Source organism: Pseudomonas flavocrustae (assembly GCF_029872515.1).
Taxonomy (GTDB): Bacteria; Pseudomonadota; Gammaproteobacteria; order Pseudomonadales; family Pseudomonadaceae; genus Chryseomonas; species Chryseomonas aestiva.
The window spans coordinates 1-56,633 of sequence record NZ_JAPDIQ010000009.1; the positions used below are offsets into that span (position 1 = coordinate 1).

48 protein-coding genes and 1 pseudogene (1 of these 49 running past the window's edge) are annotated in these 56,633 nt (G+C 67.6%); 20 read left to right on the plus strand and 29 right to left on the minus strand.

Features of this window, described 5'->3' with window-relative positions; translation table 11 throughout:
• On the plus strand, nt 1-952 hold a 952-nt coding region (gene lipA / locus OMP44_RS18785; protein ID WP_431312663.1), incomplete at its 5' end, for a lipoyl synthase.
• A gap of 127 nt (nt 953-1,079) precedes the next feature.
• Here lipA and pgm read toward each other — a convergent pair.
• Both pgm and OMP44_RS18795 read right to left on the minus strand, forming a co-directional pair.
• Nucleotides 1,080-2,744 carry a phosphoglucomutase (alpha-D-glucose-1,6-bisphosphate-dependent) gene (gene pgm / locus OMP44_RS18790; protein WP_280310352.1) on the minus strand — a complete coding sequence of 555 codons (1,665 nt, stop codon included), beginning with the start codon at nt 2,742-2,744 and terminating at the stop codon, nt 1,080-1,082.
• A 158-nt stretch (nt 2,745-2,902) separates the two neighbouring features.
• Nucleotides 2,903-3,652 (minus strand): sulfite exporter TauE/SafE family protein, encoded by a 750-nt coding sequence (locus OMP44_RS18795; protein WP_280310354.1) that lies wholly within the window; start codon nt 3,650-3,652, stop codon nt 2,903-2,905.
• A gap of 103 nt (nt 3,653-3,755) precedes the next feature.
• Here OMP44_RS18795 and OMP44_RS18800 point away from each other — a divergent pair, with 103 nt between their 5' ends.
• A complete protein-coding gene (locus OMP44_RS18800; protein WP_280310356.1) occupies nt 3,756-4,667 on the plus strand; it encodes a LysR family transcriptional regulator in 912 nt (303 codons plus the stop codon).
• Between the two features lie 43 nt (nt 4,668-4,710).
• On the opposite strand, the gene OMP44_RS18805 is transcribed toward OMP44_RS18800, so the two are convergent.
• The 5 genes from OMP44_RS18805 to leuS form a co-directional block, all read right to left on the minus strand.
• A complete protein-coding gene (locus OMP44_RS18805) occupies nt 4,711-6,033 on the minus strand; it encodes a lytic murein transglycosylase (RefSeq protein WP_280310358.1) in 1,323 nt (440 codons plus the stop codon).
• Nucleotides 6,034-6,117: 84 nt separating this feature from the next.
• On the minus strand, nt 6,118-6,279 hold the full coding sequence (arfA, locus tag OMP44_RS18810) for an alternative ribosome rescue factor ArfA (RefSeq protein ID WP_007159657.1): 162 nt from the start codon (nt 6,277-6,279) through the stop codon (nt 6,118-6,120).
• An 87-nt stretch (nt 6,280-6,366) separates the two neighbouring features.
• A complete protein-coding gene (holA, locus tag OMP44_RS18815) occupies nt 6,367-7,404 on the minus strand; it encodes a DNA polymerase III subunit delta (protein ID WP_187978598.1) in 1,038 nt (345 codons plus the stop codon).
• A gap of 48 nt (nt 7,405-7,452) precedes the next feature.
• Complete coding sequence (locus OMP44_RS18820; protein WP_133859965.1) at nt 7,453-8,067, minus strand: LPS-assembly lipoprotein LptE; 615 nt, start codon at nt 8,065-8,067, stop codon at nt 7,453-7,455.
• 25 nt (nt 8,068-8,092) lie between these two features.
• Nucleotides 8,093-10,756, minus strand: coding sequence for a leucine--tRNA ligase (leuS, locus tag OMP44_RS18825; protein ID WP_187978600.1), 2,664 nt, complete (start codon nt 10,754-10,756; stop codon nt 8,093-8,095).
• 177 nt (nt 10,757-10,933) lie between these two features.
• Between leuS and OMP44_RS18830 the strand changes: the two genes are divergently transcribed.
• Entirely contained in the window at nt 10,934-11,257 is a 324-nt protein-coding gene (locus OMP44_RS18830; protein WP_273862714.1) for a hypothetical protein, read from the plus strand.
• A 41-nt stretch (nt 11,258-11,298) separates the two neighbouring features.
• Nucleotides 11,299-12,060 (plus strand): YdcF family protein, encoded by a 762-nt coding sequence (locus tag OMP44_RS18835; protein ID WP_158896199.1) that lies wholly within the window; start codon nt 11,299-11,301, stop codon nt 12,058-12,060.
• A gap of 7 nt (nt 12,061-12,067) precedes the next feature.
• Here the strand turns inward: OMP44_RS18835 and lnt are convergent, their stop codons facing one another.
• From lnt to OMP44_RS18865, 6 genes are all read right to left on the minus strand, one after another.
• Nucleotides 12,068-13,615, minus strand: a complete 1,548-nt coding sequence (gene lnt, locus OMP44_RS18840) for an apolipoprotein N-acyltransferase (RefSeq protein WP_280310382.1) — start codon at nt 13,613-13,615, stop codon at nt 12,068-12,070.
• A 254-nt stretch (nt 13,616-13,869) separates the two neighbouring features.
• Nucleotides 13,870-14,706, minus strand: a complete 837-nt coding sequence (locus OMP44_RS18845; protein WP_133859960.1) for a CorC family transporter — start codon at nt 14,704-14,706, stop codon at nt 13,870-13,872.
• A 7-nt stretch (nt 14,707-14,713) separates the two neighbouring features.
• A complete protein-coding gene (gene ybeY, locus OMP44_RS18850) occupies nt 14,714-15,169 on the minus strand; it encodes an rRNA maturation RNase YbeY (protein ID WP_158896205.1) in 456 nt (151 codons plus the stop codon).
• Nucleotides 15,159-16,175: a PhoH family protein gene (locus OMP44_RS18855; RefSeq protein ID WP_273862712.1), complete on the minus strand. Its 1,017-nt coding sequence runs from the start codon at nt 16,173-16,175 to the stop codon at nt 15,159-15,161. The genes ybeY and OMP44_RS18855 overlap by 11 nt, the downstream gene beginning before the upstream one ends.
• 100 nt (nt 16,176-16,275) lie before the next feature.
• Nucleotides 16,276-17,649 (minus strand): tRNA (N6-isopentenyl adenosine(37)-C2)-methylthiotransferase MiaB, encoded by a 1,374-nt coding sequence (gene miaB, locus OMP44_RS18860; protein WP_093251001.1) that lies wholly within the window; start codon nt 17,647-17,649, stop codon nt 16,276-16,278.
• Nucleotides 17,650-17,739: 90 nt separating this feature from the next.
• Nucleotides 17,740-18,144, minus strand: coding sequence for a Rid family hydrolase (locus OMP44_RS18865; protein WP_280310386.1), 405 nt, complete (start codon nt 18,142-18,144; stop codon nt 17,740-17,742).
• 119 nt (nt 18,145-18,263) lie between these two features.
• Between OMP44_RS18865 and OMP44_RS18870 the strand changes: the two genes are divergently transcribed.
• Both OMP44_RS18870 and OMP44_RS18875 read left to right on the plus strand, forming a co-directional pair.
• Nucleotides 18,264-19,187, plus strand: coding sequence for a LysR family transcriptional regulator (locus OMP44_RS18870; RefSeq protein WP_280310389.1), 924 nt, complete (start codon nt 18,264-18,266; stop codon nt 19,185-19,187).
• Nucleotides 19,188-19,251: 64 nt separating this feature from the next.
• A complete protein-coding gene (locus OMP44_RS18875; protein WP_007159644.1) occupies nt 19,252-19,587 on the plus strand; it encodes a DUF1820 family protein in 336 nt (111 codons plus the stop codon).
• A 154-nt stretch (nt 19,588-19,741) separates the two neighbouring features.
• Here the strand turns inward: OMP44_RS18875 and OMP44_RS18880 are convergent, their stop codons facing one another.
• The 4 genes from OMP44_RS18880 to OMP44_RS18895 all read right to left on the minus strand — a co-directional run bounded on the left by OMP44_RS18880 (nt 19,742) and on the right by OMP44_RS18895 (nt 23,229).
• The gene (locus tag OMP44_RS18880) at nt 19,742-20,287 is read right to left on the minus strand and encodes a tetratricopeptide repeat protein (protein ID WP_187978604.1); all 546 of its coding nucleotides are present in this window, start codon (nt 20,285-20,287) and stop codon (nt 19,742-19,744) included.
• Nucleotides 20,288-20,498: 211 nt separating this feature from the next.
• Nucleotides 20,499-21,785: a glutamate-1-semialdehyde 2,1-aminomutase gene (gene hemL / locus OMP44_RS18885; protein ID WP_263259734.1), complete on the minus strand. Its 1,287-nt coding sequence runs from the start codon at nt 21,783-21,785 to the stop codon at nt 20,499-20,501.
• A 20-nt stretch (nt 21,786-21,805) separates the two neighbouring features.
• The gene (thiE, locus tag OMP44_RS18890; RefSeq protein WP_273862709.1) at nt 21,806-22,435 is read right to left on the minus strand and encodes a thiamine phosphate synthase; all 630 of its coding nucleotides are present in this window, start codon (nt 22,433-22,435) and stop codon (nt 21,806-21,808) included.
• A complete protein-coding gene (locus OMP44_RS18895) occupies nt 22,432-23,229 on the minus strand; it encodes a hydroxymethylpyrimidine/phosphomethylpyrimidine kinase (RefSeq protein WP_273862708.1) in 798 nt (265 codons plus the stop codon). The genes thiE and OMP44_RS18895 overlap by 4 nt, the downstream gene beginning before the upstream one ends.
• 180 nt (nt 23,230-23,409) lie before the next feature.
• Between OMP44_RS18895 and OMP44_RS18900 the strand changes: the two genes are divergently transcribed.
• From OMP44_RS18900 to OMP44_RS18930, 7 genes are all read left to right on the plus strand, one after another.
• Nucleotides 23,410-25,143 carry an ABC transporter ATP-binding protein gene (locus OMP44_RS18900; protein WP_280310395.1) on the plus strand — a complete coding sequence of 578 codons (1,734 nt, stop codon included), beginning with the start codon at nt 23,410-23,412 and terminating at the stop codon, nt 25,141-25,143.
• Nucleotides 25,140-26,885, plus strand: a complete 1,746-nt coding sequence (locus tag OMP44_RS18905) for an ABC transporter ATP-binding protein (protein ID WP_273862707.1) — start codon at nt 25,140-25,142, stop codon at nt 26,883-26,885. The genes OMP44_RS18900 and OMP44_RS18905 overlap by 4 nt, the downstream gene beginning before the upstream one ends.
• A 72-nt stretch (nt 26,886-26,957) precedes the next feature.
• On the plus strand, nt 26,958-28,430 hold the full coding sequence (amn, locus tag OMP44_RS18910) for an AMP nucleosidase (RefSeq protein WP_280310397.1): 1,473 nt from the start codon (nt 26,958-26,960) through the stop codon (nt 28,428-28,430).
• A 596-nt stretch (nt 28,431-29,026) separates the two neighbouring features.
• Nucleotides 29,027-30,190 carry a type III PLP-dependent enzyme gene (locus OMP44_RS18915; protein ID WP_158896225.1) on the plus strand — a complete coding sequence of 388 codons (1,164 nt, stop codon included), beginning with the start codon at nt 29,027-29,029 and terminating at the stop codon, nt 30,188-30,190.
• 181 nt (nt 30,191-30,371) lie between these two features.
• Nucleotides 30,372-32,588, plus strand: a complete 2,217-nt coding sequence (locus tag OMP44_RS18920; RefSeq protein WP_280310400.1) for a TonB-dependent receptor — start codon at nt 30,372-30,374, stop codon at nt 32,586-32,588.
• A 61-nt stretch (nt 32,589-32,649) separates the two neighbouring features.
• Nucleotides 32,650-33,333, plus strand: coding sequence for a Fe2+-dependent dioxygenase (locus tag OMP44_RS18925; RefSeq protein WP_187978611.1), 684 nt, complete (start codon nt 32,650-32,652; stop codon nt 33,331-33,333).
• The gene (locus OMP44_RS18930) at nt 33,318-35,822 is read left to right on the plus strand and encodes a PepSY domain-containing protein (RefSeq protein ID WP_280310403.1); all 2,505 of its coding nucleotides are present in this window, start codon (nt 33,318-33,320) and stop codon (nt 35,820-35,822) included. Before OMP44_RS18925 ends, OMP44_RS18930 begins: the two co-directional genes overlap by 16 nt.
• Before the next feature lie 8 nt (nt 35,823-35,830).
• Here OMP44_RS18930 and OMP44_RS18935 read toward each other — a convergent pair whose 3' ends face one another.
• Complete coding sequence (locus OMP44_RS18935; RefSeq protein ID WP_241495391.1) at nt 35,831-36,280, minus strand: DMT family transporter; 450 nt, start codon at nt 36,278-36,280, stop codon at nt 35,831-35,833.
• Between the two features lie 196 nt (nt 36,281-36,476).
• Complete coding sequence (locus tag OMP44_RS18940; protein ID WP_133859944.1) at nt 36,477-37,340, minus strand: MBL fold metallo-hydrolase; 864 nt, start codon at nt 37,338-37,340, stop codon at nt 36,477-36,479.
• A 141-nt stretch (nt 37,341-37,481) separates the two neighbouring features.
• On the opposite strand from OMP44_RS18940, the gene OMP44_RS18945 reads away from it, so the two are divergent.
• Together OMP44_RS18945 and OMP44_RS18950 are read left to right on the plus strand one after the other, a co-directional pair.
• Nucleotides 37,482-37,922, plus strand: a complete 441-nt coding sequence (locus OMP44_RS18945) for a GtrA family protein (protein ID WP_280310650.1) — start codon at nt 37,482-37,484, stop codon at nt 37,920-37,922.
• Between the two features lie 8 nt (nt 37,923-37,930).
• On the plus strand, nt 37,931-38,860 hold the full coding sequence (locus tag OMP44_RS18950) for a glycosyltransferase family 2 protein (protein ID WP_280310652.1): 930 nt from the start codon (nt 37,931-37,933) through the stop codon (nt 38,858-38,860).
• On the opposite strand, the gene zapE is transcribed toward OMP44_RS18950, so the two are convergent.
• Nucleotides 38,857-39,957, minus strand: coding sequence for a cell division protein ZapE (gene zapE, locus OMP44_RS18955; protein ID WP_280310407.1), 1,101 nt, complete (start codon nt 39,955-39,957; stop codon nt 38,857-38,859). The two genes, OMP44_RS18950 and zapE, sit on opposite strands and share 4 nt — an antisense overlap.
• A 160-nt stretch (nt 39,958-40,117) precedes the next feature.
• Between zapE and OMP44_RS18960 the strand changes: the two genes are divergently transcribed.
• Complete coding sequence (locus tag OMP44_RS18960; RefSeq protein ID WP_133859942.1) at nt 40,118-41,338, plus strand: pyridoxal phosphate-dependent aminotransferase; 1,221 nt, start codon at nt 40,118-40,120, stop codon at nt 41,336-41,338.
• Here the strand turns inward: OMP44_RS18960 and OMP44_RS18965 are convergent, their stop codons facing one another.
• From OMP44_RS18965 to OMP44_RS18990, 6 genes are all read right to left on the minus strand, one after another.
• Nucleotides 41,339-42,025 (minus strand): hypothetical protein, encoded by a 687-nt coding sequence (locus tag OMP44_RS18965; protein WP_280310413.1) that lies wholly within the window; start codon nt 42,023-42,025, stop codon nt 41,339-41,341.
• 153 nt (nt 42,026-42,178) lie between these two features.
• The gene (locus OMP44_RS18970; protein WP_280310415.1) at nt 42,179-43,516 is read right to left on the minus strand and encodes a sigma-54-dependent transcriptional regulator; all 1,338 of its coding nucleotides are present in this window, start codon (nt 43,514-43,516) and stop codon (nt 42,179-42,181) included.
• A complete protein-coding gene (locus OMP44_RS18975; protein WP_280310417.1) occupies nt 43,501-44,946 on the minus strand; it encodes a sensor histidine kinase in 1,446 nt (481 codons plus the stop codon). The genes OMP44_RS18970 and OMP44_RS18975 overlap by 16 nt, the downstream gene beginning before the upstream one ends.
• 72 nt (nt 44,947-45,018) lie before the next feature.
• Complete coding sequence (locus OMP44_RS18980) at nt 45,019-46,170, minus strand: L-talarate/galactarate dehydratase (protein ID WP_280310419.1); 1,152 nt, start codon at nt 46,168-46,170, stop codon at nt 45,019-45,021.
• Between the two features lie 22 nt (nt 46,171-46,192).
• Nucleotides 46,193-47,551, minus strand: a complete 1,359-nt coding sequence (locus tag OMP44_RS18985) for an MFS transporter (RefSeq protein WP_280310421.1) — start codon at nt 47,549-47,551, stop codon at nt 46,193-46,195.
• A gap of 87 nt (nt 47,552-47,638) precedes the next feature.
• Nucleotides 47,639-48,673: a LacI family DNA-binding transcriptional regulator gene (locus OMP44_RS18990; protein ID WP_187978620.1), complete on the minus strand. Its 1,035-nt coding sequence runs from the start codon at nt 48,671-48,673 to the stop codon at nt 47,639-47,641.
• 144 nt (nt 48,674-48,817) lie between these two features.
• On the opposite strand from OMP44_RS18990, the gene OMP44_RS18995 reads away from it, so the two are divergent.
• From OMP44_RS18995 to OMP44_RS19005, 3 genes are all read left to right on the plus strand, one after another.
• A complete protein-coding gene (locus OMP44_RS18995) occupies nt 48,818-49,423 on the plus strand; it encodes a LysE family translocator (RefSeq protein WP_280310424.1) in 606 nt (201 codons plus the stop codon).
• 17 nt (nt 49,424-49,440) lie between these two features.
• On the plus strand, nt 49,441-50,298 hold the full coding sequence (locus tag OMP44_RS19000) for an AraC family transcriptional regulator (RefSeq protein WP_187978622.1): 858 nt from the start codon (nt 49,441-49,443) through the stop codon (nt 50,296-50,298).
• Nucleotides 50,299-50,419: 121 nt separating this feature from the next.
• On the plus strand, nt 50,420-52,393 hold the full coding sequence (locus OMP44_RS19005) for a BCCT family transporter (RefSeq protein ID WP_280310427.1): 1,974 nt from the start codon (nt 50,420-50,422) through the stop codon (nt 52,391-52,393).
• A 194-nt stretch (nt 52,394-52,587) separates the two neighbouring features.
• On the opposite strand, the gene OMP44_RS25140 is transcribed toward OMP44_RS19005, so the two are convergent.
• From OMP44_RS25140 to OMP44_RS19015, 3 genes and pseudogenes are all read right to left on the minus strand, one after another.
• Complete coding sequence (locus OMP44_RS25140; protein ID WP_405046464.1) at nt 52,588-53,295, minus strand: methyl-accepting chemotaxis protein; 708 nt, start codon at nt 53,293-53,295, stop codon at nt 52,588-52,590.
• 153 nt (nt 53,296-53,448) lie between these two features.
• A pseudogene (locus tag OMP44_RS25145) lies at nt 53,449-54,588 on the minus strand (cache domain-containing protein); the annotation flags it as partial.
• A 198-nt stretch (nt 54,589-54,786) separates the two neighbouring features.
• The gene (locus OMP44_RS19015; protein WP_280310430.1) at nt 54,787-55,536 is read right to left on the minus strand and encodes a carbon-nitrogen hydrolase family protein; all 750 of its coding nucleotides are present in this window, start codon (nt 55,534-55,536) and stop codon (nt 54,787-54,789) included.
• Nucleotides 55,537-55,750: 214 nt separating this feature from the next.
• Here OMP44_RS19015 and OMP44_RS19020 point away from each other — a divergent pair, with 214 nt between their 5' ends.
• Nucleotides 55,751-56,633: the 5' portion of an iron-containing alcohol dehydrogenase gene (locus OMP44_RS19020; protein ID WP_133859930.1), read on the plus strand. 254 nt of this gene lie beyond the right edge of the window; the window shows 883 of its 1,137 coding nt (coding positions 1-883); its start codon is at nt 55,751-55,753; the stop codon falls past the right edge of the window.

The window sequence follows — 56,633 nt, forward strand, 5'->3', positions numbered from 1 at the left end:
CCCCAGCAAGGTGGAAGCCGGCGTCAAGCTGCGCGGCGCCGAAAAGGTCGCACGCATCCCGGTAAAGATCATTCCCACCGAGGAGCTGCCGCGCAAGCCGGACTGGATCCGCGTGCGCATCCCGGTCACCCCCGAGGTCGAGCGCATCAAGCAGCTGCTGCGCAAGCACAAGCTGCACAGTGTCTGCGAAGAGGCCTCCTGCCCCAACCTGGGCGAGTGCTTCTCCGGTGGCACCGCCACCTTCATGATCATGGGTGACATCTGCACCCGTCGCTGCCCCTTCTGCGACGTCGGCCATGGCCGACCGAAGCCGCTGGACGTGGACGAGCCGAAGAACCTGGCGGTGGCCATCGCCGACCTGGGTCTGAAGTACGTGGTCATCACCTCGGTGGACCGCGACGACCTGCGCGACGGCGGTGCCCAGCACTTCGTCGACTGCCTGCGCGAGATCCGCAAGCTGACCCCCGGCATCCAGCTGGAGACCCTGGTGCCGGACTATCGCGGTCGCATGGACGTCGCCCTGGCCATCACCGAGCAGGAGCCGCCGGATGTCTTCAACCACAACCTGGAGACCGTGCCGCGCCTGTACAAGGCGGCGCGCCCGGGTTCGGACTTCGAGTGGTCGCTGGACCTGCTGCAGAACTTCAAGAAGCGCGTGCCCCACGTGCCGACCAAGTCCGGCCTGATGCTGGGCCTGGGCGAGACTGACGAGGAAGTCATCGAGGTCATGCAGCGCATGCGCGAGCACGAGATCGACATGCTGACCCTCGGCCAGTACCTGCAGCCTTCGCGCAACCACCTGCCGGTGCAGCGTTTCGTCCATCCGGATACCTTCGCCTGGTTTGCCGAGGAAGGCGCCAGGATGGGCTTCAAGAACGTGGCCTCGGGTCCGCTGGTGCGTTCCTCGTACCATGCCGACCAGCAGGCGCACGGCGCCAAGAAGATCAGCTGATCCTTGCGTCGCAATGGAAAAGGGCAGCCACGGGCTGCCATTTTTTGTGGATAGACACCTTCACCCCCGCCAATCCGTTCTCAGCGCCCTCTCCTTGGGGAGAGGGTTGGGGTGAGGGCGCGCGCCGTCAGCCGCGCAGCACGCCATCCACCAGCGCCTTGGCTTCTTCCTGGATGCGACCCAGGTGGGCTTCGCCCTCGAAGCTCTCGGCGTAGATCTTGTAGACGTCCTCGGTACCCGAAGGACGGGCGGCGAACCAGCCGTTCTCGGTGACCACCTTGAGGCCACCGATGGCGGCGCCGTTGCCGGGCGCCTCGGTAAGGATGGCGGTGATCGGCTGGCCGGCCAGCTCCTTGGCGGTGACCTGGGCAGCGGACAGCTTGCCGAGGCGGGCCTTCTGCTCGCGGTCGGCGGCGGCGTCGATGCGCTGGTAGACCGGGGCGCCGAAGCGTTCGGTCAGGGCCTGGTAGCGCTCGCCCGGGTCCTTGCCGGTCACGGCGGTGATCTCCGCGGCCAGCAGGCCGAGGATGAGGCCGTCCTTGTCGGTGGACCAGGCGCCGCCGGCCTTGCGCAGGAAGGACGCGCCGGCGGATTCCTCGCCGCCGAAGCCCAGGCTGCCGTCCAGCAGGCCGTCGACGAACCACTTGAAGCCTACCGGCACTTCCACCACCTGGCGGCCGATGCCCTTGGCGACGCGGTCGATCATCGAAGAGGACACCAGGGTCTTGCCGATGCCGGCCTGCGGGCTCCACTGCGGACGGTGGGTGAAGAGGTATTCGATGGCCACCGCCAGGTAGTGGTTGGGATTGAGCAGGCCCACCGAGCGGGCGATGATGCCGTGACGGTCATGGTCGGTGTCGCAGGCGAAGGAGACGTCGAATCTGTCCTTGTTCTCGATCAGGCCGGCCATGGCGTGGGGCGAGCTGCAGTCCATGCGGATCTTGCCGTCCCAGTCCAGGCGCATGAAGCGGAAGGTCTGGTCGACGCGGGTGGACAGCACCTCCAGCGGCAGGCCATAGCGCTCGGCGATGCGCGGCCAGTAGTGCACCCCGGCGCCGCCGAGGGGATCGACGCCAAAGGTCAGCCCGGAGCCGCGGATGGCATCCAGGTCGATGACCTGGCCCAGGCCGCCGACATAGCTGTCGAGGAAGTCGAACTTATGGGTGGTGGCCGCCTTGAGTGCCTGGCGGTAATCCATCCGCCTGACGCCGTCGAGACCGGCCACCAGCAGGGCATTGGCGCGGTCCTGAATACTCTTGGTGACGTTGGTGTCGGCCGGGCCGCCATTGGTGGGGTTGTACTTGAAGCCGCCGTCGGCCGGCGGATTGTGCGACGGGGTGATGACGATGCCATCGGCCAGGCCCGAGCTGCGGCCGGCGTTGTATTCGAGGATGGCGTTGGACAGCGCCGGGGTGGGCGTATAGCCCGGCTCGCCGTTGGTCTCGGCGCAGCCGGCGTCGATGCGCACTTCCACGCCGTTGGCGGCGAGCACTTCCAGGGCGGAGATGAAGGCCGGCTCGGACAGCGCATGGGTGTCCATGCCCATAAACAGCGGGCCGTCGACGCCCTGGGCCTTACGGTATTCGCAGATGGCCTGGGTGATGGCGAGGATGTGCCATTCGTTGAAGCTGCCCTTCAGCGAGGAACCGCGGTGCCCGGAGGTGCCAAAGGCGACCTGCTGACCCGGATCGCTGGGATCGGGGCGATCGCTGTAGTAGCGTGCCACCAGGCGCGGCAGGTGGGTCAGGGTATTCTCGTCGGGGAGGCGTCCTGCGTTGGGAGCGAGCGTCATGAAAGCGTCCTGTATACGTCGGAAAGAGGCAGCGGTCAGGCACAAGGCCGGGTCGAAGGGGCGCCGTGGCACGGCGACCCTTCAATTACGCCCATAGACCCTGCTGCCCGTCGAAGGTGCAGCCTACACCGGCTGTACCTGACAGCACTGTGACGGATTCAGCCAAGATAGCCCAGGCGCAGCAGATAATGCAGGACGGCGTAGGCTCCCAATAGCAGCAATCCAGCAAAGAACAGCCGGCGGAACAGGCGCTCATCGAGACGCTGACGCACGCGCTGGCCCAGTCCCATGCCCAGGAGGGCCGGGAGCAGCAACAGGCTGGAAGTACCCAGGCGCTCGACCGCCAGTCCGTTCTGCCACCAGAGGCCCACCAGCAGGGCCAGGGTGGCGACGGTAAAGCTCAGCCCCAGGGCCTCGATCAGCTGTTCCTTGTCCAGCGCCAGACTCTGCAGATAGGGCACCGCCGGCAGCACGAAGACGCCGGTCATGCCGGTGATCAGACCCGTGACTAAACCCACCAGCGGAGCGACCTTCCCTTCATGACGACCGGGCGCGGGCAGGCGCCAGCCCGTCCAGCCGATCAGGCCGTAGGCGACCAGCACCGCACCGAGCGCGGCGGCGAGTCCGGTACCATCGCTCCCGGTCAGCAGCGGGATGCTGAGCAGGGTGCTCGGCACCAGGGCCAGTTGCAGCGGCAACAGGCGTTTGAACGTCTGCCGGGGCGAAGGACCGGCGCAGAATTGCCAGACATTGGTGAGCAGGGAGGGGATCAGCAGCAGGGCGGCGGCTTCGGCTGGCGTCATCAGCAGGGCCAGCAGACTCATGGCGACGGTGGGCAGGCCCAGGCCCAGCACGCCCTTGGTCAGACCGGCGAGCACGAAAATCAGGGTACAGAGCAGCAGGGTCATGGTCGCCTCCTCGGGTAGAGGCGTTACCATGGATTTCAGGACCGCAGGTGAGAAGCCGGGATTGACGAAGGCTGCCTACGGTCGGCACAGAGGCTCTCCGGCGATGCGCTACGACCTGCTCGACCTGCGTCTGTTTCTCCACGTCGTGGCAGCGCGCAGCATCACCCTGGGCGCCGAACGGAGCCACCTGGCGCTGCCTTCCGCCAGTGGCCGCATCAAGGCCCTGGAAGACAGCCTGGGAACGCTGCTGCTGATCCGCCACGCGCGTGGCGTACGCCCCACGCCGGCTGGCGTGACCCTGGAGCGCCATGCCCGGGCGATCCTGTCGCGGCTGGAGGAAATGGACCAGGACCTGGCTGGCGCGGTGGCGGACAGCCGGACACGGGTGCGGCTGTTGGGCAACGGCGCCGCGGTGATGGAGCATCTGGATGACCCCCTGGCCGCTTTTCTCCAGGCGCAGCCCAGGGTGGACGTGGAGGTCGAGGAGCTGCCCAGCTCACGCATAGTGCTGGCGCTCCGCGAAGGTCGCGCCGACCTGGGAATCTTCGTGGCGGCGCCGGGTTTGGAGGATCTGCAGATTCGGCCCTTTCGCGACGATCCCCTGGTGCTGGTCGCTGCGCCGGGTAGCCTGCCTTTGCCGGATGGGGAGGCGGTCGATTTCGCGCGACTGCTCGAGCAGCCCTTCGTCGGCCTGTCTCGCGGCAATGCCCTGCAGCTCCATGTGGAAGCCCAGGCGGCGCAGTGGGGCCGGGAGCTGGCGATCCGCATTCGGGTACCGAGTCCGATCCAGGCCTGCGCTCTGGTCGCCCGCGGCTTGGGCCTGGCGATCCTGCCGGCCGCCAGTCTGGTCCGGGCAGGACCGAGCGTGGCGCTGGTCAGCCACCCGCTGCGCGATGCCTGGGCGCGTCGCGAACTGGTGGTGGGCTGCCGGGACGGCAACGAGCTGTCGCCGGCGGCGGCAGCCTTGCTGGAGGTGCTGGTGGAGACCGGAAGGGAGGGTGTCGAAGCGCGCTGATCGGCGACCCGATCTCGGTTGAGATACGGGTCGCCAGCGGGCGTCAGCCGCGCAGTTTGTCCAGCAGCTGATGGTTGGGATAGCCGTCGGCGGGCCAGCCCTGGGATTGCTGATAGGCGCGAATGGCCTTGCGGGTGTTGGCGCCGATGATGCCGTCGGCGCTGCCCGGATCCAGACCCAGCGCGGCCAGGCGCTGCTGCAGTTCGACGCGCTCGCTGCGGCTCAGCGGCAGATCGTCGGTGGGCCAGCTGCCGGCGATCTGGCCGGCGTCGCGATAGCGCTCCGAGAGCAGCGCCACGCCCAGGGCATAGGAGCTGGAGTTGTTGTACTTGAGGATGGTGCGGAAATTGTTGAACACCAGGAAGGCCGGGCCGCGATGGCCGGCGGGCAGCAGCAGCGAAGCGCTGTCGCTCGGCTGGGCGGCCGGTTGCGGCAGGCCGAGGCCCTGGATGCCCAGGGCGTTCCACTCGGCCAGGCTCTTGCGTACGCCCATGTCGGCCAGACTGTAGTCGAAGTTGGCCGGCACCCGGACCTCGTAGCCCCAGGGCTTGCCGTCCTGCCAGCCGGAGGCCTTGAGGTAATTGGCGGTGGAGGCCAGGGCATCGGCGGTGGAGCCCCAGATGTCGCGGCGACCGTCGCCGTCGAAGTCCACCGCGTACTGGTCGTAGGTGGTGGGGATGAACTGGGTCTGGCCCATGGCGCCGGCCCAGGAGCCGATCATGCGGTCGGCGGTGACGTCACCGTGCTGCAGGATGCCGAGGGCGGCGATGAGCTGGTCCTGGGCGAAGTCCGGGCGGCGACCTTCGTAGGCGAGGGTGGCCAGGGAGCGGATGACGCCCTTGTTACCCATGTTGTTGCCGTAGTTGCTCTCCATGCCCCAGAAGGCGACCAGGCGCGCCGGCTCGATGCCGTAGCGGGCTTCCAGGGAGGCCAGCAGCCCGGCCTGCTGGATCAGCAGACTCTTGCCATTGCGCACCCGCAGAGGCGAGACGGCGGATTCCAGGTATTCCCAGACCGGCTTGGTGAATTCCGGCTGGCTGCGATCGGCGGCGATCACCGCCGGGTCGGGTTGCACGCCAATGAAGGCCTGGTCGAAGGTGGCGGCGGATATGCCCCGGCCCAGGGCCAGGGCGCGGAAACGGCTACGCCACTGCTCGAAGCTTTCCTCCGGTTGCGGCATGGCCTCGGCCGCCGAAGCGGGGGCGTTCGCCGCGGGTGCGGGTTTGGACGAGGAGGGCGAAGAGGGCGCCGCGGTGGGCGTCGTCGGAGTCTGGGCGCAGGCGGCCAGGGCGGCGGTCAGCAGGGTGACCAGGGTTCCGGCGAGGAGGCCGCCGGTCTTGAATCCGCGGGTTTTCCCGAATTGCATCTGTCTCCACCGGACGTCTAGGCAGGAAGGCTCACCTTAGCACGGCCCGGGTCCCGACGTCTGTCAGGCGTCTGCACGCGGCTTTCAGGCGGCCAGAAAGACCGAAGCCTTCTCGTCTTGCAACGAGAAGGCTTCGCGGCGGTAGCTGCCTTTGCCCTTGGCGGGCTTTTCCTGGCGGGCGCGATAACGGGGATCGCTGACGAGGACCTTGGCCTTGTTGGGGCCGCGGCTGTATTTCTTGGCCATGGTGCGGGCTCCGAGTGATGGGGGTTCCCCCTTGATGGGGACGCGCCAGTCTATTGCAAGGGCCGTGAATTACCAGGCCCGCCAGCGCTAGGACCTGGGCAGGGTCAGTCGCTTGCCGGCGAGCGTCAGCGCCAGGCTGGCCAGGGTCAGCCAGACCTCGCCGGGCGCCTGGCCCTTGATCTGTTCGTCGGCGACCTGGGCCTCGCGCAGCAGGGCTTCCAGTCGGCGGGCACCCTGGCGCTGCAGGGCGCGGCTGACCAGTGGACGACGCTTGTCCCATACCGGTGGCTTGACCTGAGTGAAGGCGCGTTCCAGCGGCGTGCCGCTTTCCTGCAGATGGGCCAGGTTGGCCAGCAGGCGCAGTTCCCGGGCCAGGGCCCAGAGCACCACGGCTGCTTCCACGCCTTCGCCGCGCAGGCCTTCGAGAATGCGCAGGGCGTGCTCCGCATCGCCGGCCAGGGCGGCGTCCAGCAGGCCGAAGACGTCGTAGCGGGCACTGTCGGCCACCGAGGCGCGTACGGTCTCGGCATCCACCTGGGAGCCTTCGATGAGCAGGCGGAGCTTTTCGATCTCCTGCGCCGCGGCCAGCAGGTTGCCTTCCACCCGCTCGGCGATCAGCTCGACGGCTTCGGGGGTGGCGGCCAGCCCCAGGCGCGACAGGCGCTGGTTGATCCACTGCGGTAACTGCGCCAGTTCCACCGGCCAGATCTGCACGAATTGCGCCTGCGGGTGCTCCAGCAGGGCCTTGGCCCACTTGGTCTTCTGCGCGGCGGCGTCCAGGCGCGGCAGGCTGATCAGCAGCAGAGTGTCCTCGGCCGGGCGGGCGAGGTAGTCGAGCAGGGCGGCGGAGCCCTTGTCGCCGGGCTTGCCGGTGGGCAGGCGCAATTCGAGGATGCGTTTCTGGGCAAACAGGGAAAGGCTGGCGCCGGCCTCGTAGAGGCGGCCCCAGTCGAAGCCGGCATCGACGTCGAAGACCTCGCGCTCGTCGAAGGCCTGGGCGCGAGCCGCGCCGCGAATGGCGTCGCTGGCTTCCTGGCAGAGCAGGGGCTCATCGCCACTGACCGCATAGACGGCGGCCAGCGAGCCCTGGAGCTGCTTACCGAGCTGGTTGGCGTTGAGTTTCATGCTGAACCGGAATGGCAAACCGGAGCCTTGCGGCTCCGGGTGCGGCGCTTAGCGCGCGGGGGTGGGGATGTCGATCGGCGACTGCTGCGGCGGGGCGGACTCGCGGGCACGGCGGTCGGCGTCGGCCTTGGCGGCGGCACGGGCATCGGCGTCGCGCTGCAGCTTCTCCAGGCGCTCCGGTGTCAGGGCCTGCAGGCGGGCGGCCAGCTGCTGCACCAGTTCGCGGCGCATCTCGCGACGCAGCTGGTCCTTCTGCTGCTCGGAACCGACGATGTTGTTCTGGTCGGTCACGTAGTAGCGCTGGGTTTCCAGGTAGTCGCTGACCAGCACCGCCTGGTTCTTGCCGACGATGGTATAGGGCTGACGGGTGGTCAGCTCGACCTCGGCACTGCGGGCGCCGCTGGTGTAGCTGGCGGTGCGCTCGCTCTGGGCTTCGCCGCCCAGATCCAGGGTGTAGGGCGCGCCCGAGCTGATCCGCACATGGGCGTCCTCGAGCATGTCGCGCACGTCCTTGACGGTCTGGCCATAGGCGTCGCGCGCCGTCAGGTTCAGCTCGTTCACGGTCAGGCGGGTTTCGCCGGTGCCACGCAGCTGGAAGCCGCAGGCGGTCAGCAGGGTCGCCAGGCCGACTACCGCAAGGCCGGGGAGAATCCGTTTCTTCATCTGTTGTCTGCTCCGTTCGCGTGTCTTAGTTGGCGACGATGTTGACCAGTTTACCCGGGACCACGACCACCTTGCGGATGGTCAGGCCCTCGGTGAAGCGTGCCACGTTCTCGTTGGCGCGGGCGGCGGCCTCGATGGCCTCGCGGCTGGCATCGGCCGGTACTTCGATCTGGCCGCGCAGCTTGCCGTTCACCTGGATGACGATCTGCAGACTGTCCTGCACCAGGGCGCTTTCGTCCACCTGCGGCCAGCGGGCGTCGATGACCGCATCGCTGTGGCCCAGCTGCTGCCAGAGACCGTGGGCGATGTGCGGGGTGATGGGGGCCAGCAGCAGGGTGACGGCCTCCAGGCCCTCCTGCAGCAGACGGCGATCGGTGTCGCTGTCCTGGGCGGCCTTTTCCAGCACGTTCATCAGGGTCATGACCGCGGCGATGGCGGTGTTGAACTTGTGGTGCTGACCGATATCCTGGCTGGCCTGGCGGATGGCCAGGTGGATGGCGCGACGCACCTCCTTCTGGGCCGGTGACAGCTCGCCGAGGGCGCCGGCGCTCGGCAGGCCCTGGGTGACGTGGGCCTGGGCCAGACGCCAGACGCGGCGCAGGAAGCGGCTCGCGCCCTCGACGCCGGAATCGGACCATTCCAGACTCATGTCCGGCGGCGAGGCGAACATCATGAACAGCCGGCAGGTGTCGGCGCCGTACTGGTCGATCATCGCCTGGGGATCGACGCCGTTGTTCTTCGACTTGGACATCTTCTCGACGCCGCCGATTTCCACCGGCTGGCCGTCGCTCTTCAGGCGCGCGCCGATCACCTTGGCCTTGGCATCGCGCTCCACCTCGACATCGGCCGGGTTGAACCAGTCCTTGCTGCCGTTGGGCAGGGTGCGGTAGTAGGTCTCGGCCACCACCATGCCCTGGGTCAGCAGATTCTCGAAGGGCTCGTCGGAGTCGATCAGGCCCTGGTCGCGCATCAGCTTGTGGAAGAAGCGCGAATAGAGCAGGTGCAGGATGGCGTGCTCGATGCCGCCGATGTACTGGTCGACGGGCAGCCAGTAGTTGGCTTCTTCCTTGTCCAGCATGCCGCCGGTGAAGTTCGGCGAGGCATAGCGGGCGAAGTACCAGGAGCTTTCGACGAAGGTGTCCATGGTGTCGGTCTCGCGACGGGCCGGCTGGCCGTTGCGCGGATCGACGGTCTCGTAGAATTCCGGCATGCGCGCCAGGGGCGAGCCGGCGCCGTCCGGCACCACGTCCTCGGGCAGCACCACCGGCAGCAGGTCGGCCGGGACCGGGATGTCGATGCCGTCGTCACCATGGATGATCGGGATCGGGCAGCCCCAGTAGCGCTGGCGGCTGATGCCCCAGTCGCGCAGGCGGAACTGGGTGCGCGGCTGACCCAGGCCCTTGGCCTGCAGATCGGCGCCGATGGCGTCGAAGGCGGCGTCGTAGGCGAGGTTGTCATAGGCGCCGGAATTGATCAGGAAGCCTTCCTTGCTGCCGTACCAGTCCTTCCACTGCACCGGGTCGAACTGGTAGCGCTCGTATTCCGCGGGGCTGAAGTCGTCCGGATTGGCCAGCACGCGAGTGGCCTCTGCGGTATCCACCACCTGGACGATGGGCAACTGGTACTTGTTGGCGAATTCGAAGTCACGCTCGTCGTGACCGGGCACGGCCATGACTGCGCCATCGCCGTAGTGCATCAGCACATAGTTGGCGACCCACACCGGCAGGCGCGCGTCGGTCAGCGGATGGCGGACGAACAGGCCGGTGTCCAGGCCCTTCTTCTCCTGGGTGGCGATGTCGGCTTCGGCGACGCCGCCGCGCTTGCACTCGTCGATGAAGGCCTGCAGCTCGGCGTTGCCCTGGGCGGCCTGGGTGGCCAGCGGGTGTTCGGCGGCCACGGCGACATAGGTGGCGCCGAGCAGGGTGTCGGGGCGGGTGGTGAAGACCTTCAGGGTGCCTTCGGCGCCGATGCTGTCCTGGTCATAGGGGAATTGCACCTCCATGCCGCGGGACTTGCCGATCCAGTTGCGCTGCATGGTCTTAACCTGCTCGGGCCAGCCGGGCAGGCCGTCGAGGGAGGTCAGCAACTCTTCCGCATAGTCGGTGATGCGGAAGTAGTACATGGGGATCTCGCGCTTCTCGATCAGCGCACCACTGCGCCAGCCGCGGCCGTCGATGACCTGCTCGTTGGCCAGTACGGTCTGGTCCACCGGGTCCCAGTTCACCGTACCGTTCTTGCGATAGATGATGCCCTTCTCGAACAGCTGGGTGAACAGCCACTGCTCCCAGCGATAGTAGTCGGGCTTGCAGGTGGTGACCTCGCGGGACCAGTCGATCGCCAGGCCCAGGCTCTGCAGCTGGGACTTCATGTAGGCGATGTTCTCGTAGGTCCACTTGGCCGGGGCCACGCCGTTCTTCATGGCGGCGTTTTCCGCGGGCATGCCGAAGGCGTCCCAGCCCATGGGCTGCAGGACGTTCTTGCCCAGCATCCGCTGGTAGCGGGCAATGACGTCACCGATGGTGTAGTTGCGCACGTGCCCCATGTGCAGCTTGCCGCTGGGGTAGGGGAACATCGACAGGCAGTAGAACTTCTCCTGGCCCGGGCGCATGGTGGCCTTGAAGGACAGATTCTGGTCCCAGAAGGACTGGGCGGCGGCTTCTATTTCGCGGGGCTGATAGTGTTCGTGCATGGGCGTGTCGGGGGCTGCAGAGGCGTTTGATCGAGCCGCCAAGCATACATGACCCCCCGAGCGCGGGGAAATGTCCCGGTCCGCCGCTTGTTTCGCACTCTGGGGGAGGCAGGGTTGGAAGGGCCGTACTAGGCTGTTCAAACGTCCGTTCAATTACCCGGGAGGATGATCGCCATCATGGGAAAGTTTCGACGCGAGTCCGAAAAGCTGCCCGTCGACGTACGCCTGCAACGGCGCCTGGCGCTGGCGCTGGATGAGGCGGTGACCCAGGAACGCCTCTATGACAGTGCCAACGGGGAAGTCGAGGTGCAGGGCCTGAGTCCGGCCGAATATGCGCTGGTCAAGCGCTGGCTGGCGCGCCATCAGGCAGCCGATGCCGCCCTGGCCTGTTGCCTGGGCTGTGGCCGGGTCCAGCCGGCGGGGGCCTTCTGTACCCAGTGTCAGGGTCGACAACTGCAGGTCGAGGGTTCTTCTGCCCCGGTTGGCGCTCCCCTACACTAGGCGCCGCCGCGACCCGGAGGTCGCCCCCGACCGGAGGGACCATGGGTCTGCGCTATTTCTTCAAGCAACTGCTGCTGCCACCGGGCGGCCTGCTGCTGCTCCTGCTACTGGGCTGGTGGTTGCGCCGGCGTTATCCGCGCCTGGGCCTGGCCTGTTTTCTGGGTGGTCTGCTGGGCCTCTGGGCCAGCACCCTGCCGGTCGTGGTGGAGACGGGTGGGCGCCTGCTGGAGCGCGATGCCGCGCTGCCTGAGGCGCGCTGGGCGACGCTTGCCCAGCAGGCCGACGCCATCGTGGTGCTGGGTGCCGGTCGCGAAGTGGACGATCCGGGCTGGGCGGGCGATGCCGCCAGCCATCTGGCCGTGGAGCGGCTGCGCTATGCGGCGCGGCTGGCCAAAGCCAGCGGCCTGCCGGTGCTGATCACCGGGGGCTCGCCCCATGACCGCCCACTGAGCGAGGCGGCGCTGATGACCGAGGTGATGGAGCGCGACCTGGGCGTGCCGGTGCGCTGGCAGGAAGGCGCCAGTCGCACCACCTGGGAAAACGCCACCCTGAGTGCGCCGCTGCTGCGCGAGGCCGGGGTGAAACGGGTGGTGCTGGTGACCCAGGCCTATCACATGGCTCGTTCGCGCTGGTGTTTCGAACGGCAGGGCCTGCAGGTGGTGGCCGCGCCCATGGGCTTCATCGGTGTCGCCAATGCCCGGCCCTTCGGTGGCTGGCTGCCGGAAGCCAAGGCGGTCGAGCAGACCGCCCAGTTGCTCAACGAGGCCGCCGGGCTGCTGCTCTATCCGCTCGCCTATCGCTAGTGCTCGCCTAGCTCTGGGTGACCACCAGCGGTGCCTCTTCCGCACGATCCTGCCGACGCAGCAGCAGGCCCCACAGCAGCACCAGGGCGGAAAAGATCGCCAGCGGCCAGAGACGGTAGTGCAGATAGGGCGTCAGGCCATCCATGGGTACCACGCTGCCCTGTAGCACGCCGACCTGGAAGGCCGGGATCTGCCGGCTGATGCGACCGAAAGGGTCGACCAGGGCGGTGATGCCATCGTTGGTGACCCGTACCAGCCAGCGACCGCTTTCCAAGGCACGCATCTGCGCCATCTGCAGGTGCTGCTGCGGACCGATGGACTTGCCGAACCAGGTGTCGTTGCTGATGGTGAGCAGCAGCTGACTCTGGGCCGCCATGCTGGCGACGAATTCCGGATAGACCACCTCGTAGCAGATGTATGGCGCCACGCGATAGCCCTTCACCAGCAGTGGCTCCTGCTGCTCGGGACCGCGGACGAAGTCGGACATGGGCAGATCGAAGAAGCCGATCAGGCCACGCAGGTATTCCTGCAGCGGCACGTATTCGCCGAAGGGCACCAGCTTCTGCTTGTAGTAGGTGCCAGCGCCATTGCCGACCGCGGTGATGCTGTTGAAGTAACGCGAATCGCCGTCGGCGTCGCGTTCGCGGGCGGGCAGGCCGGTTACCAGGGCGCCGCCATGGGCGGCCACCTGGGCACCTTCGGCGGCGAGGAAGTCACTGACGTATTCGCGCAGCACGGGAATGGCGTTTTCCGGCCAGACCACCAGGTCGGCATCGCCTTGCTCGGCGGTGCGGTCGCGATAGAGCGCCAGGGTGGCGCGGGCGTGGTCGGGATTCCACTTGAGTTCCTGGGCGATGTTGCCCTGGACCCCGGCGACCTTGAGCGGCGCACCCGCGGGTTGGGTCCAGACCTGGCCCTTGAAGACATCGCCGGCGACCCAGGGCAGGGCCACCAGCACCAGGCTCGCGACCAGGGCGAGCGGCCGCATGATCAGGCGTGGGGCGTTGACCAGCAGCGCCGCGGTAAAGGCCAGCGCGGCCGAGATCAGCCAGACGCCGCCCAGGGGTGCCAGGCCCTGCAGGGGGCCGCTGAGCTGGCTGTAACCCAGCAGCAGCCAGGGAAAGCCGGTGAGCGCCCAGCTGCGGAACAGCTCCAGGGCGAACCACAGGCCGGCAAAGGTCAGGGCGTCGCCCAGGGGCGCCTGGTTGCGTCTCAGGCACAGTGCCCAGAGCCCGGCGGGCAGGGCGAAGAACAGGGCGATGCCGGCGCAGAAGCCCACGGTGAGAAAGAGCGCCAGGGGCACCGGCGCGGCACCGTAGGTGTGGATGCTGACGTAGATCCAGCTGGTGCCGGCGAGAAAGGCGCCGAAGCCGTAGCACCAGCCGCGCAGCAGGGCGCGCCAGGCACCGAGCCCCTTGAGGCCCAGGTAGAAGAGGCCGGCGGACAGCAGTGCCAGCGGCCAGATGTTGAAGGGGGCCAGCGCCAGGGGCGTAAGGGCACCGGCGAAGAGCGCCAGAAGGTTGCCCTTCCAGCCGGGTTGAGAGATCCAGCGCATCGAAAATCCTTGGTCCGATCGAGGCTGCGCAAGCTTACTCGTCGCCGCGAGGGAGTGCCAAAGGCGCGTGCGGGGGAGCGAGCTGGATCGCAGTTGGAGAGGGGGATGGAGCTTGTCGCGGCGCGAGCGTCCCGTAGGTTGGGTTGAGACGGCTCCCTCGTCGAAGCCCAACAGTATCGACCTCGAAGCAAGGCCTGTTGGGCTTCGCTGCGCTCAACCCAGCTCTCTCCCGGAGGGAGAGGGGGCAAGAGCGGCTAGCGGTTGACCGGGGTGACGCGCAGGAGGTGGATGCGGCGGCCGTCGGCGTTGAGCACGCGGAAGCGGAAGTCGTCGATCACCGTTTCCTCGTTGCGCTTGGGCAGGTGACCCAGGCGATTCATCACCAGGCCACCGGCGGTGTCGGCCTCGGCATCGGCGAAACGGGTCTCCAGGGTCTCGTTGAGCGTCTCTATGGGGGTGAGCGCCTTGACCACGAAGTCGCCGTTGGGCAACGACTTGATGAAGCTCTCTTCCTCCACGTCGTGCTCGTCCTCGATCTCGCCGACGATCTGTTCCAGCACGTCCTCGATGGTCACCAGGCCGGCGACGCCGCCGTATTCGTCCACCACGATGGCCATGTGGCTGTGGGTCGAGCGAAATTCCCGCAGCAGCACGTTGAGGCGCTTGGACTCGGGCACGAAGGTGGCCGGGCGCAAGGCCGTCTTGAAGTCGAAGACCCGCGCCTGGTCCAGCAGCAGCGGCAGCAGGTCCTTGGCCAGCAGCAGGCCGAGCACGTCGTCGGGGCCGTCGCCGATCACCGGATAGCGGGAATGCGCCGCCTCGATCACCGCCGGCAGGAATTCCGCCGGGGTCTGCTGGGCGCGGATGCTGATGATCTGCGAGCGCGGCACCATGATGTCGCGCACCTGCAGGTCGGCCACCGAGATGGCGCCCTCGACGATGGACAGCACTTCGCTGTCGAGCACCTTGTTCTCATGCGCCTCGCGCAGCAGTTCCAGCAGTTCCTGGCGACTCTTGGGTTCATGGGCAAAGGCCTGGACGATGCGTTCCAGCCAGGAACGATGCCCAGTGCCTGATCGATCTTCGTTCATGTGTCTGTCATTCACCGTAGGGATCGGGGTAGCCCAGTTCAGCGAGCAATTGGCGTTCCAGTTCTTCCATCTCCTCGGCTTCGTCATCGTCCAGATGATCGTAGCCGAGCAGGTGCAGGCAGCCGTGGATGACCAGGTGCGCCCAGTGCGCCGCGGCGGGCTTGCCTTGCTCGGCGGCCTCGCGCGCAACCACGGGGGCGCAGATCACCAGATCGCCGAGCAGGGGGATGTCGAGGAATTCGTCCGGCACGTCGGCCGGAAAGGACAGCACGTTGGTGGCGTAGTCCTTGTGCCGCCAGGTGCGATTCAGCTCGCGGCCTTCGTCTTCGTCCACCAGGCGGATGGTGAGTTCCGAGTCGCCCTGGCGGGCGCGCAGGGCCAGTTCACACCAGCGGCGTAAGTCCGGCTCCTCGGGGAGGTCGGCCGCCTCGCTGGCGACCTGGACGTCCAGCTCAATCGCCATGGCGATCCTCTCCCTGAGCACGCGGCCTGTCCTGCAGCGCCTCGAAGCGGTCGTAGGCCTCGACGATGCGCTGTACCAGCGGGTGGCGCACCACGTCCTTGGATTCGAAGTGGGTGAAGCCGATGCCGGGCACGTCGCGGAGGACCTCGATGACGTGCTTGAGGCCCGACTTGGTACCACGCGGCAGGTCGACCTGGGTGACGTCACCGGTGATCACCGCGGTGGAGCCGAAGCCGATCCGGGTCAGGAACATCTTCATCTGCTCGAGGGTGGTGTTCTGACTTTCGTCGAGAATGATGAAGCTATTGTTGAGGGTGCGGCCGCGCATGTAGGCCAGCGGCGCGACCTCGATGACCTGGCGCTCGATGAGCTTGGCCACCTGCTCGAAGCCGAGCATCTCGTAGAGGGCGTCGTACAGCGGGCGCAGGTAGGGGTCGATCTTCTGCGCCAGGTCGCCGGGCAGGAAGCCGAGCTTCTCGCCGGCTTCCACCGCCGGGCGCACCAGCAGGATGCGACGGATCTGCTCGCGCTCCAGGGCGTCCACGGCGCAGGCCACGGCCAGATAGGTCTTGCCGGTACCGGCCGGGCCTATGCCGAAATTGATGTCGTGATCGAGGATCGACTTGACGTAGCGCTGCTGGTTGGCGCCACGCGGGCGGATCATGCCCTTCTTGGTGCGCAGGGCCACGCTGGTGTCGCCACCGCTGCGGTGCTCTTCCTGGAGGGCTTCCAGGCCGGATTCCTGCAGATAGAGGTGGACCAGTTCCGGGGCCACCGCGGTGCCGCTGGCGGTCTCGCGATAGAGGCGCTGCAGGAGGTTCTGGGCCGCGCGGGTGCGCTCGGGATCGCCGACCAGTTCGAACTGGTTGCCGCGATTGCGGATCTCGATGCCGAGGCGGCGTTCGAGCTGGCGCAGATTTTCATCGAGCTGGCCGCACAGGTTGGCGAAACGGTCGGCATCGAAGGGTTCGAGGGTGAAATGCTGGAGCGTCTGGGGGGTATTCAAGGTGTGCTGGGAAACCCTTTGGATTGGCTTTACGAAATCTTGACGTAGCTTGAGAGTAACCTGCGTCGCGCCCTTGGCAAAGGGCGCGTGCGACCATCCATCAGGCCAGCGCGACGGCGACGGGCGGGCGCGCACCGCTGGCGACGGGGGCCAGCAGGGTGCCGCGCAGGGAGTGCGGCAGGGCCTCGTCGATGTGCACCTGGACGAACTGGCCGATCAGGCTGGCATCGCTGCAGCGGAAGTTGACGATGCGGTTGTTCTCGGTGCGACCCTGCAGCATGCCGGGATCGCGTTTGGAGAAATCGCTGACCAGGATGGTCTGGACGCTGCCGGCCATGCGCCGGCTGATCTCGAAGCCCTGCTGGTGGATGCGCGTCTGCAGGATCTGCAGGCGCTGCTTCTTGAGCTCGTCGGGGGTGTCGTCGACCAGGTCCGCCGCCGGGGTGCCGGGGCGGGCGCTGTAGATGAAGGAGAAGGAGAAGTCGAAACCGACGTCCTCGATCAGTTTCATGGTCTGTTCGAAGTCTTTCTCGGTCTCGCCGGGGAAGCCGACGATGAAGTCCGAGCTGATGCAGATGTCGGGTACCGCCGCCTTGAGCCGGCGGATGCGCGACTTGTATTCCAGCGCCGTGTGGTTGCGCTTCATGGCCGCCAGGATGCGATCCGAACCGGCCTGCACCGGCAGGTGGACGAATTTCACCAGCTCCGGGATCTCGGCGTGGGCCTGGATCAGGGCGTCGGAGAATTCCAGCGGGTGCGAGGTGGTGTAGCGGATGCGGTCGATGCCGTCCACCGCCGCCACCACATAGAGCAGCTCGGCGAAGTCGGCGATGCGCCCGTCGCCGGTGGCGCCACGATAGCCGTTGACGTTCTGGCCCAGCAGGGTCACCTCGCGCACGCCGTGCTCGGCGAGGTGGATGATCTCGGCGAGGACGTCGTCCAGCGGCCGGCTGACCTCTTCGCCGCGGGTATAGGGCACCACGCAGAAGGTGCAGTACTTGCTGCAGCCTTCCATGATGGAGACGAAGGCGCTGGGTCCGTCGATGCGCGGCTCGGGCAGGCGGTCGAACTTCTCGATCTCGGGGAAGGAGATGTCCACCTGGGGCGCCCGGGTGGTGCGCGCGGCGTCGATCATCTCCGGCAGGCGATGCAGGGTCTGGGGCCCGAAGACCACGTCGACATAGGGGGCGCGGTCACGGATGGCAGCGCCTTCCTGGCTGGCCACGCAGCCGCCGACGCCGATCACCAGGTCGGGATTCTCCAGCTTGAGTTCGCGCCAGCGACCGAGCTGGGAAAACACCTTTTCCTGCGCCTTCTCGCGGATCGAGCAGGTGTTGAGCAGGATGACGTCGGCCTCGGCCGGATTCTGGGTGACTTCCAGCGGCTCCCGTTCGCCGAGCAGGTCGACCATGCGCGACGAATCGTATTCGTTCATCTGGCAGCCATGGGTTTCGATATAGAGCTTCTTGGACATGCGCGGCAGGGAGTCGGTGGCGAGTGGACCGCGCATTATAATGATGGCCTTCCGCACGGGGAAGAGCCGCCCGGAGGGCGCTGCCCAGGCCTAGGCCTGGGCAGCGCCCTCCGGCAGCTGGGCGATGACCTTGATCTCGAAGCGAAAGCCGGCCAGCCAGGTGGCGCCGACCGCGGTCACCGTCGGGTAGGGTGCCGTGCCCCAGTGCTCCAGCAGCACCGGCCAGATCCGTTCGAAGCTGGCTTCGGCATCGACCATGAACAGGGTGACGTCCACCACGTCGGCAAAGGCGGCGCCGGCCGCGGCAAGGACGGCGTCGAGGTTGGCGAAGGCCAGGCGGACCTGGTCTTCCAGCTCCGGCTCGGGCGAACCGTCGGCGCGGCTGCCGACCTGCCCCGAGACGAAGAGAAAGCCGTTGGAACGGATGGCCGGCGAATAGCGGTGCTGTTCGTAGAGGGCGTGGCGCTGGGCGGGAAAGACGACGTCGCGGGTCATGATGGGGCTCCGTTAAGGATCGCTGGAGCCACCTTAGGCGCCGTCCGCCAGGGGATAAACCCGGCCAGGCGGTCAGCATTGTTTGTACAATCCAAACAATCCCCTGTTCAGGAATCGGCATGGATCTGTTCGCCGCGATGCAGACCTTCGTGCGGGTGGTGGAAGCCGGCAGCTTCACCCGCGCGGCCGAGACCCTCGGCCATAGCCGCACCCGCGTCACCCAGCAGGTGCAGCAGCTGGAAGCGCACCTGCAGGTGCGCCTGCTCAATCGCACCACCCGGCAGGTGCAGGTCACCGCCGACGGCGCGGCCTATTACGACCGCTGCCTGGGCGTGCTGGCGGCGGTGGACGATGCCGAGACGGGGCTTTCGGTGGCCACCCGCACGCCCCGTGGCCGCCTGCGGGTGGACGTGCCCAGTCCGCTGGCGCGGCTGATCCTGATCCCGGCCCTGCCGGACTTCTTCCAGCGCTATCCGGACATCCAGCTGGAGCTGGGTGTCAGCGATCGCCAGGTGGATCTGATCGGCGACAACGTCGATTGCGTGATCCGCGGCGGGCGCATCCGCGAGCAGTATCTGGTGGCCCGGCAGCTCGGCGCGCTGCGGCTGGGTTGCTATGCCGCGCCGGCCTACCTTGCCACCCAGGGCACGCCGGTTCATCCCGCCGAGCTGGCCGAGACGCCACACCGGGTGGTGCGGTTTCTCTGGGGGGCGGGCAAGGGCTTTCCCTACGCCCTGCAACGAGGTGCCGAGCGTCTGGAGCTGCAGAGCCGGCACAGCCTGGAGGTGGACGACGGCAACGCCTGCCTGGCGGCGGGGCAGGCCGGCCTCGGGGTGGTCTGCCTGCCGCATTACCTGGCGGCGGCGGCCATCGCCCGTGGCGAACTGGTCAGGCTGTTCGCGGACTGGCAGGTGGCGCCCATGCCGCTGTATCTGGCCTTCGCGCCCAACCGTCACGTCAGCGCCAAGTTGCGGGTCTTCATCGACTGGGTGAGCGCGCTGGTCGCCGAGCGGGCCTGGCTGGAAACCCCAGGCGACGGCTGACGGGAGTCGAGGCCGGCGTGCTATGCTCGCCGCCCTCTTTTCACCGTCGAAACCCGCCTCCGCCATGAGCTCATCCCCCAGCAAGCCGGCCATCTACAAGGTCATCTTCGTCAACCAGGGCCAGGTCTTCGAGATCTACGCCAAGCAGATCTTCCAGAGCGATCTCTGGGGCTTCCTGGAGATCGAGGAGCTGGTGTTCGGCGAGCGCACCCAGGTGGTGGTGGATCCGAGCGAGGAAAAGCTCAAGGCGCAATTCGAAGGCGTGGTGCGCAGCTTCGTGCCCATGCACTCGATCATCCGCATCGACGAGGTGGAGCGCCTGGGCCAGCCCAAGATCAGCGAGGCCAAGGGCGGCACCAACGTCATGCCGTTTCCCATGCCCATGCCCGACAAGCCCTGAGAACCTGCCCAAAGTCCGCTGCGCGTCGGCCAAATGGCGTTGAAAATGGCTTCGGAATGCTCATTTACTACTTGTAAACTCCGCTTCCTCAGCCATTTCCGCCTTGTTTGTCTCTAGCTCGCAAGACTTTGAACAGGCTCTGCCGGGCTCGCCGTCAGTTCTGCGGCGGCTGGAAGGGATTAAGGTTGCCCGCGGTCTGCATGTCCTGCAGATAGTCGCGGAAGATCTGGCCCAGCACCTGGGTGGCCATCTCCAGCTCGTCACGGCGCATCTGGGCGCTGACCAGGTCGGCGGTATCCATGGCTTCGTCGTTGCCGTTGATGGCGGCCATCTTCAGCACGATGTAGGCCTGGATGTTGTTGGGCGGTACGCCCTCGCCGCGAAAGAACATGGTGCCAAGGCGATTCTGCGCATCGGCATTGCCCTTGAGCGAGGCCTGCTCGAACCACTGACGCGCCTGGTTGAGATCCTTCGGTGTCTGCTTGCCTTCGTAGTAGAAGTCGCCGAGTTCGTACTGCGCCTGGGAATCGCCGTCGTGGGCGATCTGCTGGCAGCGGGCGATCGCCTGCGCCAGGGCTTCGTTGGCCAGATTCAGGTTGCAACGGCTGGTGCTGGGGACGAGCAGCGAATTGCCGCCGGCCAGGGCGGCCAGGGGCATCAGAATCAGGGCTGCGCACAGGGTACGACCAGCGCGGTGCATGAAGCGCCTCCACAAGCGAGGCAGGTTCGGAGAACCCGGTCGGCGAAACGCGCCGACATCTCATTATGGGTCAAGCCGACGCACGCTTTCAAAACCTTTACGCGCAACGGCGGAACTTTTTTACCCGTGACGCCGGCCACTCAACTAGGTGTGAGGCCGGCAGGGCAGAGAGGTTCCACCAGCGAGACGAACGACACCTGTCAGACGAGTCCTAGTCCTTGAAGGTGGCGAAGGCACGCTCGGCGGCGTCCAGGGTGATGCGCAATTCCTCGTCGCCGTGGGCGATGGAGGTGAAGCCGGCTTCGAAGGCGCTGGGCGCCAGGTAGACGCCACCGTCCAGCATCAGGTGGAAGAAGCGCTTGAACCTCTCGCTGTCGCTGGCCATGACATCGCTGAAGGTGACGATGTCTTCGGCGCCGCTGAAGTAGAGACCGAACATCCCGCCCGCCTGGGTGGTGACGAAGGGCACACCGGCGGCATCGGCGCGGTCCTGCAGGCCCTGCAGCATCCGCGTGGTGTAGTCGGTCAGCTCGGCGTGGAAGCCGGGACGGCGGATCAGTTGCAGGGTGGTGAGGCCGGCGGCCATGGCCAGTGGATTGCCCGACAGGGTGCCGGCCTGGTAGACCGGGCCGAGCGGGGCGATCTTTTCCATGATCTCGCGCTTGCCGCCAAAGCAGCCCACCGGCATGCCGCCGCCAACGATCTTGCCGAAGGTGGTCAGGTCGGGACGGATGCCATAGTGCGCCTGGGCACCGCCCAGCGCGACGCGGAAGCCGGTCATGACCTCGTCGAAGATCAGCACCACGCCGTAGCGGTCGCAGAGGTGGCGCAGCCCTTCCAGGAAGCCTGGCGCGGGCGGTACGCAGTTCATGTTGCCGGCCACCGGCTCGACGATGATGCAGGCGATCTGGTCGCCGACGTTCGCCAGGGTTTCTTCCACTTCGCCCAGGTCGTTGTAGGCCAGGGTCAGGGTGTGCTGCGCGAAGGCCGCCGGGACGCCGGGTGAGCTGGGCACGCCCAGGGTCAGGGCGCCGGAGCCGGCCTTGACCAGCAGGCTGTCGGAGTGGCCGTGGTAGCAGCCCTCGAACTTGATGATGGTGTCGCGCCCGGTGTAGCCGCGCGCCAGGCGGATGGCGCTCATGGTGGCCTCGGTGCCGGAGCTGACCATGCGCACCATTTCCATGGACGGCACGATCTCGCAGATGAGGTCGGCCATGGTGGTTTCCAGGGCGGTCGGCGCGCCATAGGAGAGGCCGTGTTCCAGCTGGCGGCGCACGGCATCGAGCACGTCCGGATGGCTGTGGCCGAGGATCATCGGACCCCAGGAACCGACGTAGTCGACATAGCGCTTGTCATCCTCGTCGACGATGTAGGCGCCCTGGGCGTGCTTGAAGAACAGCGGCGTGCCGCCGACGCTCTTGAAGGCGCGGACCGGCGAGTTGACGCCACCGGGGATGTGGCGCTGGGCTTGGTCGAAGAGTTGCGCGGAGCGGGACATAGAGGTCTCCTTGAACGGGATCAGGCCGCGAACAGCCGGGCGAAGGCGCGCGCGCGGCGCTCCACCTCGCCCGCGTTGGCGGCGGCAAACAGACTGTGGACGACGGCGAGCAGATCGACGCCGTGGGCGAGCAGGTGCGGGGCGTTGTCCAGGGTGACACCGCCGATGGCGCAGACGGGCAGGGCGAAGCGGCGGCGGGCCTGGTCGAGCAATTCCAGGGGCGCTGGCGGGGCATCCGGCTTGGTGCTGGAGGCGAAGAACCGGCCGAAGGCCAGGTAGCTGACACCAGCCTGGACTGCAGCCTCGGCCAGTTGCAGGCTGGCGTGACAGGTGCCGCCGAGAATCGCCTCCGCGCCCAGTGCGGCGCGGGCCGCGACCAGGGAGCCGTCTTGCTGGCCCAGGTGCAGGCCGACGCCCAGCTGGCGGGCCAGGGCGAGGTCGTCATTGATGATCAGGTTGGCGCCATGCTGCTGGCAGAGCTCGGCCAGGGCGGCGGCTTCGTCCTGGCGGCGGCTGGCGTCGCCTGACTTGTCGCGGTACTGCACCAGCCGGGCTCCGCCCTGCAGCGCGGCTTCGACATAGGGCAGCAGGCGACCCTCGGCGAGCAGGGCGCTGTCGGTGATGGCATAGAGGCCGCGCAGCGGGCTCATGAGCAGAAATCCAGCGGCAGGCGGCGCGGCACGTACTGGCCGCGCCCGGGGCGTTCGGCGTCTCTCAGGGTGCGCCAGGTGTAGTCCAGGGCGCTGCGCACCGCACTGGGCAGGGCTTCGCCCAGCGCCAGGCGCCCGGCCAGGGTGCTGGCCAGGGTGCAGCCGGAGCCGTGGTAGCTGCCGGGCAGGCGCTGGCAGACGTGGGTCTCGCAGCCACCGGCACGGTCATAGAGGCGGTTGTGCACCTCGTGCTCCTCGCCATGACCGCCGGTGATCAGCAGGTGGGCGCAGAAGGGCAGCAGGCGCTCGGCGCACTCCTCTGGAGTGCCTTCGGGCAACTCGGCGAGGATGCGTGCCTCGGGCAGGTTGGGGGTGGCGATGGTGGCGCGCGGCAGCAGCCGCTCGCGGATGGCGTAGCCGACCTCGTCCTTGCCCAAGGCGCCGCCGCCACCGGCGCGCAGCACCGGATCGCAGACCAGGGGGACGCCGGGCAGGGACTCCATGATCTCCAGCACCGTCTCGACCATCTCCACCGAACCGAGCATGCCCAGCTTGACCGCCGCCACCGGCAGGTCGGCGATGATCGCCCGCGCCTGGGCCAGCACCCACTCGCGATCCAGCACCCGGAAGTCATGCACGTCGACGGTGTCCTGCACGGTCAGGGCAGTGACCGCCGGGGCGGCATGGCAACCCTGGGCGAGCAGGGCTTCGATGTCGGCCTGCAGCCCGGCGCCGCCACTCGGATCGTGGCCGGACAGGCAGAGGACGACAGGACGTTGGGGTTCGAGGGTCATGGGCGTCAGCCTAGCAAAGGGAAAAAGGGGCGCAGCGGCCGGGTGCCGCAGGGAGTGGCACCCTACAACGACCTTGCGCCCTGCGCCACCCGTTGACATGGGACCCGGATCGGGACGAAGGAACTCCGCGGCCGGTTGGGTAGCCGATATACTGCACCTTTGCTCGGGTAAGGCGGTTCTATGGCGTTGTGGCGGTTGTTGCGTGATTTCTTCCTGCGCCAACGGCGTGCCTACGGGACTGCCATCCTCTGCCTGCTGGGCGTCGGCCTGCTCAACCTGACGCTGCCCTGGTGGATCGGCAAGGCCATCGACGCCCTGCGCGCCGGCGAGCTGGATCAGACCGGCCTGCTCTGGCGCGTCGCCCTGATCGTGGCGGTCGGCTGTGGCCTCTATGTGCTCCGCTATCAGTGGCGGGTGCGCCTGTTCGGCACCTCCTACCAGGTCGGCGTGGAGCTGCGCGACGCCTTCTTCGCCAAGCTGGCGCGGCTGGACCCCGGCTTCTTCCAGTCCAGTCGCACCGGTGACCTGCTGGCCCGCGCCACCCAGGACATCGACGCCGTGGAGACCGCGGCCGGCGAAGGGGTGCTGGCCAGTTTCGATGGCATGCTGACCCTGCTGCTGGTGCTGCTGGCCATGTTCATCGGCATCGACGCGCCCCTGGCCGCCCTGGCGCTGTTGCCCTTTCCCTTCATGGCCTGGGGTTTCTATCGCGTGGCGCGGCGGGTGCAGCAGCGCTTCGGCCTGGCGCTGGCCGGCTTTTCCGCCCTCAACGACCGCACCCAGGAAGCCTTGAGCGGCCTGCGCATGCTGCGCCAGCATGCCTTGATCGAAGCCGAGCTGGACGACTTCGACGCCCGCGCCCGCAGCGTGGCCAAGGCCGACTACCAGGTGCAGCGCACCGAGGCGCGCTACGAGCCGATCATCTTCGTCGCCCTGAGTCTTGCCACCCTGCTGACCCTGGTCATGGGCAGCTGGCGCTATCTCGACGGCCACATCACCCTTGGCCAGCTGACCAGCTTCAGCCTCTATCTGGTGCAGCTGATCTGGCCGATGTTCGCCATCGGCTGGTGCTTCAACCTGCTGCAGCGCGGCGAGGCCGGGGCCCGCCGGCTGGAAGAGGTGTTCGCCGTCACCGAGCGCATTCGCGACGAGGGCACCCGGACGCCGCCGGACCAGGCCGATCTGTCGGTCTATATTCCGGCCTTCACCTATCCCCAGGCGCGTCAGCCGGCCTTGCAGGACGTGGTCATCGACCTGCCCGCCGGCGATACCCTGGGCATCGTCGGCGCCACCGGCAGCGGCAAGAGCACCCTGCTGCGCCTGCTGCTGCGCCAGTTTCCGCTGGAGCAGGGCAGCATCCGCTTGGGCGGGGTGCCGCTGGAGGAGTATCGGCTGGGCGATCTGCGCGCCCAGTTCGCCTATGTGCCCCAGGATCCCTTCCTGTTCGCTCGCACCCTGGGTGAGAACGTCGCCCTCAGTCGTCCCGATGCCACCGCCGGGGAGATCCGCGAAGCCCTGGACGCCGCCGCCTTCGCCACCGATCTGGCGGCGCTGCCGCACGGGCTGGATACGCCGGTGGGCGAGCGCGGCCTGACCCTCTCTGGCGGCCAACGCCAGCGGGTGGCCCTGGCCCGGGCGTTGCTCTCGCCCGCGCCCATCCTGCTGCTGGACGACACCCTCTCGGCGGTGGATACCGCCACCGAAGCCCGCTTGCTCAAGACGCTGGCCGGGCTGGAGGGACGTACCACACTGATCGTCAGCCACCGTCTCTCGGCCGTGCAGCACGCCGACGAGATCATCGTGCTCGACCAGGGCAGCCTGGTGGAGCGGGGTCGCCATGGCGAGCTGCTCGCCGCCGGGGGGCTCTATGCCCGACTGTGGAATCTTCAACAGGCGGAGGAGGCCAGCCAATGACCAGGACGCGCGTGCTTTCCCTGCTGCTCAAGCCGGTACTGGCCAATCCGCGCAAGCTGGCCGGCACCCTGGCGATCCTGGTCGTGGCCACGCTGTTCGACGTGCTGGGGCCCTGGCTGACCAAGCACTACCTGGACAACTACCTGGTGCCCCACGACCTGCGCCTCTGGCCGCTGGTGGGCCTGGTCGCCGCCTATGTGGTTTCCCAGGGCCTGGCCGCCTATGGCCGCTATCTGCAATCCCTGAGATTCGCCGAGATCGCCATGGACGTGGTGCTCCTGCAGCGGCGCCGGCTGTTCCGCCATGTGCTGAGCCTGCCGCAGAGCTTCCACGATCGTACCGCCACCGGCGAACTGGTGGCGCGGGTCACCAACGACACCGATGCCCTGCGCGAACTCTATGTGGCCTTCCTCGGCAACATGGTCGGCAACATCGTGCTGCTGATCGGCATCCTGGTGGCCATGGCGCTGCTCGACGTACGCCTGATGGCCATCGCCGTGCTGCTAATCCCGGCCGCGGTGCTGATCGTCTGGGCCTACCAGCGATACAGCGGCGCGGCGGCCATGGAGGTGCGGATGCTGCGCGCCGAGCAGAGCGCCCGCCTGGGCGAGGCCATCGGCGGCATGGGTCTTCTGCAGGCCTTCAACCAGACCGAGCGCTTCCGCCAGGATTTCCAGCGCCTCAACCAGGCCCAGTACGGTGCCCGCATGCGCACCATCCGCGTCTCCGGGTTGCTGCTGCGCTCGGCGCTGGATCTGGTCAGCGTGGCGGTGCTGGCGGTGCTGCTGCTGGTCTACGGGATGGGCCATCTGCAGGGCGGCGCCGAGATCGGTGTGCTCTATGCCTTCGTCACCTACCTGGGGCGGGTGACCGAGCCGCTGATGGACATCACCCAGAGATTCAACCTGTTCCAGCAGGCCACGGTGGCCGGCACCCGGCTGCTGCACCTGCTGGAAGAGAAGCCGGCATTGAGTGGCGAAGATGACCGGCCCATCGCGACCGCGCACTTCCACCTCGACGCGGTGCGTTTTCGCCATGCCGGCGCGGGTCACGACACCCTGCACGGCATCGACCTGGACATCGCTCCGGGCACCTTTCTCGGTATCGTCGGCCCCACCGGCAGCGGCAAGTCGACGCTGCTCGACCTGCTCGCCGGACTGCAACCGGTCACCGGCGGCCACCTCTGCCTGGACGGTCGCGAACTGGGCACGCTGACCCCGGAAGTGCTGGGCGCCGCCCTGGCCAGCGTGCCCCAGGAGCCCTTCATCCGTTCCACCAGTCTCAGGGACAACCTGCTGCTGGGCAGCCAGGTGTCGGATGCGCGGCTGCGCGAGGCCCTGGCTGCCGCCCATATGGACGACCTGGTGGCGCGGTTGCCGGAAGGCCTGGATACCCTGCTGGGCGAGCGTGGCTTCACCCTGTCCACCGGCGAGCGGCAACTGCTGGCGCTGGCCCGGGCGCTGCTGCGCGAACCCAAGGTCCTCTTGCTCGACGAGGCCACCGCCAGCATCGACAGCGCCACCGAGGCGCGGCTGCAGGGGGCGCTGGACGAGTTGCGTGGCCAGGTCACCCTGATCGTGGTGGCGCACCGGTTGTCCACCATCCGCCATGCCGATCGCATCCTGGTGCTGCGTGATGGCCGCAAGGTGGAGGAGGGCAGTCACGAGGCCTTGCTGCAGCGGCCCGACGGCCATTATCGCCGGCTGTGGGAACAGCATGCCCAGGGTGACAAACCCCTATGAGCCGTCACAGCCGTTGTCACCCAGGGGTGTTAGGGTGTCAGCTATAGCCAGCGCCCCAACAAGGAAACCTGCATGACCTCCGTATCCGAGGATTTCACCGCCGTTGCCACCGCCAGCGAGGCGGTCGACCGTCTTGCGGCTCTGCACGACGAGGCCACCCAGGCCCTGGGTGCCGCCCTCAAGCGCTATCTCAAGGATCGCGTCGAACCCAGCGCCGCCGAGCGCGAGCTGTTCCGCTATCCCGAGATCCGCATCCGCTACCGCGCGCCCGGCGTGCCGCCGGCCACCACCCGCGCCTACGCCAAGATCCAGCTGCCCGGCACCTATGTGGCCACCGTGACCCATCCGGCGGCCTTCCGCGGCTATCTGCTGGAGCAGCTCGAACCCCTGATGCGCGACTACGACCTCCAGGTCGAGATCGGTCGCAGTCGCCAGGACATCCCCTATCCCTATGTGGTGGAGCAGGGCGACGAACTGGCCGGCAGTGGCGTGACCGCCGCCGAGCTGGCGCGGGTCTTCCCCAGCACCGATCTCTCCGCGGCCCACGATGACATCGCCGACGGCCACTATGACTGGGAGCGCATCGATCCGCTGCCGCTGGCGCTGTTCGACGCCGCCCGCACCGATTTCTCGCTGAGACGCATCGTCCACTACACCGGCAGCGACTGGCGTCACGTGCAGCCCTGGATCCTGCTCACCAACTACCATCGCTACGTCGACCAGTTCATCCAGCATGGCCTGGAGCAACTGCGCAACGATCCGCGCTTCGAGCGTCTGGTCCTGCCGGGCAATGTCGTCATCGAGCGCGACATGGATCCCAGCGAGGCCCAGGCGGTCATCGCCGCCATCGCCTGGCACCGCTTCCAGATGCCGGCCTACCACCTGATCGCGAGCGACGGCCATGGCGTTACCCTGGTCAATATCGGCGTCGGCCCATCCAATGCCAAGAACATCACCGACCACCTGGCGGTGCTGCGCCCACACTGCTGGCTGATGATCGGCCACTGTGGCGGCCTGCGGCAGTCGCAGACCATCGGCGACTACGTGCTGGCCCACGCCTACATGAGACGCGACGGCATCCTCGACCGTGTGGTGCCACCGCACATCCCCATCCCGGCGCTGGCCGAGGTGCAGGTGGCGCTGCAGGAAGCCGCCGCCAGCGTCACCGGCGAACGCGGGGAGGCGCTCAAGCGTCGCCTGCGCACCGGTACGGTACTGACCTACGACGACCGCAACTGGGAGCTGCGCTGGGCCCAGGAACGCCCGCTGATCAACCTGGCGCGCGCGGTGGCGGTGGACATGGAAAGCGGCACCATCGCCGCCCAGGGCTATCGCCTGCGGGTACCCTACGGCACCCTGCTGTGCGTGTCCGACAAGCCCCTGCACAGCGAGATCAAGCTGCCGGGCTCGGCCAACGCCTTCTATGCCCGCGCGGTGAGCCAGCACCTGGCCATCGGCATCGCCGCCCTGGACCAGCTGCGCACCCAGCTCGACTCCCTGCACTCGCGCAAGCTGCGCAGCTTCGACGAGCCGCCGTTCCGCTAAGGCGCTGGGGTTGGGGTTGGGCGTGTTGGGCTTCGTTGCGCTCAACCCAACCTACGGCGAGGCGCCTGAATCGAAGGTGGCCTGGCATCGCTCGGATGACCCCCTCTCCCCCTGGGAGAGGGTTGGGGTGAGGGCGTACTCAGGCACCGAACGCCCCAGTGGAAAAGGCTGCGCCGTTTTCCACGCTAGGGTGCCATGCCCGAGATGACGCAACTCCATCGCCAACGCCCGACGATGACGTCGTCCGGCCTCCTGATTTCCCCCTGTCATCGCCCTCCAGGAACATCTCGGCGCCCGCTCCGGTCGGTTGCAGGAGAGGGGTGAGTCCGCACGCGTCACCGTTCGGTAAAGATCATGGATTTAACATTGATCTTCAGGGCGTCTGGCCCTAAAGTTCGCGCCCGAACGTCCATGCTGGAAACGATCCATCCGGCTCAAGTACCGACGACGAGACAGCGAGGTCAACGCCAGTACGCGTTGACCTTTTTGCTTTCGGCGATGTGCCTTGGGAAGTAGGCGAACCAAAGTGGGGAAACGGATTAGGCGTTCAGAACACCCCCTCCTTCAATTTGTTCTGCCCATCGGGAGTCCGACGCATGTCCATCAAGGTCGAAGATTACTATTCTCGCGAAACCTTCCAGAAGATGAAGGCCTTCGCCGACCAGCAGGAAACCCCCTTCGTCGTCATCGACACCGCCACCATCGGCCGGGCCTATGACGATCTCGTTGGCAACTTCCCGTTCGCCAAGATCTATTACGCGGTCAAGGCCAACCCGGCCATCGAGATCACCGAGTTGCTGCGCGACAAGGGCTCGAACTTCGACATCGCCTCCATCTACGAGCTGGACAAGGTGCTGTCCACCGGTGTCGAGCCGGAGCGCATCAGCTACGGCAACACCATCAAGAAATCCAAGGACATCCGCTACTTCTACGAGAAGGGCGTGCGCATGTTCGCCACCGACTCCGAGGCTGACCTGCGCAACATCGCCAAGGCCGCCCCGGGCTCGCGCATCTATGTGCGGATCCTCACCGAAGGCTCCAACTCGGCCGACTGGCCGCTGTCGCGCAAGTTCGGCTGCCAGCCCGACATGGCCCTGGATCTGCTGATCCTGGCCCGTCAGCTGGGCCTGGAGCCCTATGGCATCTCCTTCCACGTCGGCAGCCAGCAGCGCGACATCGACGTCTGGGACGCCGCCATCGCCAAGGTCAAGGTGATCTTCGAGCGTCTCAAGGAAGAAGACGGCATCACCCTGAAGATGATCAACATGGGCGGTGGCTTCCCGGCCAACTACATCCATCGCACCAACAGCCTGGAGACCTATGCCGAGGAGATCATCCGCTTCCTCAAGGAAGACTTCGGCGACGAGCTGCCGGAAATCATCCTGGAGCCGGGCCGCTCGCTGATCTCCAACGCCGGCATCCTGGTCAGCGAAGTGGTGCTGGTGGCGCGCAAGTCGCGTACCGCCGTCGAGCGCTGGGTCTATACCGACGTGGGCAAGTTCTCCGGCCTGATCGAAACCATGGACGAATCCATCAAGTTTCCGATCTGGACCGAGAAGAAGGGCGAGATGGAAGAAGTCGTCATCGCCGGGCCGACCTGCGACAGCGCCGACATCATGTACGAGCACTACAAGTACGGCCTGCCGCTGAACCTGGCCAGCGGTGACCGCCTGTACTGGCTGTCCACCGGCGCCTACACCACCAGCTACAGCGCGGTGGAATTCAACGGCTTCCCGCCGCTGAAGGCCTTCTACCTCTAAGGGCTTTCCGCGTCGATCGAGCCCGCGTCCCGCCAGGGACGCGGGCTTTTTCATGCCTGGTGAAAAGCGCTGTGTCAGGCGCTTTTCCGTATTGTTAAGAATAATTTACATTCGCTATGGATTTGATAATCGTTTGCAAATAGAATCGCGCCGCATTCACATAAGGAGGCGGCTCGCCATCATGTCCAAGGAAATGTCCTCGCTGTCCCAGCGTCGTCTGCTGGTTTCTACCTTCAGTGTCGCCGTCGCTTCGCTGTCCCTCGGGGCGCAGGCCCAGGACGCCAAGGAGCCGGTGACCCGCCTGGAAAGTCTGACCATCGAAGGTCAGGCGCAGCAGGAAGGCTTCAAGGCCGAGCAGTCCGCCTCGCGCAAGTACACCGCGCCCCTGCTGGACACCCCGCAGACCGTGACGGTGGTGCCGGCGCAGGTCATCCAGGATCAGCAGGCTCTGAGTCTGAGATCGGTGCTGTCCAACGTGTCCGGCATCACCTTCAACGCCGGCGAGGGTGGTGGCGGCTCCGGCGACAGCATCAATATCCGCGGCTTCAGCGCCAACTCGAACATCCAGATCGATGGCCTGCGCGACAGCACCCAGACCAACCGCACCGACACCTTCAACCTGGAATCGGTCGAGGTCATCAAGGGCCCCAATTCGGTGTTCGGCGGCGCCGGCACCACCGGTGGCTCCATCAACCTGATCAGCAAGAAGCCCCAGGAGCGCCAGTTCACCCGCATCGGCGCGGGCCTCGGCACCGACAGCTATCGCCGCCTGACCCTGGACACTAACCAGCCGCTGCAGGGCGTGGGCACCGACAGCGCCTTCCGGCTGAACCTGATGGCCCACGAGAACGATGTGCCCGGCCGCGACCAGATTGATCGCGAGCGCTGGGGCATCGCGCCGTCGCTGGCCCTGGGCCTGTCGGACGATACCCGCCTGACCCTGAGCTACTTCCACCAGACCGACAACAACCAGCCCGACTACGGGGTGCCGGCGCTCAACGGCAAGCGCCTGGGCGGGGTGGATCGCGATGCCTATTTCGGCTTCCAGAACATCGACAAGGAAGACATCAACAACAATGTCTTCACCGTGGAGCTGGAGCATCGCTTCAACGACAACCTGAGTCTGCAGAACCTGACCCGCTACAGCCGCATCGAGCGCGACGTGGTGATCTCGGCGTCCCACGTCAACCTGGGTGGCGTCGCCGCGGGCCGCTATCGCCCGGCCGGTCCCCAGGGCTATGGCCGCGACGTGACCTCGGAGATGTGGATCAACCAGACCAACCTGACCGGCAACGTCGATACCTTCGGCCTGGGGCATTCCTTCGTCCTGGGCGCCGAGTTCTCCCGCGAGGACTACGACCGCGACACCTACAGCTATGGCCTGACCTTCCCCGCTGCCGGCTACTCCCTGGCCGCGCCGCCGGAGCGCTATGACGGCGCCACCGACAAGCAGACCTCGGCCATCGCCAACAACGTGCTGATCGACAAGGCGCTCTATGCCTTCGACACCATCGCCCTCAACGACTACTGGGATCTGAACCTGGGTCTGCGCTACGACTGGTTCGACGGCGACAGCGATACCACCCCGGTTGCCAACGGCGTGCGCGGCAGCAAGACCCGCCTGAGTGCCGATGACGCCAAGCTGAGCGGGCGCGCCGGCCTGGTGTTCAAGCCGGCGCCGAACGGCCGGGTCTACGTGGCCTATGGCACCTCCTTCAATCCCTCGGCGGAAAGTCTGACCTCCACCGGCGCCGGTCTGAGCGCGGCCAACCAGGATCTGGGTCCGGAAAAGAACAAGACCTGGGAACTGGGCACCAAGTGGGAATTCCTCGACAAGCGCCTGGAGCTGGACGGCGCCCTGTTCCGCGTCGAGAAGAGCAATGCCCGGGAGACCCTGGCCGATGGCAGCACCGCCCTGGCCGGCAAGCAGCGCGTGCAGGGCATCGAACTGGGCGCCACCGGGCGGATCACCCCGCAGTGGAATGTCTACGCCAACTTCACCTTCCTCGACAGCGAGACGCTCAAGGCCGCCGACACCCTGGACGGGCGCAATCGCGAAGGCCAGGCCCTGGCCAACACCCCGCCGCGTTCGCTCAATCTCTGGACCACCTATGAGCTGCCGGCCGGTTGGCGGGTGGGCTATGGCGCCCGCTATGTCAGCGAGCGCAACGTCACCTCCAGCAACGACGGCGCCAAGCTCGACGACTACTGGCTGCACAACGCCATGGTCGGCTATCGCGTCAATCGCAACGTCGACCTGCAACTCAACGTCAACAACGTCTTCGACAAGGACTATGTGGAGCGGGTGCGCTCGCAACTGGGCGTGAGCACGAGATCGTCGGCCATCGAATACGGCGATGCCCGTTCCGCCATCCTGACCGCGACCTACAGCTTCTGAGGTCGCCTGCAGCAACCGAAGCCCTGCCTGCGCAGGGCTTTCGGCGTTAGAGGGAATCACCATGATGATCAGCGTTCCGGGCGTGCTGACGCCCGAGCAGGTAGGGGAGTGCCGCCAGCGGCTGGAGGCGGCGGCCTGGGCCAATGGCCGGCACACGGCCGGCTTCCAGTCGGCCATGGCCAAGGACAATCTGCAGCTGCCGGCGGACGAGCCGGCGGCGCGCGCGGTGGGCGAGCTGATCCAGCAGGCGCTGGCGCGGCATCCGCTGTTCGTCGCCGCGGCGCTGCCGGCACGGGTGTTTCCGCCGCTGTTCAATCGCTACCAGGGCGGCCAGTCCTTTGGCCTGCACGTGGACAATGCCCTGCGGCCGCTGCCGGATGGCAGCGGCTACCTGCGCACCGATCTGTCGGCCACGCTGTTCTTCTGCGAGCCGGACGAATACGACGGGGGCGAACTGGTGGTGGAAGACACCTATGGCGCCCACAGCGTCAAGCTGGCGGCGGGCGATCTGATCCTCTATCCGGCCAGCAGCCTGCACCGGGTGCTGCCGGTCACCCGAGGCGCGCGGCTGTGTTCCTTCTTCTGGATCCAGAGCCTGGTGCGCGATGCCGGTCAGCGCGGCCAGCTGTTCGAACTCGACCAGGGCATCCAGCGAGCGGCCGCCGAGCTGGGGCAGGGCCATGAGGCCTGCCTGCAGCTGACCGGCGTCTATCACAACCTCCTGCGCCAATGGGCTCAGCCCTGATCCGCAGAGGCCTCTTCCAGCTGCACAGCCTGCTGGGCCTGGCCGCAGGTCTGGTGCTGGTGGTGCTGGGCGTGACGGGGGCGCTCTACAGCTTTCAGCTGGAGTTGCTGGAGCTGCTCAATCCGCCGCCGACCGCCGCGACGCCGGATCGGCGTCCGCTGACGCTGCCGGAGGTGCGGCAGCGCCTGCTCGCTCCGGGCCAGGAATTGAGCTTCGTCTCCAGCATGGCCGGGGAGGGCTACGGCCTGCTCGGCCTGGCACCGGTGAAGGGTCAGGGCCGGGGCGAGGTGCAGCTGTTCGATCGCTACACGGGCGAAGTACTGACGGCGCCTCGCGGCCAGGGGTTCTTTCGCCTGATCCTGGACCTGCACCGCTCCCTGGCCCTGGGGCCGGTCGGCAAGGCCCTGACCGGCGCCGCCACCCTGATCCTGCTGGTGCTCTGTCTGTCCGGCCTCTACCTGCGCTGGCCGCGCCAGGTTCGGCGCTGGCGCACCTGGCTGACCCTGGACTGGCGGCGCCAGGGGCGCAGTTTCCATTGGGACCTGCACGCCGTGGCCGGCACCTGGTGCCTGCTGCTCTATCTGCTGGCGGCGCTGACCGGCCTCTACTGGTCGTACGGCTGGTACCGTGAGGCCGGCGAGCGCCTGCTGGGCGCCGCCCCGGAGCCCCGGATCTCGGGGGTGGTGGCGCGCCAGGACGTGGACCTGGACGCGCTCTGGCGAAGCTTTCGGCAGGAGACCGGCGGACGGGTGGAAGGCTACGGCCTGCTGCTGCCCAATCCGGCGCGCAAGGTCAGCCATCCCACCCTCTGGTACCTGCCCGACGATGCCGAGCATGTCCGTGCCCTCAATCGCATCGTCTTCGACAGCGCGGGGCGGGTGCTCGATCATCGCCGCTACCGCGAGCAGCCGCTGGGCGCTCGGTTGCTGCTCAGCGTCTATGCCCTGCATTCGGGCGAATACTTCGGCCTGGCGGGGCGGGTGGCCCTGCTGCTCGCCAGCCTGGCCATGCCGCTGTTCATGGTGACCGGGCTCTGGCTCTATCTGGATCGCCGGCGCAAACGCCGCCAGGCGCGCCAGGCGCAAAGCGGGCTGACACCGGCCGCGGCGGGCGCCGCCGACTGGCTGATCGGCTACGCCAGCCAGAGTGGCCAGGGCGAGGCGCTGGCCTGGCAGGCCGCCAGCCAGTTGCAGGCGGCGGGACTGAGCGCCGAGGTGGTCGCGCTGGGGCGGCTCTCGGTCGAGCGGCTGCAGCGGGCCACCCGGGCGCTGTTCGTCGTCGCCACCCACGGCGACGGCGAGGCCCCGGATGCCGCGCGCGGCTTCGAGCGACGTCTGCTGACCCAGGCAGCCGCGCTGCCGGGCCTGAACTATGGGCTGCTGGCCCTGGGCGACCGGCGCTATCCGGCCTACTGCGCCTTCGCCCAACGGCTGGATACCTGGCTGGGTGGGCAGGGCGCCCGGCCGCTGTTCGCCCCGGTGGAGGTGGACAATGGCGACGCCCAGGCGCTTGCGCTCTGGCAGGCTCAGCTCCAGGCCCTGGGCGCCGCGCGTGCCGAGGCACCGCCCGAGCGTCCGCTGCAGTCCTGGCAACTGGCGTCGGTGCAGCGGCTCAATGCCGGCAGCCCCGGTGGAGCGGTCTTCGAGCTGCAGCTGTTGCCACCGCCCGGGAGCAGCTGGGCACCCGGCGATATTCTCGAGATCGCGCCACGCCAGCGTGCCGAACGGGTGGCGGCCTGGCTGTCGTCCCTGGGTCTGGCTGCGGACAGTGTGGTGACGCGCGAGGGCTTCACCCAGACCCTCGCCGTGGCCCTGGAAACCCTGCTGCTGCCGGAAGACCAGACCGCGCTGCGGGGGCTGGACGCCCAGGCCCTGCTCGACACCTTGAAGCCCCTCGCCGTGCGCCAGTACTCGATCGCCTCGCTGCCCGGCGAAAGGCCGTTGCGGCTGCTGGTGCGCCAGGCGCGCAAGACGGATGGCCGCCTGGGCATCGCCTCCGGTTGGCTGACCACGGCGCTGCAGCCGGGTGACGTCGTGGAGGCGCGGCTCCGCGTCCATCCCGGCTTCCGACCACCGCTGGACGAACGGCCGCTGATCCTGATCGCCGCCGGTACCGGGCTGGCCGGGGTGCGCCCGCTGCTGGCGGCACGTATCGCCGCCGGGCACAGGCGCAACTGGCTGCTGTTTGGCGAACGCACGGCAGCGCACGATGATTTCTACGGCACTGAATTGCAGGCCTGGCAGGCACGGGGCGAACTGGCCCGGCTGGACCGGGTGTTCTCGCGGGACGGCGACGGCTATGTGCAGGACCGCCTGCGGGCGCAGCGCGAGCTGCTACTGGACTGGCTGGCGGCGGATGCCGTGATCATGGTCTGCGGCAGCCTGCCGGGCCTGGGGCGCGGCGTCCAGGCCACGCTGCAGGCGCTACTTGGCGAGGCTGAGGTCCAGCGCCTGATCGATCAAGACCGCTACCGCCGCGATCTCTATTAGACCTGGACCTAGGCGCGGGCGATGCACCAGACGCCGGCACCGATCAGCACCACGCCGGCCAGCTTGCCGAGGGTCACCGGGTCCTGGCGAAAGCCGGCCCAGCCGAAGTGATCCAGGCTCAGCGACATGGCCAGCTGTCCGGCGATCACCAGTGCCATGAACAGGGTGGCGCCGATGCGCGGACCGGCGAAGGCGGCCATGGCGATAAAGAACATCCCCAGCAGGCCGCCGCACCAGTGCCACCAGTGCAATTCGCGCAGGGCACCCAGGGTGGGGACGCCACGCTGCCAGAGGGTCAGGCCCAGCAGGGCGAGCAGGCCGACCATGAAGGAAATGGACGCCGCGGCGAAGACGCTGCCGAGGTGCCGGGCCAGTTGGCCGTTGATGCCGGCTTGCAGCGGCAGGCAGGCACCGGCGATGAAGGGCAGGACGAGCAGCCACCAGACGGGCATCGACAGGACTCCAGGTGAAAAGGGGCGCGCAGTATGCCCCAGGGTTGGGCGAAACAGTCGTGGCGACGATTTCCGGTAGCTGTCCCTGACGCCTGTATTCAGCCGAAGGCCCCCGCAGGGGGCCGTGTCAGCGCGGATTCAGGGATGATCGCTGGGGACTGGACGACGAGGGCTGGGCGAGGGTGGCCCTGCCGCTCACTGCCTAGAAACCGTCGATGGGAATCTTCAGGTAACGGCGGCCATTGGCCTCGGCCGGCGGCAGGGTGCCGGCGCGGATGTTCACCTGGATGGCCGGCAGGATCAGCGTCGGCATGGACAGGGTGGCGTCGCGGCGGGTACGCAGGGCGACGAAAGCGTCTTCGTCCACGCCATCGCGGACGTGGACGTTGAGGGCGCGCTCTTCACCCACGGTGGTCTCGTGGCGCGCTTCGCGGCCGGCGGGCGGATAGTCGTGGCACAGATAGAGGCGGGTGGCCTCGGGCAGGGTCAGCAGCCGGCGGATCGAACGATAGAGGTCGCGGGCGCTGCCACCCGGGAAGTCGCACCGCGCCGAGCCGACATCGGGCATGAACAGGGTGTCGCCGACGAAGACATGGTCTTCCTCCACCTGGTAGGCCATGTCGGCCGGGGTGTGGCCGGGCACGTGCAGGGCGCGGGCGCTCAGGGCACCGATATGGAAGACCTCGTCGGGCTGGAACAGGTGATCGAACTGGGAGCCGTCGAGGCGGAATTCCGCTTCCAGGTTGAAGACGTCCTTGAAGGCGCCCTGGACGCGGCGGATGCCTTCGCCGATGGCGATGCGGCCGCCCAGCTGCCGCCTTAGATAGGGCGCGGCGGAGAGGTGGTCGGCGTGGGCATGGGTCTCCAGCAGCCACTCCACGGTCAGCCCCTGGTCGCGCACGAAGCGGGCGACGCGATCCGCCGACAGGGTGGCGGTGCGGCCCGAATGCGGATCGTAGTCCAGCACCGAGTCGACGATGGCGCAGCGGCTGCCGGGTGCCTCGTAGATCACATAGGTGAAGGTGGACGTGGTGGCGTCGAAGAAGGGTTCGATGCGCGGAGTCATGACCGGGCCTCGTGAAGAGATGGGATGTCCCACCTTAACACGGGGCTCCGCCGCTCCGCGGCGTGCCTCGTCGCCGCAGGTCGTATGGCCTACAGCAGACCGTTCGTCGCCAGACTGCGGAATTGCAACGGCTGCAACAGGATGTTTCGATACCTCCGAGGTAACGTGCGCCGGTCAAGTGCTGTTGCATCGAGGTCAAGCGTGTCTACAACCGGATCCCTGGCCAAGTCGGCGGCGCAGCCCCTGCGATTCGCTCTGGTCGGTGCTGTGGCCACCGGAGTCCACATGGCCATCGCTGCCATGCTGTTGGGGATGTGGAGCTGGCCAGCCTATCTTGCCAACCTGGGCGCCTTCCTGGTCGCTTTCGGCGTTTCCTATCTGGGTCACCGCTATCTGACCTTCGCCCGTGCCGGCTCGCCATGGCGCTTCCTGCCGGTGGCGCTGGCCGGCTTTGGCCTCAACAACCTGCTGCTGACCGGTCTGCTTGCCTGCGGGGTGCCGGCCCTCTATGCGCTGCTTGCCGCCACCGCCCTGGTGCCGGTGTTCAGCTATCTGCTGTCATCCCTGTGGGTGTTCCGATGAGCGATGCCGTGAAGCTTTCCCTGGTGGTGCCGGTCTTCAACGAAGAACTGGCTATCGGGCTTTTTTACCAGGCGGTCTGCCTCCATCCCGAGTTGTCGCGGCACGATCTGGAGCTGTTGTTCGTCGACGATGGCAGCCGCGACGGCAGTGCCCGAGTGCTGGAGCGCCTGCACCGAGAAGATCCGCGAGTGGTGCTGCTGCAGCTGTCGCGCAATTTTGGTAAGGAGGCGGCGCTCTTCGCTGGCATCGAGCACGCCAAGGGGGACGTGGTGGTGCCGCTGGACGTGGATCTACAGGACCCTTTGGACGTCATCCCGCGATTGCTCGAACAGTGGCAGCAGGGCGCCGACGTGGTGCTGGCCAAGCGTGTCAATCGCAGCAGCGACAGCCCCCTCAAGCGGCTGACCGCCAAGGGCTTCTATCGCCTGCACAATCGCATCGCCCAGACGCCCATCGAAGAGAACGTCGGCGACTTCCGGCTGATGAGTCGTGAGGTGGTGGACGCCATCCGCGAGCTGCCCGAACGCAACCTGTTCATGAAGGGCATCCTCTCCTGGGTGGGTTTCGACACCCGGGTGGTGGAATACGAGCGCGCGCCGCGCAGTGCCGGCTCAAGCAAGTTCAACGGCTGGAAGCTGTGGAATCTGGCGCTGGAGGGCTTCACCTCCTTCAGTACCGTGCCGCTGCGACTCTGGACCTATCTGGGGGGCTTCGTCGCCCTGGTGTCCCTGGCCTACGCCGGCTATCTGATCTTCGAGAAACTGGCCTTTGGCAACCGGGTACCTGGTTATCCCTCGTTGATGACCGCCATCCTGTTCTTTGGCGGCGTGCAGCTAATCGGCATCGGTGTGCTGGGTGAGTACATCGGGCGCATCTATATCGAGACCAAGCGGCGACCGCGCTATGTGCTCAAGCTCGGAGCGAAGCGCGACGGCTAATACCGCGCCTGCTGCATCTCCCTCAGGCGACTCAGGGTGCGGCGGAAGGGGAATTCCAGAAAGCCGCGGGTGTACAGCTGCTCCAGGGGCACGGCGGCGTCCAGGTAGAGCGGGCGGCGGCGGTCGTAGGCTTCGTCGACCAGGGCGATGAAGCGGCGCACGGCGTCGTCCTGGGGTGCCAGGCGGGGCAGTTCGCGGTCGCCGGCGAGGACCCGCGTCGCGCCGTCTTCGGTGCCGCGGGCGATCCGGCCCGCGCGGGGATCGCCGGACAGGCAGGGGACGTTGCCCAGCAACAGGGCGGGGAAGCGGGTACAGAGATCGATGTAGTCGGTGGTGGCCCAGGCGCCCTGGCAGAGCACGGCGAAGTCCAGCCAGATCGCGCTGGAGGCCCGCTGCACCACGGGCAGGGGGCGCTCGCCGAGTATCAGGGGCGCGGTCGTCACGGCTTCCCCCGGGGTGAGGCGGGCAAAGGTCGTGGCGAGGGCGGTGGGATCGTCCACCCAGAAGCGCGGTTCGGCTTGGCCTTCGTGCAGGCGGTGGTCCTGGCCGCCGTCCACCTCCAGCACGTCCAGTCGCGCCTGCAGCGCGGCGATGGCGGGCAGCAGGCGCTCGCGATTGAAGCCGCCGGCATAGAGCTGCTCGGGCGGCTGGTTGGAGGTGACCACCAGCACCAGGCCCTGGTCCAGCAGTGCGCGCAACAGGCCGCCCACCAGGATGGCGTCGCCGATGTCGCTGACGAAGAGTTCGTCGAAGCACAGCACCCGCACCTCGGTAGCCAGTTCCCGGGCCAGCACCTGCAGGGGATCGCGGGTGCCGCTGAGCTGGAACTGCCGCTGGTGCACCCAGCGCATGAAGTGATGGAAGTGCTGGCGGCGGGCGGGCACCGGCAGGCTGGTGTGGAACAGGTCCAGCAGCCAGGTCTTGCCACGCCCCACCGGTCCCCAGAGATAGAGACCGCGTGCCGGACGCCCGGCCAGCAGGTCGGCGTGACAGGCGTCCAGCTGGCGCGCAGCGGCTTCCTGAGCGACATCGGGCAGGCGGTCGCCCTGGGCCAGGGCCCGGCGGTAGGCGGCGAGGGGGGAAAGGGCATTGGACATGGCCGCCACTCTAGCGCCCGTGCTGGCAGCAGACCATGCCCCGGCGGAATGACGTGAGTCCTTTATAGCGTTTGAAGGCCGGCCGCGGCGGTTCGATAGTGCGAGACGACCCTGCCGGACGCCGCCGGCACCCGCTTTCATCTCTGCCTGGAGCCCCGTCATGGCCGCCGATTCGACCCTGCACCTCGCCCACTGCCTCGCCTCCGTGGGCGTCTCCGAGATCCTCAAGATCACCGAGCGGGCCAACGCCCTGCGCCGCCAGGGCGCCGATCTGCTGGTGCTGGGTGCGGGCGAGCCAGACTTCGATACCCCGGAGCACATCAAGGAAGCGGCGATCCAGGCCATCCGCGCCGGTCAGACCAAGTACACGGTGCTGGACGGCAGTCCGGCGCTCAAGGAGGCCATCCGCCGCAAATTCGCGCGGGAGAACGACCTGGTGTTCGCCCAGGACGAGGTGACCGCCTCGGCCGGTGCCAAGCAGGTGATCTTCAACGCCATGATGGCGACCCTGGACGCGGGTGACGAGGTGATCATCCCCGCTCCCTTCTGGGTGACCTATGCCGACATCGTCACCATTCTCGGCGGCACGCCGGTGGTGCTGCCGTGCCGTGAGGAGGATGGCTTCCGCCTGACTGCCGCGGCCCTGGAGGCGGCCATCACCCCGCGCACCCGCTGGGTGATGCTCAACTCGCCGTCCAACCCCTCGGGGGCGGCCTATGGCGAGGAACACTATCGCCCGCTGCTGGAGGTGCTGCTGCGCCATCCGCAGGTCTGGCTGATGGTTGACGACATGTACGAGCACATCCTCTACGACGGCTTTCGCTTCGTCACCCCGGCGGCGCTGGAGCCACGGCTGCGCGAGCGGACCCTGACCATCAACGGCGTCTCCAAGGCCTATGCCATGACCGGTTGGCGCCTGGGCTATGCCGGTGGACCCAAGGCGCTGATCCAGGCCATGGCCAGTGTGCAGAGCCAGGTGACCTCCTGCCCCTGCTCGGTCAGCCAGGCCGCGGCCATCGCCGCCCTGGACGGGCCGCAGGACATCGTACGCGAGCGCTGCGAGCTGTTCCGCGAGCGACGGGATCTGGTGGTGGATGCCTTGAACGCGGTGCCGGGTCTGTCGGCGCGGCGGCCCGAGGGGGCCTTCTATGTCTACGCCAGTTGCGCGGGGATATTGGGTCGGCGGACTCCGGGCGGGGAGGTGATCGACAGCGACACGGCCTTTGCCCGCTACCTCATGGATGAAGGCGGGGTGGCGGTGGTGCCAGGCTCGGCCTTTGGCCTGGCGCCTTACTTCCGGGTTTCCTACGCCACCTCGCACGAGGTGCTGGAGGAAGCCTGCCGCCGGATCGCCGAAGCGACCCGGCGGCTGCTGGCCTGATCAGCCGGCCGGCGGGGTGTCCAGGGTCTGCAGCGAGTTGGCGTCGGCGCCCACGGCGCTGACCCGGAAGGCACGCCCCTGGGCATTGGCCACCAGCTCGCCGCGCACTGCCACGTTCTGACCCGGCTTGAGCAGGGCTTGCAGGCGCAGGGCTTCATGGGGCGGCAGGCGCAGGGCGGTACCGTCCTGCAGCAGGGCGCCGTTCACGTCGCCACGGGGACCGTGCAGCAGCTGGACGATCTGGCCCTGGAGGCTGTCGCCATCGCGCTCGGCGCCAGGTGCCGGGGGCGCCGGCGGACGGCGACCGCCCACGCGATCCGGGCCTTCATCGGTGACCGTCTTGCCGGTCTGGACATTGGTCAGAGAGACCGCCTGGACCAGTGGCAGGCTGGCGGCGCGCAGGCCGGCGACGTTGATGCTGTCACCCGGCTTGAAGGTGGCGGCCAGTTGCTCGGACAGGTGCGGCGGGGTGTTGACCTCGGTGCCGTCGGCGAGGATCAGGCCATCGATATCGCCCCGGGGATTGAGCAGGAACTGCTTGAGCTGGCCCTGCTGGGTGGGAATCTGGGCGCTGGCCGCGGTGGTGGTGGCGGTGCTGCCGGCGGGTGCGGTCTGTGCCAGGACGAGGCCGCTGACGGACAGCAGGGCGAAGGTCCCGATCACGAGGGTTTGGGTCTTGGTAGGCATGGATGACTCCTGCGGTGGTTGACGATTAGGCTATTGCAGGGGCTGTGCCAACTTTTATTTTATATATAAATCAATAGGTTGAGATTTACAGTGGCCGTCCGGGCCAGGCATTGCGTCCGGCTGGCGGACAGGTCTGTCGGCAAAGCGGACAGCCTAGGCGGGGCTGTCGTCTGCGCCGACACCCAGGCCCAGCCGACTCAGCTTGGTATAGAGCAGCTGGCGATGGATGCCCAGGCGGCGGGCCGCTTCGGCCCGATTGCCGCCGCTGCGCTGCAGGGCGCGCTCGATCAGCAGGCGTTCCAGGCGCGCGGTGGCTTCGGCCAGGGTCTCCTCCGGCCAGCTGGCGTCGATGGCTAACTCATCCGGCGTCTCGCCCTGCAGGAAGGCAAGGTCGGCGGCGACGATGCGCTCGCCCTGGGCCAGGGTCGCGGCGCGCTGGATGGCATTGCGCAATTCCCGCACGTTGCCGGGCCAGGAGTGGCGCAGCAGCAGGGCGGCGGCATCGTCCGCCAGCACGCGACCGCTGGCGGCGAGGAAGTGCTCGGCCAGCGGCAGGATGTCGGCCCGCCGCTCGCGCAGGGCCGGCAGGTGGATGGGCACCACGTGCAGGCGATAGAAGAGGTCCTCGCGGAAGTCGCCACTGGCGACGCGCTGGGCCAGGTCGCGGTGGGTGGCCGCTACCAGCCGCACGTCCAGCCGTACCGGTGCGCCACCCACCGGCGTCACCTCGCGTTCCTGCAGGGCGCGCAGGATCTTGGCCTGCATCGGCAGCGGCATGTCGCCGATCTCGTCGAGAAAGAGGGTGCCGCCCTGGGCCTCGCGAAAGGCGCCCAGGCGATTGGCGGTGGCCCCGCTGAAGGCGCCGCGCACATGGCCGAAGAGTTCGCTTTCCAGCAGGTCCGGCGGGATGGCCGCGCAGTTGACCGCCACGAAGGGCGCCCCGCGTCGCTTGCCGTGCTCGTGGATGGCGCGGGCCACCAGTTCCTTGCCGGTGCCGGTCTCGCCGGTGACCAGCACCGTGGCCTCGCTGTCCACCAGGCGGCCGATGGTCTTCTGCACTTGGCGCAGGGCGTCGCTGCCGCCCACCAGCGTATGGCCATCGACCGCGGTCGGCGGCATGTTGGCCGGGCCGCGCTGGGCGGTCATCCCGGCCAGTACCCGGATCAGTTCTTCGCGGCCGATGGGCTTGGTGAGGTGGTCGAAGGCACCCAGGCGCATGGCCTCGATGGTGTTGCCGGCGCTGGCGAAGGCGGTCAGCACCGTGACCGCCGGCGGCTCGGGGCGGGCGCGAATGCGCGCCAGTACCTCCAGGCCATCCAGCCCGGGCATGCGCAGGTCGAGTAGCACGGCGTCCACCGGTTCCTGCGCCAGGCGCTGCAGGCCCGCTTCGCCCCCGTCGGCCTGCAGCACCCGGTAGCCCTGGTCCGCGGCGGTTTCCGCCAGGGCGTCGCGCAGAGCGGCGTCGTCGTCGATGATCAGCAGGGTTGGCATGGCAGGAGAATCTCGAAGCGAGTGGGGACGGAGGGTTCGATCAGCCGGGCCTCGCCGCCGTGGGCGCGGGCGGTCTCGCGGACCAGGGCCAGGCCCAGGCCGGTGCCTTCGGGGCGACCGGTGACGAAGGGCTCGAAGAGCTGGCCGCGCAACTCGGTAGGTGGTCCCTGGCCTGCGTCTTCCACCGCCAGCACCAGCCAGTCGCCACGGCAGCTGGCGTCGAGACGGATCTCGCTGGCGGCCGGGGCGGCCTGCAGGGCGTTGAGCAGCAGGTTGTCCAGGGCGCGGGCCAGGGCGTCGCGATCGAAATAGCCCTGCTCGATGGCCACCCTGGCGGTCAGGCGGATGCCGCGCTGGGCGGCCTGGTCTTCGTGACCGGCCAGCACCTCGCGGCAGAAGACCGGCAATTCGATGGCGGTCGGTTGCAGGTGCAGCGGCTGGGTGAGGTCGAGCAGGCGGCGCAGCAGGCGGTCGAGGCGGGTGACCTGCAGCAGGATGGCGTCCAGCGCGCGCTGCTGACGGCCGCTGTCGCCGGCCAGGGCGTTCTCGGCCTTGAGGCGCATGGCGGCCAGCGGATTGCGGATCTCGTGGGCGACCCCGGCGGCTACCCGGCCAAGGGCGGCCAGCCGTTCACTGGCGTGGACCTGGGTGGTCAGCCGCTGGGCCTCGTCCCGTGCCTGGGTCAGGCGCTGCCCGGCCTGGTTGAGCGCCGCCAGCACCCGATCCAGCTCGCGTTCGCCGGTGAGGGCGAGGGTGGGCAGGTCGTGGCTGGCACTGGCTCCCAGATCGCGCTCGACTCGCGCCACATGCCGCGACCACTGCCAGGTGAGTCGACCGAGCAGCAGGGTGGCGGCGAGCATGGCCAGCAGCAGCAGGCCCAGGCCCAGTTTCAGCTGGCGCTGACCGCTGCCCTCGGCGAAGGTCAGGCGGGTCAGGGTCCAGGCGGCGAGATCGGGGATGGGGCCGGACAGCGGGCAGGCGGCGACCAGCACCGTGGCGCCGTCCGCGCTGAAGCTGTCGCTCAGGCTGCGTGCCTCGGCCAGGGTCGCGGCGGAGAGATCGGCCAGGTGCTGGCGTTCGGCGGCGGTCAGGGAGAAGGGACTGGCATCGGCCAGGAGCCCCGCCTGCTCCTGCCAGAGACCGCCGGCCATACCGCGATAACGCAACAGGGCGACACTGGCCACGCCGGCGAGACTGCGCTGCAGGGCCGGATCAGCGAGGCCAGCGGTAGGGCCGGACCAGCCATTGCTGTAGAAACGATAGCTGCTGGCGATGGCCTGGCAGGCCTGCTCGGCTTCCACCGTGGCCTGGCCGAGCTGGGCACTTTCCGACTGGCGCAGCAGCAGGATCATCAGCCAGCCGACCCCGACGGCCATGCCGCCGAGCATCAGCAGCAGGGCAATCAGACGACTGCGCAGCGATCCGAACATGGGCTTTCTCTTCCAGGCCTTGGCCTGGATAGAGTGCCACACCCTGGCGGAGTTCGAGTGCCAGCGCGGGGGTCAGGCGCGCCGGCCGAATTCCGCTTCCTGCGCCGTCCAGCCGGGTACCCGCTCGCTCAGGGACAGCCCGAGACCCGGACGGGTCGGTACCTCCATCCGCCCGTCACGGGTTTCCAGGCGTTCGTTGAACAGCGGCTCCAGCCATTCGAAGTGTTCCACCCAGGGCTCGGTGGGATAGGTGGCGGCCAGGTGCACGTGCAATTCCATGGCGAAGTGCGGTGCCAGCATCACGCCGGCCTGCTCGGCCAGGGCGGCCACCTTGAGGAAGGGCGTGATGCCACCGACCCGTGGCGCGTCGGGCATCAGGAAGTCGGCACCGCGCAGGCGGATGAATTCCTGGTGCTCGGCGATGCTGGTCAGCATCTCGCCAGTGGCGATGGGGGTGTCGAAGGCCGCGGCCAGGGCGGCGTGACCTTCGGCGTCGTAGCAGTCCAGCGGCTCCTCGATCCAGATCAGGTTGAATTCCTCGAAGCGCCGGCACATACGCTGGGCGGTGGGTCGGTCCCATTGCTGGTTGGCGTCGACCATCAGCGGGAAGCTGTCGCCCAGGTGGCGGCGCACGCGGGCGACGCGCTCAAGGTCCAGGGCGCAGTCGGGCTGGCCGACCTTGAGCTTGATGCCGCCGATGCCTTTTTCCCGGGAGAGGTCGGTGTTCACCAACAACTGCTCCAGCGGCGTATGCAGGAAGCCGCCGGAGGTGTTGTAGCAGCGCACCGAGTCGCGCTGAGCACCCAGCAGGCGTGCCAGGGAGAGGTTGGCGCGACGGGCCTTGAGGTCCCAGAGGGCCACGTCGAAGGCGCCGATGGCCTGGGTAGCGAGACCGCTGCGACCTACCGAGGCGCCGGCCCAGCAGAGCTTGGTCCAGAGCTTCTGGATGTCGCTGGGATTCTCGTCGAGCAGCGCCGGGGCAATTTCATGGGCGTGGGCGAACTGGCCGGGGCCACCGGCGCGCTTGGAATAGCTGAAGCCCAGGCCGCGCTGGCCGTCGCGGGTTTCGATCTCGACGAAGAGGGTGGCGATCTCGGTCATCGGCTTCTGCCGGCCGGTGAGCACCTTGGCGTCGCTGATGGGGGTGGCCAGCGGCAGGAACACGGAAGCCAGGCGGACCCAGACGATGCGGTCCTGGTCGGCGCTGTAGGCGTTATCGGACATGGGGATGCTCCAGGGTGAGGAATCAGGGACGGGTGGCAGGCAGGGCGGCGTCGGCGGTGGCGGCTGGCTCGTCATTGAGTTCACCGAGGTCCAGGCGCTTGAGCGGGCCGACGATGACCAGGTAGGAGAAGGCGCCGAGCAGGCCCATGGCGGCGACGTAGGTGAGGGCCACGTCGAAGGAGCCGAGCTGGTTGATCATCAGGCCGATGGCCAGCGGGGTGACGATGCTGGCGATGTTGCCGCAGAAGTTGAAGAGGGCGCCGCTCACGCCCAGGGCGCGCTTGGGCGAGACATCGCCGACGATGCACCAGCCGAGGTTGCCCACGCCCTTGGCGAAGAAGGCGATGGACATCACCAGGGTGACCAGGGCGATGGACTGGGTGTAGTTGGCCACCACGATGCTGCTGGAAAGCAGCAGGCCGACGATGATCGGCGTCTTGCGCGCGGCGGTGAGGCTGTAGCCGCGGCGCAGCATGCCGTCCGACCAGAGTCCGCCGAGAACGCCGCCCAGGCAGCCGGCCACCGGCGGGATGGCGGCGATCAGGCCGACCTTGAGCATCGTCAGCCCCTTGGCCTCGACCAGGTAGGTGGGAAACCAGGTGAGAAAGAACCAGGTGATGGTGGTCAGGCAGAATTGCCCCAGGTAGATGCCCAGCATCATGCGATTGCCGCTGATGGCCTTGAAGGTGCGCCAGCTGAAGGGCGCCCGGGTGTCGCCCAGATCGGGCAGGCCGCCACCGGCTTCGATATGGTCCAGTTCGCTCTGGCTGACACGCCTGTCGTGCCGGGGCTCCTGCACGGTGGCGAACCACAGCAGGCCGATGAGGATGCCGGCGCCGCCGGTCCAGAAGAACACGTGCTCCCATCCGAACTGGTTGAGCAGGATCACCATCAGTGGCGTGAACACCGCCAGGGCGAAGTACTGCGCCGACTGGAAGATGGCGGTGGCCAGGCCACGCTCCTGGCGCGGGAACCACATCACCGTGAGACGGTTGTTGGCCGGAAAGGCCGGCGACTCGGCCACGCCCATGAGAAAGCGCAGCACGAACAGCGCCAGCAGCGCCGAGGAGAAGAATTCGACGTAGCCCTGCAGGAAGGTCAGTACCGACCAGAGAATCAGGCTGGCGCCCAGCACCAGCCGCGAGCCGAAGCGATCGAGCACGATGCCGCCGGGAATCTGCATGGCGGTGTAGGCCCAGCCGAAGGCCGAGAAGGCGAGACCCATGGCCACGGCGTCGAAACCGAGGTCGTGACGCAGGGCCGGCGCGGCGATGGAGAGGGTGGCGCGGTCGACGTAGTTGAATACCGTCACCAGAAAGATCATCGCCAGGACGAGATAGCGAACGCGAGTGCGCCGCGACGGCTCAGGGGAAGTGCGCATTGTTATTGTCCTTTTCAGCGGGCAAAGCCGGCGGCGAGGCCGGCACCTGCGGGAGGACGCTAAGCTGATTACGCAATCATTCAAGCGTCAGCGCGTACTCTCGCGCATGATCAGTTCGAAGCCGGTATCCCGTTGCCGCGGCGCCTCGGCGCCCGCCAGACGGGCGAGCAGGGCCGTGGCGGCATGGGTGCCCATCGCGGCGCCGCGCACGTCCACGGTGCTCAGCGCCGGGATCAGATGGGCGGCGCTGGCCAGGTTGCCGAAGCCCATCACGGCCAGCTCTTCCGGTATTTGCAAGTCGCGGGCATGGGCTTCGGCCAGCACCCCGTGGGCGAGGGTGTCGGAGCTGCAGACCACCACCTCGGGGCGGGCGCCAGCGGCGAGCAGGCGGGCCAGGCCCTGGCGACCCAGTGCCGGGGTGGCCGGCGGCGGCAGGCTGACATCGGCTGGCGCGGTCAGTCCGTGGATGGCCAGTTCGTCACGGAAAGCATCGCGGCGCAGCCGTCCGCGGGGATCGTCCAGGGTCAGGCTGGCGAAGTGGCGATAGCCGCGCGCCAGCAGCTCCCGGGCGACGGCCTGGCCCACCGCGACATGGGAAAAGCCCACCAGCATGTCCAGCGGTCGCTCACCTTGGTCCCAGCACTCCACCAGCGGAATGCCGGCCTGTGACAGGCGCAGTCGGCTGGCGGCCGTATGCAGGGTGCCGGTCAGCACCATGGCGTCGGGGCGGCGGCGCAGCAAGGCGTCCAGCAGCCGCTCCTCGCGTTCGGCGGAATAGTCGGTCAGGCCCAGCAGGGTCTGGTGGCCGGCCTCGGTCAGGGTCTGCATGAGCGCCTGCACGGTGTCGGCGAAGATGGAATTGACGATGGTGGGCACCAGGATGGCGATCAGCCGACCCTCCAGGGGCGCGCTGCCGGTGGTAAGCATGGCCGGCTGGTAGCCGCTCTCGCGCACCGCGCGAAAGACCTTTTCGCGCAGCGCCGGCCGGACGATCTCCGGCTGGTTGAGGGTGCGCGAAACGGTGATCGGCGAGACCCCGGCCAGGCGGGCCACGTCCTTTAGGGTCGGTGGCTTGCCAGTGGAACGACCAGGCCAGGACGGGGCGTTGCGATCACCGGACAAGAGCGACTCCGCGACAGGAGAGGGAATGCCCGATTCTGCCGAGTCATACGATGACTCTCAAGGTGAACGAGCCACAGACGTACAAGCCAGCGCCGGGCGTGCTGGCTAGCCTGGGTCTCCTTCTCGAAGCCTGACAGGTGTCCCTTGGAAATCGTCCTCTATGCCCTGAGCGTCATGTACAGCCCCGGTCCGGTCAACGCCCTGGGGCTGAACGCCGGTCTGCGCGGCCAGGCCCGGCGGGCGCTGGGTTTCTATGCCGGGGTGGGCTGCGCCATGCTGCTCCTGTTTCTGGTCCTGGGCTATGCCGGTACGGTCCTGGTCTCGGGGGCGCTGCTGCCGTGGCTGGCGCTCCTGGGCGGTGGCTATTGCCTGTACCTCGGCTATCTCATTGCCCGGGCCGCGCCGCCGACGGCGGCGGGAGAGGAGGAGGGCGCCGCAACGCGGCTGACCTTCGCCCGCGGCTTCCTGATCCAGGGGCTCAATCCCAAGGGCTGGCTGGCGGTGCTGCCCATCGCCACGGTGATGTTCCCGGCGGCTCAGGTGACCGGTGGCAAGATCGCCCTCTGGTCGCTGCCCCTGGCCCTGTCGGCGGGCGGCGCCCCGGCCAGCTACGCCTTGCTTGGCGCGCTGCTCGGACGTTACCTGGTGCAAGGACGTGGCTTGCGCGGGGTGAATCTGCTGCTGGGGCTGAGTCTGGTCGGCTGCGCCCTGCTGCTGTTCCACGATGCCTGGCGCGGTCTGCTAGGCTGAGCGCCGGAGGAGTCGCCATGAGTACCCAGATCGAATTGCCCGGTGCCACGGACTGGGTACGCCACGCTCCGGCCTTCGATGAGCTGGAGTCCATCGAGGCCTTTTTCAGCGGCCACGCCTTCAATCCCCATCGTCATGCGACCTATGCCATCGGTCGTACCCTGGCCGGGGTGCAGAGCTTTTCCTATCGCGGCGCCAAGGCCAGCAGCCTGCCGGGCGAGACCATGGTCTTCCACCCGGACGAGGTCCACGACGGTCGCGCCGGCGCCGCCTGCGGCTTTCGCTATCGGATGCTCTATGTACCGCCGGCCCTGGTGCAGGACATCCTTGGCGGGCGGCCCTTGCCCTTCCATCGGGAGGGTGTCTCCCTGGATCCGCGCCTGGCACGGGCCACCGATGCGGTGTTCGCCACCCTTGACGAGCACCCCGATGCCCTGGGGCGCGACGATGCCCTCTATGGCCTGGTCGCTACCCTGGCCGAGGTTTGCCAGACCTGGCCCAGTCGCGGTCGGGTCGATTTCGCCGCGGCGCTGCGCGCTCGCGAATACCTGGAGGACAACCTCGATCAGGCCGTCACCCTGGACGACCTGGCCCGTTGCGCTGGCCGTGACCGCTGGAGTCTGACCCGGGATTTTCGCGCCTACTTCGGTACCAGTCCGCATCGCTACCTGACCCTGCGCCGCCTCGACCGGGTACGGCTGCACGTGCGCCTGGGGCTGGGGCTGGCCGACGCGGCCGTGGCGGCGGGCTTCTACGACCAGAGTCACATGACGAAACATTTCCGCCAGGCCTTCGGCATGGCGCCAGCCCGCTGGTTTCGTGGGCTGGCCAGACCGCCCGCCGTGTCTGCCACGGCTAGCGCACCCGGCCCTTAGCGCCCTAGCGATTGGAGCGCTAGCGCTCAGCGGCATGCGTCGTTCCAGAAGCGTCGCCAGCGAAACGATTCAGGCCGAGGGCAGTCAACCTGTGCGCACTTCATGAACAGGAGCTCAGTCTATGAACGGCCAAGGAGAATCCGCCGCTCGCAACACCTTCAGTCCCCCCGTGTTCTGGACCTCGACCGGCATCCTGCTGGCCCTGGTGCTCTACGCCAGCGTTTTCCAGGCCAATGCCCAAGAGGTGTTCGGGACGGTCCAGACCTGGATCATCAGCAATCTCAGCTGGTTCTACATTCTCGCGGTGGCCATCATCCTCGGCACTGTGGTCTTCCTGGGCGTCAGCCGTTACGGCGACATCAAGCTCGGACCAGACCACAGCGAGCCCGATTACAGCAGCACTACCTGGTTCGCCATGCTGTTCTCGGCGGGCATGGGCATCGGCCTGATGTTCTTTGGCGTCGCCGAGCCGGTGATGCACTTTCTCTCGCCGCCGGTAGGCGCTGGCGGTGGTGTCGATGCCGCCCGCGAGGCGATGAAGATCACCTTCTTCCACTGGGGCCTGCACGCCTGGGCGATTTACGCCATCGTCGCCCTGATCCTCGCCTATTTCAGCTATCGCCATGGCCTGCCCCTGACCCTGAGATCGGCGCTCTATCCGCTGATCGGCGAACGCATCTATGGTCCCATCGGCCATGCGGTGGACATCTTCGCCATCATCGGTACCGTACTGGGCGTCGCCACTTCCCTTGGCTTTGGCGTGGCCCAGATCAACACCGGGCTCAACGCGCTGTTTGGCATTCCGATTTCAGTACCGGTGCAGATCGTGCTGATCATCGTTACCACCGCCCTGGCCACCCTGTCCGTGGCGACCGGTCTGGACAAGGGCGTCCGTCGGTTGTCCGAGCTGAACCTGGGGCTCGCGCTGCTGCTGATGGTCTCGGTGATCGTGCTCGGCCCCACCGTGCTGATCCTGCAGACCTTCGTGCAGAACACCGGCGGCTATCTCAGCGAGATCGTCAGCCGCACCCTGAACCTCAATGCCTACCAACCCACCGACTGGATCGGCGGCTGGACGCTGTTCTATTGGGGCTGGTGGCTGGCCTGGTCGCCCTTCGTTGGGCTGTTCATCGCGCGCATCTCGCGCGGCCGGACCATCCGCGAATTCGTCTCCGGTGTGCTGCTGGTACCAGCCGGCTTCACCCTGCTGTGGATGACCGTGTTCGGCAACACCGCCATTCACATGATCCTCACCGACGGCTTCACCGATCTCGCCGCCGCGGTAAACAAGGACAGCTCCCTGGCGCTATTTGCCTTCCTGGAGCACTTCCCGCTGCACAGCGTGATTTCCATGGTGGCCATCGTCATGGTGGTGGTGTTCTTCGTCACCTCGGCCGACTCGGGCGCCATGGTGGTGGACATGCTGGCCTCCGGTGGCCAGGACAAGACACCGGTCTGGCAGCGGGTGTTCTGGGCCTCCAGCATGGGGCTGGTGGCCATCGCTTTGCTCCTGGCCGGTGGCCTCAAGGCGCTGCAGACCGCCACCATCGCCAGTGCGCTGCCGTTCACCATCGCGTTGCTGTTCAGCATGCGCGGACTGCTCAAGGCACTCAAGCTGGACGCCACCAAGCGCGGTCTGCGGCATCAGGCGCTGAGCATCTCGCCACCCACCATGAGATCGCCCGGAGGCTGGCAGCGCCGGCTGCGCGGTCTGGCGATGTTCCCGCGACGCAGTCATGTGGTGCGCTTCATCGGCGAGGTGGCCAAGCCGGCCTGCCTGGCGGTGGCCGAGGAATGGCGCAAGCAGGGTTATATCTGCAGCGTCGAAGACCGTGACGATGGCGGCGTACGCCTGAGGGTCGGCCCGGCCGATCAGCCGGAGTTCGTCTACCAGGTAAGACCCCACGCCTACGCCATGCCCAGTTTCGTCATGGGCAGCGAGCCGAACGAGGAGCGCAAGTACTTCCGTGCCCAGGTCTATCTGCGCGAGGGGGGCCAGGACCATGACGTCATGGGCTGGTCGCGCGAGGACGTCATCGGCGACATCCTCGACCAGTACGAACGCCACATGCATTTCCTGCATCTGGTGGGCTGAGAACCTGTCCACGATCTGCTGCGCGTCGGCCAAACTGCGTTGAAAATGCCTTCGGAATGCTCATTTACCACTCGTAAACTCCGCTTCCTCAGGCATTTTCGCCTTGTTTGTCTCTAGCTCGCGAGATCGTGAACAGGTTCTGAAACGAAAAAGCCGGGCGCAGTGCCCGGCTTTTTCATGGTGCGGCGTCCGGGTCACTTCACCCGGAAGCGCCGGACCACCGCGATCAGCTGCTCGTTGGACGACTGCACCGCCGCGGTGCTCTCGGCGGTGCGCTGCCCGCTGGTGACCAGATCGTCGACGATATGGCGTACGGCGACCATGTTCTGGTTGATCTCACCGGCCACCGCGCTCTGCTCCTCGGCGGCCGCGGCGATCTGGGTCGACAGGTCGCTGATGCGCACCACCGAACCGCTCATCTCGTCCAGGCCGTCGGTGACCTCACGGGTCTTCTCGGCGGTGCTCTGGCAACTGGTCTTGGTCACTTCCATGGCCGCGACCGCGGAACTCACGCCCTGCTGCAAGCGGCTGAGCATCTCGTTGATCTCGGCGGTGCTCTGCTGGGTGCGTCCGGCCAGGGCGCGCACCTCGTCAGCCACTACCGCGAAGCCACGCCCCTGCTCGCCGGCCCGGGCCGCCTCGATGGCGGCGTTGAGCGCCAGCAGGTTGGTCTGGCCGGCGATCTCGCCGATCACCCCAAGGACATCGTTGATGCGCTGGGCATCGCTCTGCATGGCCTGCACCTTGAGGGTGGCGTCTTCCACCTGGTCGACCAGGGCGAACACGCTGGCGGAGGCCTGTTGAACCACGGCGCGCGATCGCTCGGCCTGGCCGTTGGCGGCCTGGGTGAGGGAGGCGGTATCGCTGGCACTGCGGGCCACGGAGTCGGAGGTGGCGCTCATCTCGGTGATGGCCGTCACCGCCTGGTCGGTTTCGCTGGCATGGCGGGCCAGGATGGCACCGTTCTGCTGGGCCTGGCCGTGCAGTTGCTTGAGGCCGGTGTCGATGCGGTCGGTGGCGTCGCCCACCTCGCCGATCAGTCGCTGCAGATAGCCGATGAAGCCGTTGACCGCGCCGGCCACCGCATCCACCTCGTCCTTGCCGTGCACCGGGATGCGTCGGGTCAGGTCGGCATCGCCTGCCGAGAGCGATTCGATATTGCGTTGCAGCAGACCCAGGCGACCCATCAGCTTGCCGAGTGCCAGCACCATGATGCCCACCAGCAGCAGGACCAGCGGCAGCTGGATCGCCGCCAGGGTCTTGAGGATGCCGGTGTTGGTCGCCGCGATGAGCGAGGTGGGCAGCGCCGTGGCCAGCAGCCAGGGCGTGCCGGCCAGCGGGCGCAGGAAGAAGGTGTGGGGCGTGCCGTGCTCGTCGACATAGGTGTCGCGCACCACCGCCTCACCCTTGAGCTTGCCGAGGTTCTGCTGGATGGCGGCCACGAAGGGCGAACGGGCGGCATAGGCCGAGACGTTGTTCAGGATCTGCGAATCGCCGAGTTCGCTGAGGTTGCTGAGGATCTTGCCGTCGGCCTCGACGATCATCATGTCGGTGTCGTCGAGTTCCTTGCGCAGGCTGTCCACCAGGGGATTGAAGAAGCCCAGGGTGAGGTCGATGGTCGAGACGCCAAAGGCCTTGCCGTCGCGCTGGATGGCCATGGCGCAGTTGGTGCGCGGCTCGGCGCTGGCGGCGTCCTTGTAGGCGGCGGCCCAGACGCACTGGCCGGCGGGCCCCTTGAGGCCGGCCTGGAACCAGGGCTGCTCCCAGTAGTTGAGCGACTCGGGGGAGTTCCAGTGGGTGTTGACGATCAGCTTGCCGCCGGCATCGCGGTGATAGAAGGTGCTGAACTTGTCGCGCCCCTGCTCGCGCTGGTTGGGCAGCGGCCAGATGCCGCCGCCGAACACCTTGGCATCGCCGTACTGGTCCACCAGGCCGGGCAGTACCCGGTCGATGGCGGCGCTGTCCAGCAGCGGCACGGTCTGGGTGATGGAGCGCTGCTGCGCCTGGATCTGGTTGAGTTCGCGATAGATGCGGGTGCCCACCTCGTTGACGCGGGTCAGCACGGCGGATTCACCGGCGGCGACCAAGTCCGGGGTCACCCACAGGCGGATGCCGATGACGGTGGCCGCGAGGGTCGCGCCGATGAAGCCCAGGAAGATCAGGGTGTAGCGGGTCCGAATGGTGTTCAAGGCCATGGTGTCGCTCCTGCGGTTACAGCGTCTTTCACGCTGCGAAAGGCATCCTTGGCGGTGTTCTGAACAGGGATGTCAGAGCCTTATCGGCGTGCGATGTGTGACCTTTAGTCGCAGAGGGGTCGAGATATCAAATCGCCATTCCGGTCGTGGCGTGACCTGCTAGCCGCTTTTTAGTCAGAGGATTGCGCCGTGCAGCGATCAGGATCGCAAGGCGCGTAGCTCGCCCTGCCAGACGCCTGCGTGCCGGCGGACGATCACCAGGCAGGGGCCGTCTCCTGGCGCCGCGACCAGGCACTGGCCATCGGTCTGCCAGAATGCACTGCGACCCACGCAGGCATAGCCGCCGGTGGGCGCGCCGTGGTTGGCCATGAGCACGGCCATGTTCAGCCGCCGGGCATGGCCGGCCAGCAATGCGCTGTCGGCGGGATAGCCGGTCGGACCTATCACCGCCGAGGCCAGGTAGAGATCGGCGCCCTGGGCGCGGGCGGCATCGGCATGGGCCGGGTGATTGCTGTCGGCGCAGATGGCCAGGGCGGCCTTTACGTCCCGTACCTCCAGCAAATCCCCACCATTACCGGGGACGAAGGGCGGTGTCTCGCCCGGATGCAGGTATTGCTTGGTGTGGACGCGACAGCGGCCATCGGCGCCGAGGATCAGCGCACCGATCTGCAGCCCTGTCGGACCCTGGATCGGCGCCCCGACCACGGCCGTGAGCCCGGCCACGCGGCAGGCCTCGCGCAGGGGCCGCAGGTGTGCATCGGCACCGTCCAGCGTCAGCGCTGCCGCCAGGGTCGGTTCATAGCCGGTCAGGGACAGTTCCGGAAACAGCAGGAGCTCCACCCCGGCGTCGGCCGCCGCGGCGATGAGGTCGAGATGGGTGCGCAGATTGGCGGCGAGATCGCCGGCGATCGAAACGGACTGGGCGGCGGCCAGGGTAAGGGTGGGCATCGAGACTCCAGAGCAAGCGGCAGCGACCGGGCGATCCGGGCCCGTCCACCGCGGGTGTTGGGGCGTCCAGCTGGGGGGCACGATAGCTCCGTGCTACCTGAATACGCTGGGTTGCCTGCCGGTTATACCGCTATCGCTACCTCTCAGTATTTGGCGCGGAAGCGCCTCGCTATAGTCGGGCCGTCTATCAATTTCAAGAATAACAGGACGGGTCATGGCGATAATCAACTATGTAACGGAGATCCGCTTCGGCGCCGGCTGCGCGGCCGAACTGGCCGAGGTCAACGCGCGGCTGGGCTTCCAGCGACCGCTGATCGTCACCGACCGGGGCGTGGTGGCAGCCGGTCTCATCGAGCAGCTGATGGCGCTCAACCCCCTGGCCGCCTACCAGGTGTTCGACGCCACCCCGGCCAATCCCACCGAGGCCGCCACCCGCGAGGGCGTCGCCTGTTTCCGCGACGCGGAATGCGACGGCATCATCGCCGTCGGCGGCGGGTCGCCCATCGACCTGGCCAAGGCCATCGCCGTGTCCGCGCGTCATCCGGGACCGCTGAAACAGTTCGCCGTCATCGAGGGCGGCCTGGCGCGCATTACCGCGGCGACGGTGCCCATCGTGGCCATTCCGACCACCGCCGGCACCGGCAGCGAGGTGGGACGTGGGGCCATCATCATTCTCGATGATGGCCGCAAGGTCGGCATCCTCTCGCCCCATGTCATCCCGCGGGTGGCCATCTGCGACCCCCTGCTGACGCTCAGCCTGCCGCCGCACCTGACCGCCGCCACGGGCATGGACGCGGTGGCCCACTGTATCGAGACCTTTCTCGCGCCCGGCTTCAATCCGCCGGCCGAGGGCATCGCGCTGGACGGCCTGCGCCGGGCCTGGCGCCATCTGGAGCTGGCGTTCAACGAACCGGACAATCTGGAAGCCCGTACCCAGATGCTCAGCGCCTCGCTGCAGGGGGCGCTGGCCTTCCAGAAGGGGCTGGGCTGCGTGCACAGCCTGAGTCACTCGCTGGGTGGCATCGATCCGCGGCTGCACCATGGCACCCTCAACGCGGTCCTGCTGCCGGCCGTGGTGGCCTTCAACCGGAGCGCGG

What these genes read in the sequence shown, in the direction of transcription:
- pgm (WP_280310352.1), bottom strand. Translation starts at nt 2,744, where the DNA reads ATGACGCTCGCTCCCAACGCAGGACGCCTCCCCGACGAGAATACCCTG.
- OMP44_RS18970 (WP_280310415.1), bottom strand. Translation starts at nt 43,516, where the DNA reads ATGCCAACCCTGCTGATCATCGACGACGACGCCGCTCTGCGCGACGCC.
- OMP44_RS18920 (WP_280310400.1), top strand. Translation starts at nt 30,372, where the DNA reads ATGTCCAAGGAAATGTCCTCGCTGTCCCAGCGTCGTCTGCTGGTTTCT.
- leuS (WP_187978600.1), bottom strand. Translation starts at nt 10,756, where the DNA reads ATGCACGAACACTATCAGCCCCGCGAAATAGAAGCCGCCGCCCAGTCC.
- OMP44_RS18925 (WP_187978611.1), top strand. Translation starts at nt 32,650, where the DNA reads ATGATGATCAGCGTTCCGGGCGTGCTGACGCCCGAGCAGGTAGGGGAG.
- OMP44_RS18905 (WP_273862707.1), top strand. Translation starts at nt 25,140, where the DNA reads ATGACCAGGACGCGCGTGCTTTCCCTGCTGCTCAAGCCGGTACTGGCC.
- OMP44_RS18875 (WP_007159644.1), top strand. Translation starts at nt 19,252, where the DNA reads ATGAGCTCATCCCCCAGCAAGCCGGCCATCTACAAGGTCATCTTCGTC.
- OMP44_RS18800 (WP_280310356.1), top strand. Translation starts at nt 3,756, where the DNA reads ATGCGCTACGACCTGCTCGACCTGCGTCTGTTTCTCCACGTCGTGGCA.
- arfA (WP_007159657.1), bottom strand. Translation starts at nt 6,279, where the DNA reads ATGGCCAAGAAATACAGCCGCGGCCCCAACAAGGCCAAGGTCCTCGTC.
- miaB (WP_093251001.1), bottom strand. Translation starts at nt 17,649, where the DNA reads ATGTCCAAGAAGCTCTATATCGAAACCCATGGCTGCCAGATGAACGAA.
- OMP44_RS18965 (WP_280310413.1), bottom strand. Translation starts at nt 42,025, where the DNA reads ATGCCTACCAAGACCCAAACCCTCGTGATCGGGACCTTCGCCCTGCTG.
- OMP44_RS25140 (WP_405046464.1), bottom strand. Translation starts at nt 53,295, where the DNA reads ATGAGCGCCACCTCCGACTCCGTGGCCCGCAGTGCCAGCGATACCGCC.
- OMP44_RS18805 (WP_280310358.1), bottom strand. Translation starts at nt 6,033, where the DNA reads ATGCAATTCGGGAAAACCCGCGGATTCAAGACCGGCGGCCTCCTCGCC.
- OMP44_RS18915 (WP_158896225.1), top strand. Translation starts at nt 29,027, where the DNA reads ATGTCCATCAAGGTCGAAGATTACTATTCTCGCGAAACCTTCCAGAAG.
- OMP44_RS18940 (WP_133859944.1), bottom strand. Translation starts at nt 37,340, where the DNA reads ATGACTCCGCGCATCGAACCCTTCTTCGACGCCACCACGTCCACCTTC.
- OMP44_RS18820 (WP_133859965.1), bottom strand. Translation starts at nt 8,067, where the DNA reads ATGAAGAAACGGATTCTCCCCGGCCTTGCGGTAGTCGGCCTGGCGACC.
- zapE (WP_280310407.1), bottom strand. Translation starts at nt 39,957, where the DNA reads ATGTCCAATGCCCTTTCCCCCCTCGCCGCCTACCGCCGGGCCCTGGCC.
- amn (WP_280310397.1), top strand. Translation starts at nt 26,958, where the DNA reads ATGACCTCCGTATCCGAGGATTTCACCGCCGTTGCCACCGCCAGCGAG.
- hemL (WP_263259734.1), bottom strand. Translation starts at nt 21,785, where the DNA reads ATGTCCCGCTCCGCGCAACTCTTCGACCAAGCCCAGCGCCACATCCCC.
- OMP44_RS18870 (WP_280310389.1), top strand. Translation starts at nt 18,264, where the DNA reads ATGGATCTGTTCGCCGCGATGCAGACCTTCGTGCGGGTGGTGGAAGCC.
- lnt (WP_280310382.1), bottom strand. Translation starts at nt 13,615, where the DNA reads ATGCGCTGGATCTCTCAACCCGGCTGGAAGGGCAACCTTCTGGCGCTC.
- OMP44_RS18975 (WP_280310417.1), bottom strand. Translation starts at nt 44,946, where the DNA reads ATGTTCGGATCGCTGCGCAGTCGTCTGATTGCCCTGCTGCTGATGCTC.
- OMP44_RS18945 (WP_280310650.1), top strand. Translation starts at nt 37,482, where the DNA reads ATGTTTCGATACCTCCGAGGTAACGTGCGCCGGTCAAGTGCTGTTGCA.
- OMP44_RS18835 (WP_158896199.1), top strand. Translation starts at nt 11,299, where the DNA reads ATGGGTCTGCGCTATTTCTTCAAGCAACTGCTGCTGCCACCGGGCGGC.
- OMP44_RS19005 (WP_280310427.1), top strand. Translation starts at nt 50,420, where the DNA reads ATGAACGGCCAAGGAGAATCCGCCGCTCGCAACACCTTCAGTCCCCCC.
- OMP44_RS18865 (WP_280310386.1), bottom strand. Translation starts at nt 18,144, where the DNA reads ATGACCCGCGACGTCGTCTTTCCCGCCCAGCGCCACGCCCTCTACGAA.
- OMP44_RS19015 (WP_280310430.1), bottom strand. Translation starts at nt 55,536, where the DNA reads ATGCCCACCCTTACCCTGGCCGCCGCCCAGTCCGTTTCGATCGCCGGC.
- ybeY (WP_158896205.1), bottom strand. Translation starts at nt 15,169, where the DNA reads ATGGCGATTGAGCTGGACGTCCAGGTCGCCAGCGAGGCGGCCGACCTC.
- thiE (WP_273862709.1), bottom strand. Translation starts at nt 22,435, where the DNA reads ATGAGCCCGCTGCGCGGCCTCTATGCCATCACCGACAGCGCCCTGCTC.
- OMP44_RS18980 (WP_280310419.1), bottom strand. Translation starts at nt 46,170, where the DNA reads ATGTCCGATAACGCCTACAGCGCCGACCAGGACCGCATCGTCTGGGTC.
- OMP44_RS18900 (WP_280310395.1), top strand. Translation starts at nt 23,410, where the DNA reads ATGGCGTTGTGGCGGTTGTTGCGTGATTTCTTCCTGCGCCAACGGCGT.
- holA (WP_187978598.1), bottom strand. Translation starts at nt 7,404, where the DNA reads ATGAAACTCAACGCCAACCAGCTCGGTAAGCAGCTCCAGGGCTCGCTG.
- OMP44_RS18880 (WP_187978604.1), bottom strand. Translation starts at nt 20,287, where the DNA reads ATGCACCGCGCTGGTCGTACCCTGTGCGCAGCCCTGATTCTGATGCCC.
- OMP44_RS18960 (WP_133859942.1), top strand. Translation starts at nt 40,118, where the DNA reads ATGGCCGCCGATTCGACCCTGCACCTCGCCCACTGCCTCGCCTCCGTG.
- OMP44_RS18795 (WP_280310354.1), bottom strand. Translation starts at nt 3,652, where the DNA reads ATGACCCTGCTGCTCTGTACCCTGATTTTCGTGCTCGCCGGTCTGACC.
- OMP44_RS18845 (WP_133859960.1), bottom strand. Translation starts at nt 14,706, where the DNA reads ATGAACGAAGATCGATCAGGCACTGGGCATCGTTCCTGGCTGGAACGC.
- OMP44_RS18895 (WP_273862708.1), bottom strand. Translation starts at nt 23,229, where the DNA reads ATGACCCTCGAACCCCAACGTCCTGTCGTCCTCTGCCTGTCCGGCCAC.
- OMP44_RS18985 (WP_280310421.1), bottom strand. Translation starts at nt 47,551, where the DNA reads ATGCGCACTTCCCCTGAGCCGTCGCGGCGCACTCGCGTTCGCTATCTC.
- OMP44_RS18830 (WP_273862714.1), top strand. Translation starts at nt 10,934, where the DNA reads ATGGGAAAGTTTCGACGCGAGTCCGAAAAGCTGCCCGTCGACGTACGC.
- OMP44_RS18930 (WP_280310403.1), top strand. Translation starts at nt 33,318, where the DNA reads ATGGGCTCAGCCCTGATCCGCAGAGGCCTCTTCCAGCTGCACAGCCTG.
- OMP44_RS19000 (WP_187978622.1), top strand. Translation starts at nt 49,441, where the DNA reads ATGAGTACCCAGATCGAATTGCCCGGTGCCACGGACTGGGTACGCCAC.